Origin of the sequence: Micromonospora sp. DT201 (genome assembly GCF_049841575.1) — a bacterium.
Lineage (GTDB): Bacteria > Actinomycetota > Actinomycetes > Mycobacteriales > Micromonosporaceae > Micromonospora.
On the sequence record NZ_JBNCKP010000031.1, the window covers coordinates 1 to 55,206 of the forward strand.

The 55,206-nt window shown below is 69.5% G+C and carries 58 protein-coding genes and 1 pseudogene (1 of these 59 only partly in view); 29 read left to right on the forward strand and 30 right to left on the reverse strand.

Going from position 1 to position 55,206, the window contains the following annotated elements:
- Positions 1 to 96: 96 nt before the first annotated feature.
- Genes rfbD through ACLQ28_RS31630 form a run of 4 tightly spaced genes read left to right on the forward strand, consistent with a single transcriptional unit; the run spans position 97 to position 3,347 of the window.
- Positions 97 to 984 carry a dTDP-4-dehydrorhamnose reductase gene (gene rfbD / locus ACLQ28_RS31615; RefSeq protein WP_425689920.1) on the forward strand — a complete coding sequence of 296 codons (888 nt, stop codon included), beginning with the start codon at positions 97 to 99 and terminating at the stop codon, positions 982 to 984.
- Positions 981 to 1,352 (forward strand): DUF2304 domain-containing protein, encoded by a 372-nt coding sequence (locus ACLQ28_RS31620; protein ID WP_110567401.1) that lies wholly within the window; start codon positions 981 to 983, stop codon positions 1,350 to 1,352. The genes rfbD and ACLQ28_RS31620 overlap by 4 nt, the downstream gene beginning before the upstream one ends.
- Complete coding sequence (locus ACLQ28_RS31625) at positions 1,345 to 2,046, forward strand: glycosyltransferase family 2 protein (RefSeq protein WP_425689921.1); 702 nt, start codon at positions 1,345 to 1,347, stop codon at positions 2,044 to 2,046. Before ACLQ28_RS31620 ends, ACLQ28_RS31625 begins: the two co-directional genes overlap by 8 nt.
- Complete coding sequence (locus ACLQ28_RS31630; RefSeq protein WP_425689922.1) at positions 2,043 to 3,347, forward strand: polysaccharide biosynthesis protein; 1,305 nt, start codon at positions 2,043 to 2,045, stop codon at positions 3,345 to 3,347. Before ACLQ28_RS31625 ends, ACLQ28_RS31630 begins: the two co-directional genes overlap by 4 nt.
- A gap of 65 nt (positions 3,348 to 3,412) precedes the next feature.
- Here ACLQ28_RS31630 and prcA read toward each other — a convergent pair whose 3' ends face one another.
- From prcA to arc, 6 genes are all read right to left on the reverse strand, one after another.
- Positions 3,413 to 4,243: a proteasome subunit alpha gene (gene prcA / locus ACLQ28_RS31635; protein WP_425689923.1), complete on the reverse strand. Its 831-nt coding sequence runs from the start codon at positions 4,241 to 4,243 to the stop codon at positions 3,413 to 3,415.
- Between the two features lie 64 nt (positions 4,244 to 4,307).
- Positions 4,308 to 5,147 carry a proteasome subunit beta gene (prcB, locus tag ACLQ28_RS31640; RefSeq protein ID WP_425689924.1) on the reverse strand — a complete coding sequence of 280 codons (840 nt, stop codon included), beginning with the start codon at positions 5,145 to 5,147 and terminating at the stop codon, positions 4,308 to 4,310.
- Entirely contained in the window at positions 5,066 to 5,737 is a 672-nt protein-coding gene (locus ACLQ28_RS31645; protein ID WP_425689925.1) for an endonuclease VII domain-containing protein, read from the reverse strand. The genes prcB and ACLQ28_RS31645 overlap by 82 nt, the downstream gene beginning before the upstream one ends.
- Positions 5,738 to 5,742: 5 nt before the next feature.
- Positions 5,743 to 5,958, reverse strand: coding sequence for a ubiquitin-like protein Pup (locus tag ACLQ28_RS31650; RefSeq protein ID WP_030332902.1), 216 nt, complete (start codon positions 5,956 to 5,958; stop codon positions 5,743 to 5,745).
- Positions 5,959 to 6,062: 104 nt separating this feature from the next.
- A complete protein-coding gene (gene dop, locus ACLQ28_RS31655; RefSeq protein ID WP_425689926.1) occupies positions 6,063 to 7,580 on the reverse strand; it encodes a depupylase/deamidase Dop in 1,518 nt (505 codons plus the stop codon).
- A 402-nt stretch (positions 7,581 to 7,982) separates the two neighbouring features.
- Positions 7,983 to 9,767: a proteasome ATPase gene (gene arc / locus ACLQ28_RS31660; RefSeq protein WP_425689927.1), complete on the reverse strand. Its 1,785-nt coding sequence runs from the start codon at positions 9,765 to 9,767 to the stop codon at positions 7,983 to 7,985.
- 178 nt (positions 9,768 to 9,945) lie between these two features.
- On the opposite strand from arc, the gene ACLQ28_RS31665 reads away from it, so the two are divergent.
- Positions 9,946 to 10,239 carry a ferredoxin gene (locus tag ACLQ28_RS31665; RefSeq protein ID WP_425689928.1) on the forward strand — a complete coding sequence of 98 codons (294 nt, stop codon included), beginning with the start codon at positions 9,946 to 9,948 and terminating at the stop codon, positions 10,237 to 10,239.
- Between the two features lie 60 nt (positions 10,240 to 10,299).
- Here the strand turns inward: ACLQ28_RS31665 and ACLQ28_RS31670 are convergent, their stop codons facing one another.
- From ACLQ28_RS31670 to ACLQ28_RS31680, 3 genes are read right to left on the reverse strand one after another with little or no spacing between them, the layout of a single operon-like run.
- Positions 10,300 to 10,872 (reverse strand): hypothetical protein, encoded by a 573-nt coding sequence (locus ACLQ28_RS31670; protein WP_110567382.1) that lies wholly within the window; start codon positions 10,870 to 10,872, stop codon positions 10,300 to 10,302.
- Between the two features lie 46 nt (positions 10,873 to 10,918).
- A complete protein-coding gene (locus ACLQ28_RS31675; protein WP_425689929.1) occupies positions 10,919 to 11,920 on the reverse strand; it encodes a tRNA (adenine-N1)-methyltransferase in 1,002 nt (333 codons plus the stop codon).
- Complete coding sequence (locus ACLQ28_RS31680) at positions 11,917 to 13,008, reverse strand: M50 family metallopeptidase (RefSeq protein ID WP_425689970.1); 1,092 nt, start codon at positions 13,006 to 13,008, stop codon at positions 11,917 to 11,919. The genes ACLQ28_RS31675 and ACLQ28_RS31680 overlap by 4 nt, the downstream gene beginning before the upstream one ends.
- A 140-nt stretch (positions 13,009 to 13,148) precedes the next feature.
- Here ACLQ28_RS31680 and ACLQ28_RS31685 point away from each other — a divergent pair, with 140 nt between their 5' ends.
- The 4 genes from ACLQ28_RS31685 (at position 13,149) to ACLQ28_RS31700 (ending at position 18,657) form a co-directional block, all read left to right on the forward strand.
- Complete coding sequence (locus ACLQ28_RS31685; protein ID WP_425689930.1) at positions 13,149 to 14,063, forward strand: RecB family exonuclease; 915 nt, start codon at positions 13,149 to 13,151, stop codon at positions 14,061 to 14,063.
- A gap of 230 nt (positions 14,064 to 14,293) precedes the next feature.
- Positions 14,294 to 14,980, forward strand: a complete 687-nt coding sequence (locus ACLQ28_RS31690) for a response regulator (protein ID WP_425689931.1) — start codon at positions 14,294 to 14,296, stop codon at positions 14,978 to 14,980.
- 354 nt (positions 14,981 to 15,334) lie between these two features.
- A complete protein-coding gene (locus tag ACLQ28_RS31695; protein ID WP_425689932.1) occupies positions 15,335 to 16,102 on the forward strand; it encodes an ABC transporter ATP-binding protein in 768 nt (255 codons plus the stop codon).
- Positions 16,102 to 18,657, forward strand: coding sequence for an ABC transporter permease (locus tag ACLQ28_RS31700; protein ID WP_425689933.1), 2,556 nt, complete (start codon positions 16,102 to 16,104; stop codon positions 18,655 to 18,657). The genes ACLQ28_RS31695 and ACLQ28_RS31700 overlap by 1 nt, the downstream gene beginning before the upstream one ends.
- A 70-nt stretch (positions 18,658 to 18,727) precedes the next feature.
- Here ACLQ28_RS31700 and ACLQ28_RS31705 read toward each other — a convergent pair whose 3' ends face one another.
- Complete coding sequence (locus ACLQ28_RS31705; protein ID WP_425689971.1) at positions 18,728 to 19,378, reverse strand: HAD family hydrolase; 651 nt, start codon at positions 19,376 to 19,378, stop codon at positions 18,728 to 18,730.
- Between the two features lie 119 nt (positions 19,379 to 19,497).
- On the reverse strand, positions 19,498 to 20,241 hold the full coding sequence (locus tag ACLQ28_RS31710; protein ID WP_425689972.1) for a neutral zinc metallopeptidase: 744 nt from the start codon (positions 20,239 to 20,241) through the stop codon (positions 19,498 to 19,500).
- 146 nt (positions 20,242 to 20,387) lie between these two features.
- On the opposite strand from ACLQ28_RS31710, the gene ACLQ28_RS31715 reads away from it, so the two are divergent.
- Positions 20,388 to 20,627, forward strand: a complete 240-nt coding sequence (locus tag ACLQ28_RS31715; protein ID WP_425689934.1) for a hypothetical protein — start codon at positions 20,388 to 20,390, stop codon at positions 20,625 to 20,627.
- 4 nt (positions 20,628 to 20,631) lie between these two features.
- Here ACLQ28_RS31715 and ACLQ28_RS31720 read toward each other — a convergent pair whose 3' ends face one another.
- The 3 genes from ACLQ28_RS31720 to ACLQ28_RS31730 form a co-directional block, all read right to left on the reverse strand.
- Positions 20,632 to 20,850 (reverse strand): hypothetical protein, encoded by a 219-nt coding sequence (locus ACLQ28_RS31720; RefSeq protein WP_425689935.1) that lies wholly within the window; start codon positions 20,848 to 20,850, stop codon positions 20,632 to 20,634.
- A gap of 158 nt (positions 20,851 to 21,008) precedes the next feature.
- The gene (locus ACLQ28_RS31725) at positions 21,009 to 21,233 is read right to left on the reverse strand and encodes a winged helix-turn-helix domain-containing protein (RefSeq protein ID WP_425689973.1); all 225 of its coding nucleotides are present in this window, start codon (positions 21,231 to 21,233) and stop codon (positions 21,009 to 21,011) included.
- 531 nt (positions 21,234 to 21,764) lie between these two features.
- Positions 21,765 to 22,364, reverse strand: a complete 600-nt coding sequence (locus tag ACLQ28_RS31730) for a TetR/AcrR family transcriptional regulator (protein ID WP_425689936.1) — start codon at positions 22,362 to 22,364, stop codon at positions 21,765 to 21,767.
- Between the two features lie 91 nt (positions 22,365 to 22,455).
- Here ACLQ28_RS31730 and ACLQ28_RS31735 point away from each other — a divergent pair, with 91 nt between their 5' ends.
- Together ACLQ28_RS31735 and ACLQ28_RS31740 are read left to right on the forward strand one after the other, a co-directional pair.
- Complete coding sequence (locus tag ACLQ28_RS31735; protein WP_425689937.1) at positions 22,456 to 23,424, forward strand: NADP-dependent oxidoreductase; 969 nt, start codon at positions 22,456 to 22,458, stop codon at positions 23,422 to 23,424.
- A 66-nt stretch (positions 23,425 to 23,490) separates the two neighbouring features.
- Positions 23,491 to 23,853 carry a DUF4440 domain-containing protein gene (locus tag ACLQ28_RS31740; RefSeq protein WP_425689938.1) on the forward strand — a complete coding sequence of 121 codons (363 nt, stop codon included), beginning with the start codon at positions 23,491 to 23,493 and terminating at the stop codon, positions 23,851 to 23,853.
- 542 nt (positions 23,854 to 24,395) lie between these two features.
- On the opposite strand, the gene ACLQ28_RS31745 is transcribed toward ACLQ28_RS31740, so the two are convergent.
- The 4 genes from ACLQ28_RS31745 to ACLQ28_RS31760 all read right to left on the reverse strand — a co-directional run bounded on the left by ACLQ28_RS31745 (position 24,396) and on the right by ACLQ28_RS31760 (position 27,831).
- The gene (locus tag ACLQ28_RS31745) at positions 24,396 to 25,004 is read right to left on the reverse strand and encodes a hypothetical protein (RefSeq protein ID WP_425689939.1); all 609 of its coding nucleotides are present in this window, start codon (positions 25,002 to 25,004) and stop codon (positions 24,396 to 24,398) included.
- Between the two features lie 390 nt (positions 25,005 to 25,394).
- Entirely contained in the window at positions 25,395 to 26,456 is a 1,062-nt protein-coding gene (locus ACLQ28_RS31750; RefSeq protein WP_425689940.1) for an ABC transporter permease, read from the reverse strand.
- A complete protein-coding gene (locus ACLQ28_RS31755; protein WP_425689941.1) occupies positions 26,453 to 27,373 on the reverse strand; it encodes an ABC transporter ATP-binding protein in 921 nt (306 codons plus the stop codon). The genes ACLQ28_RS31750 and ACLQ28_RS31755 overlap by 4 nt, the downstream gene beginning before the upstream one ends.
- Positions 27,370 to 27,831 carry a GntR family transcriptional regulator gene (locus ACLQ28_RS31760; RefSeq protein WP_425689942.1) on the reverse strand — a complete coding sequence of 154 codons (462 nt, stop codon included), beginning with the start codon at positions 27,829 to 27,831 and terminating at the stop codon, positions 27,370 to 27,372. Before ACLQ28_RS31760 ends, ACLQ28_RS31755 begins: the two co-directional genes overlap by 4 nt.
- 96 nt (positions 27,832 to 27,927) lie before the next feature.
- Between ACLQ28_RS31760 and ACLQ28_RS31765 the strand changes: the two genes are divergently transcribed.
- Positions 27,928 to 28,380 (forward strand): sigma factor, encoded by a 453-nt coding sequence (locus ACLQ28_RS31765; protein ID WP_425689943.1) that lies wholly within the window; start codon positions 27,928 to 27,930, stop codon positions 28,378 to 28,380.
- On the opposite strand, the gene ACLQ28_RS31770 is transcribed toward ACLQ28_RS31765, so the two are convergent.
- Positions 28,298 to 29,299 (reverse strand): LysR family transcriptional regulator, encoded by a 1,002-nt coding sequence (locus tag ACLQ28_RS31770; protein ID WP_425689944.1) that lies wholly within the window; start codon positions 29,297 to 29,299, stop codon positions 28,298 to 28,300. The two genes, ACLQ28_RS31765 and ACLQ28_RS31770, sit on opposite strands and share 83 nt — an antisense overlap.
- A gap of 72 nt (positions 29,300 to 29,371) precedes the next feature.
- Between ACLQ28_RS31770 and ACLQ28_RS31775 the strand changes: the two genes are divergently transcribed.
- Positions 29,372 to 30,295, forward strand: coding sequence for an EamA family transporter (locus ACLQ28_RS31775; protein ID WP_425689945.1), 924 nt, complete (start codon positions 29,372 to 29,374; stop codon positions 30,293 to 30,295).
- A gap of 61 nt (positions 30,296 to 30,356) precedes the next feature.
- Here ACLQ28_RS31775 and ACLQ28_RS31780 read toward each other — a convergent pair whose 3' ends face one another.
- A complete protein-coding gene (locus ACLQ28_RS31780) occupies positions 30,357 to 30,830 on the reverse strand; it encodes an alpha/beta fold hydrolase (RefSeq protein WP_425689946.1) in 474 nt (157 codons plus the stop codon).
- A gap of 43 nt (positions 30,831 to 30,873) precedes the next feature.
- A complete protein-coding gene (locus ACLQ28_RS31785; protein ID WP_425689974.1) occupies positions 30,874 to 31,974 on the reverse strand; it encodes a calcium:proton antiporter in 1,101 nt (366 codons plus the stop codon).
- Between the two features lie 89 nt (positions 31,975 to 32,063).
- Between ACLQ28_RS31785 and ACLQ28_RS31790 the strand changes: the two genes are divergently transcribed.
- The 3 genes from ACLQ28_RS31790 to ACLQ28_RS31800 are packed head-to-tail and all read left to right on the forward strand — an operon-like array spanning position 32,064 to position 33,453.
- Complete coding sequence (locus tag ACLQ28_RS31790) at positions 32,064 to 32,426, forward strand: metalloregulator ArsR/SmtB family transcription factor (RefSeq protein ID WP_425689947.1); 363 nt, start codon at positions 32,064 to 32,066, stop codon at positions 32,424 to 32,426.
- Positions 32,423 to 32,941 (forward strand): SRPBCC family protein, encoded by a 519-nt coding sequence (locus tag ACLQ28_RS31795; RefSeq protein WP_425689948.1) that lies wholly within the window; start codon positions 32,423 to 32,425, stop codon positions 32,939 to 32,941. The genes ACLQ28_RS31790 and ACLQ28_RS31795 overlap by 4 nt, the downstream gene beginning before the upstream one ends.
- Before the next feature lie 32 nt (positions 32,942 to 32,973).
- Positions 32,974 to 33,453 (forward strand): DUF5946 family protein, encoded by a 480-nt coding sequence (locus ACLQ28_RS31800; RefSeq protein ID WP_425689949.1) that lies wholly within the window; start codon positions 32,974 to 32,976, stop codon positions 33,451 to 33,453.
- A 37-nt stretch (positions 33,454 to 33,490) separates the two neighbouring features.
- On the opposite strand, the gene mug is transcribed toward ACLQ28_RS31800, so the two are convergent.
- The gene (mug, locus tag ACLQ28_RS31805) at positions 33,491 to 34,063 is read right to left on the reverse strand and encodes a G/U mismatch-specific DNA glycosylase (protein WP_425689950.1); all 573 of its coding nucleotides are present in this window, start codon (positions 34,061 to 34,063) and stop codon (positions 33,491 to 33,493) included.
- Between the two features lie 74 nt (positions 34,064 to 34,137).
- Here mug and ACLQ28_RS31810 point away from each other — a divergent pair, with 74 nt between their 5' ends.
- The 5 genes from ACLQ28_RS31810 (at position 34,138) to ACLQ28_RS31830 (ending at position 40,706) form a co-directional block, all read left to right on the forward strand.
- Positions 34,138 to 34,878: an SAM-dependent methyltransferase gene (locus tag ACLQ28_RS31810; protein ID WP_425689951.1), complete on the forward strand. Its 741-nt coding sequence runs from the start codon at positions 34,138 to 34,140 to the stop codon at positions 34,876 to 34,878.
- Positions 34,879 to 34,922: 44 nt separating this feature from the next.
- Positions 34,923 to 35,225: a hypothetical protein gene (locus tag ACLQ28_RS31815; protein ID WP_425689952.1), complete on the forward strand. Its 303-nt coding sequence runs from the start codon at positions 34,923 to 34,925 to the stop codon at positions 35,223 to 35,225.
- Between the two features lie 117 nt (positions 35,226 to 35,342).
- On the forward strand, positions 35,343 to 36,071 hold the full coding sequence (locus ACLQ28_RS31820; RefSeq protein WP_425689953.1) for an alpha/beta fold hydrolase: 729 nt from the start codon (positions 35,343 to 35,345) through the stop codon (positions 36,069 to 36,071).
- A gap of 510 nt (positions 36,072 to 36,581) precedes the next feature.
- Positions 36,582 to 37,787 (forward strand): ThuA domain-containing protein, encoded by a 1,206-nt coding sequence (locus tag ACLQ28_RS31825; protein WP_425689954.1) that lies wholly within the window; start codon positions 36,582 to 36,584, stop codon positions 37,785 to 37,787.
- Positions 37,788 to 37,874: 87 nt separating this feature from the next.
- Positions 37,875 to 40,706 (forward strand): PQQ-dependent sugar dehydrogenase, encoded by a 2,832-nt coding sequence (locus ACLQ28_RS31830; protein WP_425689955.1) that lies wholly within the window; start codon positions 37,875 to 37,877, stop codon positions 40,704 to 40,706.
- Positions 40,707 to 40,760: 54 nt separating this feature from the next.
- Here the strand turns inward: ACLQ28_RS31830 and ACLQ28_RS31835 are convergent, their stop codons facing one another.
- A complete protein-coding gene (locus ACLQ28_RS31835) occupies positions 40,761 to 41,705 on the reverse strand; it encodes an acyltransferase domain-containing protein (protein ID WP_425689956.1) in 945 nt (314 codons plus the stop codon).
- Positions 41,706 to 41,743: 38 nt separating this feature from the next.
- Positions 41,744 to 44,029 (reverse strand): MMPL family transporter, encoded by a 2,286-nt coding sequence (locus ACLQ28_RS31840; protein WP_425689957.1) that lies wholly within the window; start codon positions 44,027 to 44,029, stop codon positions 41,744 to 41,746.
- A 202-nt stretch (positions 44,030 to 44,231) separates the two neighbouring features.
- On the opposite strand from ACLQ28_RS31840, the gene ACLQ28_RS31845 reads away from it, so the two are divergent.
- Positions 44,232 to 44,717: a MarR family winged helix-turn-helix transcriptional regulator gene (locus tag ACLQ28_RS31845; protein ID WP_425689958.1), complete on the forward strand. Its 486-nt coding sequence runs from the start codon at positions 44,232 to 44,234 to the stop codon at positions 44,715 to 44,717.
- A 191-nt stretch (positions 44,718 to 44,908) separates the two neighbouring features.
- Entirely contained in the window at positions 44,909 to 45,829 is a 921-nt protein-coding gene (locus tag ACLQ28_RS31850; RefSeq protein WP_425689959.1) for an NAD-dependent epimerase/dehydratase family protein, read from the forward strand.
- 44 nt (positions 45,830 to 45,873) lie between these two features.
- On the opposite strand, the gene ACLQ28_RS31855 is transcribed toward ACLQ28_RS31850, so the two are convergent.
- The 3 genes from ACLQ28_RS31855 to ACLQ28_RS31865 all read right to left on the reverse strand — a co-directional run bounded on the left by ACLQ28_RS31855 (position 45,874) and on the right by ACLQ28_RS31865 (position 47,324).
- Positions 45,874 to 46,080 (reverse strand): hypothetical protein, encoded by a 207-nt coding sequence (locus tag ACLQ28_RS31855; RefSeq protein ID WP_425689960.1) that lies wholly within the window; start codon positions 46,078 to 46,080, stop codon positions 45,874 to 45,876.
- A 200-nt stretch (positions 46,081 to 46,280) separates the two neighbouring features.
- Positions 46,281 to 46,718, reverse strand: coding sequence for a GNAT family N-acetyltransferase (locus ACLQ28_RS31860; protein WP_425689961.1), 438 nt, complete (start codon positions 46,716 to 46,718; stop codon positions 46,281 to 46,283).
- 165 nt (positions 46,719 to 46,883) lie between these two features.
- Positions 46,884 to 47,324 (reverse strand): VOC family protein, encoded by a 441-nt coding sequence (locus ACLQ28_RS31865; RefSeq protein WP_425689962.1) that lies wholly within the window; start codon positions 47,322 to 47,324, stop codon positions 46,884 to 46,886.
- 197 nt (positions 47,325 to 47,521) lie between these two features.
- Between ACLQ28_RS31865 and ACLQ28_RS31870 the strand changes: the two genes are divergently transcribed.
- Positions 47,522 to 48,085, forward strand: a complete 564-nt coding sequence (locus tag ACLQ28_RS31870; protein WP_425689963.1) for a DinB family protein — start codon at positions 47,522 to 47,524, stop codon at positions 48,083 to 48,085.
- Between the two features lie 121 nt (positions 48,086 to 48,206).
- On the opposite strand, the gene ACLQ28_RS31875 is transcribed toward ACLQ28_RS31870, so the two are convergent.
- A complete protein-coding gene (locus ACLQ28_RS31875) occupies positions 48,207 to 48,515 on the reverse strand; it encodes a MerR family transcriptional regulator (RefSeq protein WP_425689964.1) in 309 nt (102 codons plus the stop codon).
- 316 nt (positions 48,516 to 48,831) lie between these two features.
- Positions 48,832 to 49,323, reverse strand: a pseudogene (locus ACLQ28_RS31880) (CbrC family protein); the annotation flags it as partial.
- Positions 49,324 to 49,626: 303 nt separating this feature from the next.
- Here ACLQ28_RS31880 and ACLQ28_RS31885 point away from each other — a divergent pair.
- The 4 genes from ACLQ28_RS31885 to ACLQ28_RS31900 all read left to right on the forward strand — a co-directional run bounded on the left by ACLQ28_RS31885 (position 49,627) and on the right by ACLQ28_RS31900 (position 53,731).
- On the forward strand, positions 49,627 to 50,439 hold the full coding sequence (locus ACLQ28_RS31885) for an alpha/beta fold hydrolase (protein ID WP_425689965.1): 813 nt from the start codon (positions 49,627 to 49,629) through the stop codon (positions 50,437 to 50,439).
- A gap of 446 nt (positions 50,440 to 50,885) precedes the next feature.
- A complete protein-coding gene (locus ACLQ28_RS31890) occupies positions 50,886 to 51,410 on the forward strand; it encodes a SigE family RNA polymerase sigma factor (protein ID WP_425689966.1) in 525 nt (174 codons plus the stop codon).
- A complete protein-coding gene (locus tag ACLQ28_RS31895) occupies positions 51,407 to 52,612 on the forward strand; it encodes a hypothetical protein (RefSeq protein WP_425689967.1) in 1,206 nt (401 codons plus the stop codon). Before ACLQ28_RS31890 ends, ACLQ28_RS31895 begins: the two co-directional genes overlap by 4 nt.
- A gap of 150 nt (positions 52,613 to 52,762) precedes the next feature.
- Complete coding sequence (locus ACLQ28_RS31900; protein WP_425689968.1) at positions 52,763 to 53,731, forward strand: hypothetical protein; 969 nt, start codon at positions 52,763 to 52,765, stop codon at positions 53,729 to 53,731.
- A gap of 37 nt (positions 53,732 to 53,768) precedes the next feature.
- Here ACLQ28_RS31900 and ACLQ28_RS31905 read toward each other — a convergent pair whose 3' ends face one another.
- A protein-coding gene (locus tag ACLQ28_RS31905; RefSeq protein ID WP_425689969.1) for a hypothetical protein crosses the window boundary here: on the reverse strand, positions 53,769 to 55,206 show its 3' portion. 602 nt of this gene lie beyond the right edge of the window; the window shows 1,438 of its 2,040 coding nt (coding positions 603–2,040); the start codon falls outside the window, past its right edge; it ends in the stop codon at positions 53,769 to 53,771.

Sequence of the window (55,206 nt, forward strand, 5' to 3'; positions counted from 1 at the left end):
CCCCAGCATCACCCTCGACCAGGGCCTCGCCGACACCGTCACCTGGTACCGCAACAACCGCACCTGGTGGGAACCCCTCAAGACCACACCCGCCGCATGACCCGACTACTCGTCACCGGCGCCGGCGGAATGCTCGGCCGAGACCTGGTCAGCGTGCTGCACACCCGGTCCGACCTCAAGGTGACCGCAGCCGGCCGCGCCGACCTGGACATCACCGATCCCTCCGCCGTCCGCGAGGCGGTCTCCGAGTACGACGTCGTGTTCAACACGGCGGCGTGGACCAATGTTGACGGCGCCGAAGCCAACGAGGCGGCAGCCACCGCCGTCAACGGCAACGGCGTGGCAAATCTCGCGTCGGCGTGTGCCGCCAGCGGTGCGCGGCTGATCCACGTCTCCACCGACTACGTTCTCTCCGGCAACGCGCAGACCCCCTACCCGGAGGACGCGCCCACCGCGCCGGTCAACGCCTACGGCCGGGGCAAGCTGGTCGGCGAACAAGCCGTCGCCCGGCTGCTGCCCGACAACGGGTACGTCGTCCGCACCGCCTGGCTGTACGGCGCGCACGGGCCGAACTTCGTGGCCACCATGCTCCGGCTCGCCGGGCAGCGGGAGTACATCGACGTGGTCAACGACCAGCACGGTCAGCCCACCTGGTCCTACCGGCTCGCCGAGCAACTCGTCGCACTCGCCGACGCCGCCCTGGAAGGTCGGGCCGCTCCCGGCGTCTACCACAGCACCTGCGCCGGCCAGACGACCTGGTACGGGCTGGCCCGCGCCGCGTTCACGCTGGCCGGTCTGGACCCGGACCGGATCCGACCCACCACCAGTGACCGGTATCCTCTTCCTGCTCCCCGTCCGGCGTACAGTGTGCTAGGGCACAGCCGCTGGGCGGCCGCAGGCCTGCCGCCGCTCCCCGAGTGGCACGCCACCCTGGTCGATGCCTTCGGCTCCCCCGCTCCGCCCGCTCCGTGGAAGGTCCCATGAAGCTCACGCTCGTCACCGGCTTGACCGGCCTGATATTGCTGGCCACAATCGTCGAGCTGTTGCGCCGCCGCCAGCTCCGCGAAAAATACGGCATGCTCTGGCTCGGCGTCCTGGTCATCGTCATCCCCCTGTCGCTCTTCCCCCGCCTGCTCGACAACGTCGCCGAACTGCTCGGCGTCGCCTCCGGCGTGAGCCTCGTGCTCTTCCTCGGCATCGTCTTCCTGCTGCTGGTCTGCGTGCACCTCAGCTGGGAGGTCAGCCACCTGGAGGAGGAGACCCGCACCCTGGCCGAAGACTTCGCCCTGCTCCGCACGGAGATCGACGCGGACCGGGCGGCCCGAGACGAACTGGTGCGCACCGATGGTTAACGGCAAGCGGGTCCTGATCATCATCCCGGCGTTCAACGAGTCCGGCTCGATCGCCGACGTGGTCGGCGAGGTCCGCGGTGAGCTCCCCGGCGTCGACGTGATCGTCGTCGACGACGGCTCCGCCGACCGCACCGCCGCGGTCGCCGCCGCAGCCGGCGCCCGCGTCGCGAAACTGCCGTACAACCTCGGCGTCGGCGGCGCCATGCGGGTGGGCTACCGGTACGCCCGCGACCACGACTACGACGTCGCCATCCAGATCGATGCGGACGGCCAGCACGACCCCCGGTACGTGCCGAAACTCGTCGACCTGCTCGACGAGACCGACCTGGTGATCGGCGCCCGGTTCGCCGGCGAGGGTGACTACAACGTCCGCGGCCCCCGCCGCTGGGCCATGGTCATGCTCTCCGGCGTGCTGTCCCGCGTCGCGCACACCAAGCTCACCGACACCACCTCAGGGTTCCGAGCCGCCAACCGCCGGGTGATCGACATGTTCGCCTCCTGGTACCCGGTGGAGTACCTGGGCGACACCGTCGAGACCCTGGTGCACACCGCCCGACGCGGCTACACCATCCGCCAGGTGCCGGTGGCCATGCGCAAGCGGATGGCAGGCACCCCCAGCCACTCCCCCGCCAAAGCCATGATCTACCTCGGCCGCGCCTTCGCCGTCCTCACGTTGGCGCTCATTCGCCGGTGATCCGGAAGCTCCTGAGTCTCGTCCCACCGGGCACCGTCGCCGTCGGCGCCGGCCTTGCCCTGCTGGGGCTCGCCTCCTACGTCCACCTGGCCGTCGCCGGGCACAGCCTCACCGAAGCGGACTACAACTCCCTCTCGGTGCTCTGGTCAATCGTCTTCACCCTCGGCATCGGCCTGTTCATGCCAGTCGAGCAGGAAGTCGCCCGACTCATCGCCGCCCGGCACAGCCAGGGCCTCTCCCCCGGTCCGGTACTGGCCCGGGGTGCGGCCCTGGCCGCCGGCCTGCTCGCCGCCGTGGTCGCGCTGATCATCGCCGCCAGGCAGCCGCTCGCCGACCGGCTCTTCGACGGCGACGGCACCATGGTCGCCGTCCTCATCGGGGCGCTGGCCGGGCTCGCCATCGCGCACACCACCCGCGGCGTCCTCTCCGGCCTCCAACTCTTCCCCTGGTACGGCACCCAGCTCGGCATCGACGGCGGCCTGCGGATCGCGCTCGTCGCCATGCTCGGCCTCAACGGCGTCACCAACCCCGTCTGGTACGGCGCGGTGCTGGTCGTCGCGCCCGTCGCCGGTGCCATCCTCACCGCGCCACCGGTCCTGCGGGCCATCGGCGGCGGCGCACCCGTGGCCTGGGCCACCCTGCTGCGCGGCCTCGGGCTGCTCACCGCCTCCAGCCTGCTCGCCCAGGTCGTGGTCAACATCGGCGTGATCAACGTGAAGGTGCTGGACCCATCCGACGCGGCAACTGCCGGCGCACTGCTCTCCGCACTGGTGCTGGTCCGGATCCCGCTGTTCGTCTTCGCATCGCTGCAGGCATCACTGCTACCCGGCCTCGCCACCACAGCCTCCACCGGTGACCTCGCCGGCTTCCACAACCTGCTGCGCCGGGCACTCGGCATCGTCACCGCGCTCGGCGTCACCGGCGCCGTCCTCGCCGTGCTGCTCGGCCCATGGCTGGTGCAGACCCTCTTCGACGCACCCGGCCTCGGCCACGGCGACTTCGCCTGGCTCGCCGTCGCCACCCTCGCCTACCTGTGGGCGATGGTCCTCGGCCAGGCACTACTCGCCCTCGACCGGCATCGGGCACAGGCCCTCGCCTGGGCCATCGGCGTGGCCGCGCTCATCGTCGCCACGCTCGCCCCGGTCTCCACCGCGCTGCGAGTCGAGCTCGGCTACGCCATCGGCTCCGTCGTGGTCGCCGCCGTCATGGCCATGCTGCTGCGCAAGCGCACCGCCCGTTCGGCGCCCGCCGACGCCCCTCCCCTCGAGGCTGTCACGCCTGGAGTAACCGGAGCGGCCTGATCCTGGCACCACCTAGGCTGCGGCGGGCGGCCATCAACTCAGCCGCCCGCCGCAATCGCCAGGTGTTACTTGCCGTCCGCCGGCTTGTCCTCCAGGTCGGCGGACGCCGCCGACGTGGTCGGCTTGTGCGACTCCGTGGTCGGCTGCGCCGGCGTGTCGGGGCCACCCGCCTCCGCCGGCTGCTCGGCGGTGGACACATCGCCGTCCAGCAACGCGGTCAGCGCCGCACCGGTGATCCGGCGGAACGTACGCCCAACGCGGTGGCGGTCCAATACCGCCACCTCCAACTGGTTGGCGGCGATCGTCCGAGCGGCGCCGCCCTCGCCACCAACGGTGCTCAACGCCTGCACCGCCACCCGGGCCGCCTCGCCGAGGGACATGTCCGCGCGGTGCTGGGACTTCAGCACGCCGGTGATCGCCTCAGCCTGGCCACCCATGGCCATCCGCCCCGGCTCGTCATTCACCGAGCCGTCGTACGTCAGGCGGTACAGCTCGTCATCGTCCGCGGTGGCCCCGACCTCCGCCACGCAGATCTCCACCTCGAACGGCTTCGACTGCTCGGTGAAGATCGCACCGAGCGTCTGCGCGAACGCGTTGGCCAGGGCCCGGCCGGTGACGTCACGCCGGTCGTAGCTGAGCCCGTTCAAGTCGGCCATCCGCACACCGGCCCGGCGCAGATTCTCGAACTCGTTGTACCGCCCGACGGCGGCGAACCCGATCCGGTCGTAGATCTCGCTGACCTTGTGCAGAGCGCTGGAGAGGTTCTCCGCGACGAAGAGCACCCCGCCGGAATAGCTGAGGACCACCGCGCTGCGACCCCGAGCGATGCCCTTGCGGGCCAACTCGGAGCGGTCGCGCATGATCTGTTCGGGCGAGGCGTAGAACTGCATGGCCACGGCGGCGGTTCTCCTTACGGCGCGGTGCTGACGACGACTGCTGACTGGTGGGGGTGGGCGGGGCTCAACCGCCCGGGTTCTCCATCCGACTGGCGACCACGCCCTCGGCGATCGCCGCCGTCTCGGCGTCGGTAAGCCGGCGGGTGCCCTCGGCGGTAGCGGTCATCACCACCGGATAGATCCGACGGGTCAGATCCGGTCCGCCGGTCGCGGTGTCGTCGTCGGCCGCGTCGTAGAGCGCCTCGACCGCGAGCCGGGTGGCGTCGTCGACCGACACGCCGGCCCGGAACCGCTTCTTCAACGCCGACTTAGCGAAGAGCGAGCCGGAGCCGATCGCGTCATAACCGGTCTCCTCGTACGGACCACCGGTCACGTCGAAGCTGAAGATCCGCCCGGCCCGCTCCGGGTCGGCGGCGGCCAGGTCGAAACCGGCGAAGAGCGGCACCACGGCCAGCCCCTGCATGGCCGCGCCCAGGTTGCCCCGGATCATCGACGCCAACCGGTTGGCCTTGCCGTCCAGCGAGAGCATCGCGCCCTCGATCTTCTCGTAGTGCTCCAACTCCACCTGGAACAGTCGCATCAGCTCGATGCCGATGCCCGCGGTGCCCGCGATGCCGACCAGCGAGTACGCATCGGCCGGGTGCACCTTCTCGATGTCGCGCTGGGCGATCAGGTTGCCCATGGTGGCCCGGCGGTCGCCGGCCATCACGACGCCACCGGCGGCCGAAATGGCCACGATGGTGGTCGCGTGTGGCGCCAGGTCGGCTGCCATGCCCGGCGGCAGCGGCCGCCGACCGGGCAGCATCTCGGGAGCCACCCGACTCAGGAACGTCGTGAAGGAGGACGTCCCCGCGTTGGTGAACACATCTGGTAGACGCCCGGATGGATCAAAGCCCGCTGCCACGTGGTTCCTCTCAGGTACGTGATCGCCCTGGCCAGCCTCATGGGACTGTCACGGAACTGGCCAAGACCACCGTTGCAGTTGAAGCAGAGTATCCCGCGCACCCATCCGGTGCGATGATCGTGGTCCAGATGTTGCGGGTCCGCGACACCACAGATCGCGCAGACCCCGCCCTGCTCGGCCAGGAGCTCCTGAAACTCCTTCTCCCCTACGCCGTACCGCCGCTGAAGGTGGTACTCGCGAGTTCCGCCGTAGAGCCGCTGCGCGGTCTCTTTACCCCGGGCATTATGGCAGGGTTTGCAGTAGCTGTGCCGACCGCTGGCCTTGGTCGTGGTGGTGGGGAACTCATCAAATGGCTTAATCTGCTCGCAGTCCGGGCACCACTTGAGGCCTTCGCCGACGGGCGTAGGTGACTTCCGCTGGGGAGCGATGCCCCGCTTGCGTCGGCTCGCCTCCGACCGACCTGCGGCACAGGTCTTGCAGTAGAAGGCGAGACCGTCCGCACGCCGGCGGTCGCGGTGAAACTCCGTGCGGGCTAGAACCCGCTTACACTGCGGGCAGGCCTTGTCCACAGAGTCCGGCGAATCGGACATATGCCCTATTGACCCCCTTTTTGGACATAGCCTCTCACGAATTCCTCTGCGTTTTCTTCGAGGACGGAGTCGATCTCGTCGAGGAGGTCGTCGACGTCCTCGGTGATCTCGGCGTGCCGCTCGGCCACCTCGGGGTTGGCCTCGGTGGTGACGTCCTCGATTTCCTCGCCCTGACGGGACTTGCCGGACTGCGACTGGCCGCCGCTGTCATGAGTGGCCACTGCTGCCTCCTCCACGATCGTCTGCGATGAACTTACCTCGCGCGGGCGACGAAAAGCCCGCCGCGCGCCGGCTTACGGCACACGACGGGCATCCGGGCGCGTGTTCAGCCCCCGGTCAACGTCTCCAGCAGGTCCTTGGCGCTGGCGCAGCGGTCGAACAGTGCTCCGACGTGTGCGCGAGTGCCGCGTTCCGGCTCCATCATCGGCACCCGGACCAGCGACTCCCGGCCCACGTCGAAGATCACCGAATCCCAGCTCGCGGCGACGACCTCGGACGCGTACTGGGCGAGGCAGCGGCCACGGAAGTAGGCCCGGGTGTCCTCCGGCGGCTCGGTCATCGCGGTGCGCGTCTCATCGTCGGTGAGCAGCGTCTTCATCGCCCCCCGGGTGACGAGGCGATTGTAGAGGCCCTTCTCCGGCCGGACGTCGGAATACTGCAAGTCGACCAGTTGCAGCTTGTGCGCGCCCCAACCGAGCTTCTCGCGCTCCCGGTAACCCTCCAGCAGCCGCAGTTTGGCCACCCAGTCCAACTCGTCGGCGCAGAGCATCGGGTCACGGCCGAGCCGGTCCAGCACGCTCTCCCAGCGGTCGAGCACATCGACGGTCTGCTCGTCGGCGTCGGTGCCGTACCGGTCGTCGACAAAGGACCGGACCCGCTCCAGGTACGCCCATTGCAGGTCCAGTGCGGTGAGCCGGCGGCCGTCACGCATTCGCATGAGGTGCGACAGGCCGGGGTCGTGGCTGACCGCGCGCAGCTCGCTGACCGGGTCGGCGATGCCGAGGTCGGCGCCGAGCGCCTTCTCCTCGATCATGTTGAGGATCAGCGCGGTGGTGCCGACCTTGAGGTAGGTGGAAATTTCGGAGAGGTTGGCGTCGCCGATGATGACGTGCAGCCGGCGGTACTTGTCGGCATCGGCGTGCGGCTCGTCGCGGGTGTTGATGATCGGCCGCTTGAGCGTGGTCTCGAGGCCCACCTCGACCTCGAAGAAGTCGGCGCGCTGGGAGATCTGGAAGCCGCTCTGCCCGCCGTCCTGACCGATGCCGACCCGGCCAGCACCGCAGACGATCTGGCGGGTCACGAAGAACGGCGTCAGGTACGCCACGATGTCGGCGAACGGGGTCTGCCGGCGCATCAGGTAGTTCTCGTGGGCGCCGTAGCTGGCGCCTTTGTTGTCGGTGTTGTTCTTGTAGAGGTGGATCGGCTGGCTGCCCGGGATGCTGGCTGCCCGGCGGGACGCCTCGGCCATCACCCGTTCGCCGGCCTTGTCCCAACGCACCACGTCCCGGGGGGTGGTGACCTCCGGAGTGGAGTATTCGGGGTGGGCGTGGTCGACGTAGAGACGTGCCCCGTTGGTGAGTATCACGTTGGCGAGGCCGAGGTCCTCGTCGGCCAACGCCTCGGCCGGGTCGTAGGCGGCTCCGGAGTAGGTGAAGCCGCGAGCGTCGCGCAGCGGCGACTCTTCCTCGTAATCCCATCGGGCTCGCCCGCCCCGGTTGAGTTCTGGGCGGGCCCCATAGGCGTTGACCACCTGTGATGAGGTGACCATCGGGTTGGCTCCGGCCTGTCCCGGTACGGAGATGCCGTACTCGACTTCGGTGCCCATGATCCGACGTACCGTCATGCGACCACTCGCTTCGCTCGCCCCTGGAGCCGGCGTACCCGCCGCTCACACCATCGAGACTAGTCTGCGCGGTGGCCCACCGCGCGGCCCTGCCGGTCGGCGCGGCGTGGCTACGGTGGCCCGGCGGTCTTGAGTGGCACCACGGTCAGGCCCGCCCGCAGAGACGGGTTCGCCGTGAGGATTCTGTCGATGGCCTGCTGAGCGGCCGGGTCGGCCACCAGGAGCCGCGGTGGGCGAGGGCTACGACGCGGGATCTGCGCGGTCCGGGAGGGCTCGGCGAGGGTGGAGAAGTTAATGCCTGGTTCGGTCTGACCGGGTGCGGCCGTTGGCGCGATCGCACCGGGCCGTGGCGGGATGTGCGCAGCGGCGGCACCGGACGAGTCCGGTGCCGCCGCTGGACGATCAGAGGTACTGGCCGGTGTTGCTGGCGGTCTCGATGGACCGGCCGGCCTCGGTGCCCTTGCCACCGGAGACGAGCGTGCGGATGTAGACGATCCGCTCGCCCTTCTTGCCGGAGATGCGGGCCCAGTCGTCGGGGTTGGTGGTGTTGGGGAGGTCCTCGTTCTCGCGGAACTCGTCGACGCAGGAGTCGAGCAGGTGCTGCAAGCGCAGCCCCTTGCGACCGGAGGTGAGGAACTCCTTGATGGCCATCTTCTTAGCCCGGTCGACGATGTTCTGGATCATCGCGCCGGAGTTGAAGTCCTTGAAGTAGAGGACTTCCTTGTCACCGTTGGCGTAGGTGACTTCGAGGAAGCGGTTCTCCTCGGTTTCCGAGTACATCCGCAGCACCACGGCGTCGATCATCGCCGCCACGGTGGCCTGGGGGTCGGCTCCGTGCTCGGCCAGGTCGTCCGGGTGCAGGGGCAGCCCGGAGAGGATGTATTTGGAGAAGATGTCCTTGGCTGCTTCGGCGTCCGGTCGCTCGATCTTGATTTTCACGTCGAGCCGACCGGGGCGCAGGATCGCCGGGTCGATCATGTCTTCCCGGTTGGAGGCGCCGATGACGATGACGTTCTCCAGCCCCTCCACGCCGTCGATCTCGCTGAGCAGCTGCGGGACGATGGTGTTCTCCACGTCGGAGGAGACACCGGAGCCGCGGGTCCGGAAGATCGAGTCCATCTCGTCGAAGAACACGATCACCGGGGTGCCCTCGCCGGCCTTCTCCCGTGCTCGCTGGAAGATCAGCCGGATGTGCCGCTCGGTCTCGCCAACGTACTTGTTGAGCAGCTCAGGGCCCTTGATGTTGAGGAAGAAGCTGGTGTGCTTCTCCTTGCCCTGCCGCTCGGCGATCTTCTTGGCCAGCGAGTTGGCCACCGCCTTGGCAATGAGCGTCTTGCCACAGCCGGGCGGGCCATAGAGCAGGATGCCCTTGGGCGGACGGAGCTGGTGCTCACGGAACAGGTCCGCGTGCAGGAAGGGCAGCTCCACGGCGTCGCGGATCTGCTCGATCTGCGACTGGAGGCCACCGATGTCGCCGTAGTCGACGTCGGGCACCTCCTCCAGGACCAGCTCCTCGACCTCGCTCTTCGGGATCCGCTCGTACGCGTACGCCGAGCGGGGTTCGATCATGAGCGAGTCGCCGGCGCGGATCGTCGAGCCGATCAGCGTCTCGGCGAGGTGCACGATTCGTTCCTCGTCGGAGTGCGAGACCACCAGCGCCCGGTCACCCGGCCCGCCACCTGGTCCCTCAAGGATCTCCTTGAGCATCACCACCTCGCCGACCCGCTCGTATCCGAACGCGTCGACGATGTTGAGCGCGTCGTTGAGCAGGACCTCCTGGCCGCGGCGCAACTCGGCCACGTCCAGTGCGGGCGAGACGGAGACCCGCAACTTGCGGCCGCCAGTGAAGACGTCCACCGTGCCGTCGTCGTGCTTGGCCAGGAAGACGCCGTAACCACTCGGCGGCTGCGCGAGCCGGTCGATCTCCTCCTTGAGCGTCACGATCTGCGTGCGAGCCTCCTTGAGGGTGCTCACCAGCCGGTCGTTGTTCTCGGTGAGCCGCGCCAACTGTGCCTGGGTGGCCGCCAGCCGCTCTTCGAGCTGCCTGACGTGTCGGGGGCTCTCGGTCAACTTTCGCCGCACCAGAGCGAGTTCCTCCTGAAGGAACGCGACCTGCGTGGAGAGATCGTGGGCTTCCTTCTCCCACCGTGCGGCGCGCGAGTCCGCGTCGTCGCTGCGTGCTGCCACGTCCCACCTCCCCGGGGGGCTTGAACGTTCTGCCCTAACACTAGCCGCTATGAGGCCGATTCGGTCCCATGCAACACCCTCGTCACCGAACCTTGATCGCCAAGGGTGGCCCGGCGGGCCGGTACCGGCGTTCGGGTACCGTCGGACTGTACGACGCGAGAACATGGGGGGTGCACCGGTGACCGAGGTCGCGACCGATCAGCTGCAGGTCTGGGTGGACCAGGATCTGTGCACGGGCGATGGGCTCTGTGTGCAGTACGCGCCGGAGGTTTTCGAGTTCGACATCGACGGCCTGGCGTACGTCAAACGTCCCGACGGTGAGCTGCTGATGGCGCCGGGCAGCCGCGTCGACGTGCCCGAGCACCTGCGGCTTGAGGTGATCGACTCCGCGAAGGAGTGCCCGGGCGACTGCATCCACGTGGTGCGCGGTGACGGTGTCGAGGTCGCCGGCCCGGACGCCGAGGAAGACTGACCCACCCGCCTACCGGCCGGGCCAAGCGGCCCGGCCGGGCGGGTGGAACTGGGGTACGCCTCAGAGCATCGGACGGCCGACCACCGAGGCGACCAACCGCGCGAATTCTTCCAGCCGGGCGATCTGCCCAGCCCCACCGTCGTCGAGGGTCTTGCCGAAGCGCAGCGCGTCGTGCCGTGGTGTGCCGACCATCTCCTCGCTCGGCGGTGCCTCGTCCAAAGAGGTGAGCAGCAGGTAGACGTCGATGCTGTCGACCCGGATCTCGCCGCTGTCGGAGCGGTTGAGCCGCCGCCGGCAGCCGACCTCGGTGACGGTGGAGACCGGAACCACCCGCAACGACGAGGTCATCGACCCCGGCGGGCCCTCCTCCGGAGGTACGTCCTCACCGTGCCAGAGGATCAGCCGGCTGCCGTCGCAGACGACGACCTCCTGCCACACGCCGTTGACCTCGTTGACGAAGCGTTCCAGGGTGAAGCCGAGCACCGACGCGCCGCGCAGCACGCCGCCGAGCGCCTCCAGGGCGACGTCCGGGTCGCGCAGGTAGGCCCGCGCCGCCGATTCCAGATCCTGGTAGGGCGACCAGTCGGGAAAGACTGCGGGAAGGTCACCGCCGCCGTAGCCCGGTCGGCTCATGCCAGCGCCTCCCCCTGCTCGGCGATGCCGGCGCCCAGCTCGTTGGTCACGGCCTGTCCATCTCCCCCGTACCGTCGGGTTGCGCACCTGCCGCCTGGGCGGCGGCGGCCTGTCGGGCCGCCTCCGCCTCGCGCAGCACCTGGCGGCGCTGCGCGTACGCCTCGGTGCCCTTGCTGGGTTTGCGCCGACGCGGCGGCGCGGTGACCCCGGGGGCCAGCTTGCGCGCGGACACCAGGAACGCGGTGTGCGCGATCATCCGGTGGTCCGGCCGAACGGCGAGGCCCTCGGCGTGCCAGTCGCGCACCATGGACTCCCAGGCCCGCGGCTCGGTCCAACCGCCGCGCTCGCGCAGAGCCTCCACCAGCTCGGACAGCTGCGGCGTGGTGGCGACGTAGCCGATGAACACCCCGCCGGGCACCAGCGCCCGCTCAACCATGTCGAGAGTTTCCCAGGGGGTCAACATGTCCAGGATGATCCGGTCGAAGCCGGTCTCCTGGCACTGCGCGACGTCACCGACCTGTAGGTGCCACGACGGGTGCGGCCCGTTGAAGAACGCCTCGACGTTGCGCTTGGCGATCTGGGCGAAGTCGTCACGCAGTTCGAACGAGTGCAGTTCGCCTTCGGTGCCGACGGCCCGCAGCAGGGAGCAGCTCAGCGCGCCGGAGCCGGCGCCGGCCTCGAGGACCTTCGCGCCGGGGAAGATGTCGCCCATCGCGACGATCTGCGCCGAGTCCTTCGGGTAGATCACCTGTGCGCCGCGCGGCATGGACAGCACGTAGTCCGACAGGAGTGGCCGCAGGGCGAGGAACGCGGTGCCGCCACCGGCGGTGGTCACCACGCTGCCGTCGGGGAGCCCGATCAGCGCGTCGTGCGCCAGGATGCCGCGGTGGGTGTGGAACTCCTTGCCGGGCTCCAGCGTCACGGTGTGCATCCGCCCCTTGGGGTCGGTCAGCTGGACCCGGTCGCCGGGCCGGAACGGCCCACGGTGCACGGGTGTCAGCGCCGGGGTGGAGGGGTCGGCTCCGACGGTGGAGGGAGTTGCGGTCACGGTGTCATCTTCCGGTTGGGTTCGAGGAGCTGTGCCAGGTCCGCGATGTGCAGAATGCCGACGACATCTTCGCCTGACGTCACCACGTACTGCGCGCCCGGGTGGGTCTGTACGGCCTCCATCACCCGCTCGCCGTCCAAGTCGACCGGCAGCGAGGGAAGTGAGCCCAGCGATCGGGCGACGGCGTCCACCGCCAGCCACGGTCGGCGTTCGACGGGTACCGCGTCGGCGGCGGCCGGGTCGACCAGCGCCACCGGCCGGCCGGTGGAGTCGGTGACCAGCAGCGGCGAGCCGGGCTGCCCGCCTTCGGCGCGTCGGCGCTGGGCCTCGGCCAGCGGCGTACCGGTGGCCACCGGCCAGACCGGACGGGCGAGCCGGGTGAGGTCGATCAGCGGGAACCGACGGCTGACCCGGGCAGCCCGGATCGCCTGCCCGGCACCGCGCCAGAGGGTGACGGCGACCAGCAGCATCAGCGGCAGCGCCAGCGGCGCCAGGTAGTCGGCGAGGGTGAGGAGCAGGACCAGGGCTGCGGTGCCGGCGGCGACGACGCGCCCGGCCCATCCGGCGACCTCGGTGCCGAGGTGCCGGTCGCGGCTCAGCCCCCACACTGCGGCGCGCAGCGCCCGGCCGCCGTCGAGCGGCAGCCCGGGCAGGCTGTTGAACACCGCGACGATGACGTTGCTGACCGCGAGTTGGAAGGCGAGTTGGTGGGCCACCGTCCCCTCGGGCAGGGCGAGGGTGGCGGCGACCGCGAGGACGCCGAGCACCGCGGAGACCGCCGGGCCGGCCAGCGAGACCAGCAGGTCGATGCGGGGGGACGGCGCGTCCCGGTCCATCTCGGTGTAGCCGCCGAGTAATTCCAGAGTGATTCCGCGCACACCGATGCCGTAGCGCCGGGCGGTGAGGGCATGGCCCAGCTCGTGCAGCAGCACCGAGCCGAGCAGCGACACCACGAATCCGAAGCCGATCAGGTAGCCGCTGATCTGCGGCAGGTCCAGCTGTCGGCGGGCGAATTCGGCGTACAGGACGGCGAGGAGCACGGCGAGCAGGACCATGGACCCGTTGAGGTGCAGCGGCACCCCGAACACCCGGCCGACGTTCAGGCCTAGGCGCCTCTCGGGTCGGCGCGGCGGGCGGGATGTCTGCTCCATCGCCACGATGCTACGGACCGTCGCTGTGCGGGGCGGGCGGCGGTCGGTGTCATACCGGTGCCCTAACCTTTGCCGACATGACAGCGGAACCGCTCACGACCCCCCAGCCCCCCTCCCCGGCGCAGGTGCCGCCGACGGTACGGGCGTCGCTGTCCCCGTCGCGTGCGGCGGATTTCAAGACCTGTCCGCTGCTCTACCGGTTCCGCAGCATCGACCGGCTGCCCGAGCGCACCACCGTCGAGCAGGCCCGGGGCACGCTGGTGCACGCGGTGCTGGAGCGCCTGTTCGACCTGCCCGCGCAGGGCCGCACGCCGGCGGCGGCCGGCGATCTGGTGGCACCTCAGTGGGACCGGCTGGTCACCGAGCAGCCGGATCTGGCCGGGCTCTTCGACGGGGCGGAGCCGGCAGGTCCGGTGGAGTTCCTCCGCTCGGCGGCCGGGCTGTTGGAGGGCTACTTCGCTGTCGAGGACCCGACCCGGCTGGAGCCGGCCGAACGGGAGAGCCTGATCTCGGCGGTGGTCGACGAGGAGTTGTTGATCCGGGGCTACCTCGACCGGCTCGACGTCGCACCGGACGGCGCGCTGCGGGTGGTCGACTACAAGACGGGGGGCGCGCCACGGGAGGCGTTCGAGGCGCGGGCGTTGTTCCAGCTGAAGTTCTACGCGCTGGTGCTGTGGCGCACCCGGGGGGTCGTGCCCAAGGTGCTGCGGCTGCTCTACCTGCGCGACGCCGAGGTGTTGGATTACACGCCGGACGCCGACGAGTTGGTCCGCTTCGAGCGCACGGTGGTGGCCCTGTGGCGGGCGATCGAGCAGGCCACCGCCCGACAGGATTTCCGGCCCCGGCCGAGCCGGCTCTGCGACTGGTGCAGCCACCAGGCGCTGTGCCCCAGCTTCGGCGGCACTCCGCCGCCGTTCCCGGTCGCCGCGGCCAGCGCTGATCCGCTGCGCGACTCCCGGTCCGCTCCGGTCGCCCCGGGCGCCGACGAGTGACGACCTCCGGGCGAGGTTCGCGCCCGGCGCGGTGAGACCGTTCGGGCCCCGATCGCTCGCGCCTGTTGCGCCGTCATGCCCGACACCGGTGCCGGAAAGTCGACCGAAGCCGTGCCGTTCCGGTCGGGACAGAGCGACGGGCCGGCCAATACGGTGATCCGCGACGCACCGGCCGGTGTACGCGAGGATGACCGGTGCGGCAGCACGACGTCGGCTGGACAGGAGACGAGATGACCGTACGGGAGGCCACGGCGCGGCCGGTACGGATCCTGCTCGCCGACGACCAACCGCTGCTGCGCACCGGGTTCCGGATGGTGCTGGGCACCGAGGGCGACCTGGAGGTGGTGGCGGAGGCCGGCGACGGCCTGGAGGCGGTGGAGCTGTCCCGTCGGCTGCTACCCGATGTCGTTCTGATGGACATCCGGATGCCCCGGATGGACGGGGTGGCCGCGACCCGGGCGATCGTCGACGCCCGACTGCCGGTGCGGGTGCTGGTGTTGACCACCTTCGACCTGGACGAGTATGTGGTGGGCGCGTTGCGCGCCGGGGCCAGCGGGTTCCTGGCCAAGGACGTGCCGGCCGAGGAGCTGATCTCGGCGATCCGTACGGTGGCGGGTGGGGACGCGGTGGTGACGCCACGGATCCTGCGGCGACTGCTGGACCGCTTCGCCGTGCTGCTGCCCGACCCGACGGCGACTCCGTCGGCCGCGCTCGACGCGCTCACCGACCGGGAACGCGAGGTGCTGGTGCAGGTCGCCCGGGGCCTGTCCAACGCCGAGATCGCGGCGGCGCTGTCGGTGAGCGAAACCACCATCAAGACCCATGTCGGGCATGTGCTGACCAAGCTGCGGCTGCGCGACCGGGTGCAGGCGGTGGTGCTGGCGTACGAGTCAGGACTGGTCCGCCCCCGGGCGTAGCCTCCGCCGGTCCGAATACCTCACCCGGCGTACTCGAAGATCCCACCCTGGGGTGACGGCCACCGTTGCCGTCGTCACCTACCGTGACCAGAGATGGCTCGGCGCGGTTGACCCTCCTGTGGCGTCAGGTAGGAGCGTCGGGTCGACGGCGTATCGCCGGTCGGAAACACGGTCGACCGGTCGTCGGGTCAGGGGCAACCCTGATTCGGCATGGGGGTGCACCCGCAGCAGGAAATCCGCCCCGGGTCACCCCTTAGGCGGACGGAACGGGCGTGAGCAGCGCCGATGATGAAACAGTCGCGCCGGACCATCGGGGGGCGGCGTGAACTCGGACAGACGGAAGAGGTAGATGACGTGACCGCGACGGTAGGCCGGCAGGCGCAGGCCGCGGCCCGGGCGAACGACGTGTGGAAGGTGTATGGCAGCGGCGAGGCTCAGGTCATCGCGCTGCGGGGGGTCAGCGCGGAATTCGAACGTGGCCGGTTCACCGCGATCATGGGGCCGTCCGGTTCCGGCAAGTCGACGCTGATGCACTGCCTGGCCGGCCTGGACTCGGTCACCCGGGGGACGGTGGCGATCGGTGAGACGACCGTCACAGGGCTGGGTGACTCGGGGCTGACGAAGCTGCGCCGCGACAAGGTGGGCTTCATCTTCCAGCAGTTCAACCTGCTGCCCACGCTCACCGCCAAGGAAAACATTCTGCTGCCGCTGTCGATCGCCGGGCGCAAGCCGGACCCGGCCTGGTACGACACGGTGATCGACACGGTTGGGTTGAAGGACCGGCTGGACCACCGTCCGGCACAACTCTCCGGCGGGCAGCAGCAGCGGGTGGCGTGCGCGCGGGCGCTGGTCTCCCGTCCCGAGGTGATCTTCGCGGACGAGCCGACCGGCAACCTGGATTCACGCTCCGGCGCGGAGGTGCTCAACTTCCTGCGCGACTCGGTTCGCGAGCACGGCCAGACGATCGTCATGGTCACCCACGACCCGACCGCCGCCGCGTACGCCGACCGGGTGGTCTTCCTCGCCGATGGGCAGATCGTCTCGGAGCTGATCGAGCCGACCGCCGAGACGGTGCTGGACACCATGAAGAAGCTGGACACTCCGGCTGAGGTGGGCAACTGATGTTCCGGGCGACGATGAAGAGTCTGCTGGCCCGCAAGGTCCGGCTGATCCTGTCCGGGCTGGCAGTGGTGCTCGGTGTGATGTTCGTCTCCGGCGCCTTCGTGCTCACCGACACGCTGGGCCGCTCCTTCGACTCGGTCTTCGCCGACGGCTTCTCCGAGATCGACGTGAACGTCGCGGCGAAACCGAAGGTGGAGCTGAGCGAGTTGGAGGGCGAGCAGACCGCCGCCCCGCTGCCCGCCGCCGTGGTGGACCGGGTCAAGCAGGTGCCGGGGGTGGCCTCGGCGACCGGCATCGTCAACGCCGACGGCGCTCGCGTCATCGGCAGCAACGGCAAGGTGCTCACCTCGTTCGGCCCGCCGCAGTTGGGCGAGAACTGGACCGGCGAGAGCGACCTGATGCAGTTGCGCGAGGGGCGCGAGCCGCAGGCCGAGAACGAGATCGTGGTCAACAAGTCGTTGGCCACCGCGGCGAAGGTGCAGGTCGGCCAGAAGGTCGGCGTGTTGACCGCGTTCGAGTCGAAGAAGCGGGACTTCACGCTCGTCGGCATCATGGGTTACAGCGGAAATCGGGACTCGATCGGCGGGGTCAACGAGGTCTTCTTCACCACGCCGGTGGCGCAGCGGCTGATGCTCGGCCAGCCGGACACCTTCAGCAGCATCACCGTTCAGGCCGCCGGCGGGGTCTCCGACGAGACGCTGCGCGACGACGTGGCCCGTACCCTGGGCGCGGATTTCGAGGTGAAGACCGGCGAGCAGGTGGCCGCGGACGCCTCGGCCAGCCTGAAGGAGGGCCTGGCCTTCTTCAACAAGATCCTGCTCGGCTTCGCCGCGGTGGCGCTGCTGGTGGGCACCTTCCTGATTCTCAACACCTTCTCGATCATCGTGGCGCAGCGGACCCGGGAGTTGGCGCTGATGCGCGCCATCGGGGCCAGCGGGCGGCAGATCATCGGTTCGGTGGTGCTGGAGGCCATCGCGGTCGGTTTGATCGCCTCGGTCCTCGGCTTGGCCGCCGGCATCGGGGTGGGAGCGCTGCTGGCGTTCCTGTTCGGCAAGCTGGCCGGTGGGCTCACACTCGCCGGGATCGGCGTGCCGGCGGCCGCGGTGATCGGCTCGTTCGCCGTCGGTCTGGTCATCACCGTGGTGGCGGCCCTGCTGCCGGCGCTGCGGGCGTCCCGCATCCCTCCGATCGCAGCCATGCAGGACGTGGCGACCCCGGACCGGCCGTTGACCAAGGTCACCGTGGCCGGGTCGCTGGTCACCGGCGTCGGCGCGGTGCTGCTGTTCCTCGGGCTCAGCGGCAACGCCCGAGGGCAGACGCTGCCCACCATCCTCGGTGGGGTGCTGTTCGCCTTCATCGGCGTGGCGTTGCTGACCCCGCTGATCAGCCGGCCGGTGGTGAGCCTGCTCGGCGCGATCTTCTCCTGGTCGGTTCCGGGCAAGCTGGGCCGGCTCAACTCCGGCCGCAACCCCCGCCGGACCGCGATCACCGCTGCCGCGCTGATGGTCGGCATCGCGCTGGTCACCGGCGTCACGGTGATCCTCGACTCGGCCAAGGGCAGCATCAGCGCGCTCGCCAAGGACACCATCAAGGCCGAGTTGGTGATCGCCGGGCAGCAGGGTGGTCCGCGTCCGCCGAGCTTCGACCCGGGTGTCCTGGACCAGGCGAAGGCCCTGCCCGGTGTGCAGCTGGTCGACGGCGAGTACGGCGACACGGCGAAGCTCGACGGCAAGAGCACCTGGGTCGCGGCGAGCAGTGACATCACGTCGCTGCGGCAGATCTTCGGTGCGAAGGCCACCGCCGGTGACATCGACCGGCTCGGGCCTACCCAGATGCTGGCCAGCTCCGACACCGCCACCTCCCGTGGTTGGTCAGTGGGCTCCACGGTGAAGGTGCAGCTCAACCGGGGCGAGGCACGGACGTACACGGTCAGCGGCATCTACGAGTCCTCGCAGCTGACCAACCCGGTGACGCTGCCGATACAGGCCGCGAAGGACTTCACCATCCCGCAGCCCATCCAGGGCTACATCCAGCTCGCCCCCGGCACCCGGGTGTCCGACGTGCAGCCCCAGGTGGAGACGCTGCTGGCGGACAGCCCCGAAGTGTCGGTGGCCGACATGGATGCGTTCATCAAGCAGCAGACCAGTCAGCTCGACGGGCTGCTCACGATGATCCAGATCCTGCTGGCCCTGGCCATCGTGATCGCCGTGCTCGGCATCATCAACACCCTGGCCCTGTCGGTGCTGGAGCGGACCCGCGAGTTGGGTCTGCTGCGGGCGATCGGCCTGCGCCGGTCGCAGACCATGGGCATGATCACCGTGGAGGCGGTGGTGATCTCCGTATTCGGCGCGCTGCTGGGCGTGGCGGTCGGAAGCGGTCTCGGCGCCGCGGTGGTCGAGGCGCTCAAGGACGAGGGCATCACCGACCTGATCCTGCCCTGGGGGCAGATGGGCGCCTTCCTCGGTATCGCCGCGATCATCGGGGTGGTGGCCGCGGTGCTACCCGCCATCCGAGCGGCTCGGATCAACGTCCTGGGTGCCATCGCCCACGACTGACGATGGCCGAAGAGGGGCCCCGCTGACGCGAGCGCGTCGGCGGGGCCCCTCTTTCTAGGCTGCGTCCCGGCTAGGCTGCGGCCCGGTCGGCCAGCAGGGCCGAGAGCAACTCCAGGTCCACGCCGGTCAGGCTCTCCAACTGGTGTACGCCGACAGTGCTCGGAAGTGGCACCTCCGCCGGTACGGCCAGCACCGCCGCGCCGGACGCGAGCGCGCTGGCCACCCCGGTCGGTGAGTCCTCGATCGCCACGCAACGCTCGATCGGCACGCCCAGCAGCCGGGCCGCCGTCAGGTAGGGCTCGGGGTGTGGCTTCGCGGCCACCACCTCGTCGCCGCAGACCACCGTGTCGAAGTTGTCCCGGCCCAGGGTGTCCAGGGCGATCTCGACCAGCGCCCGAGGGCTGGAGGTGACCAGCGCGCTGGGGATCGCCGCGGCACGGACCGCACGCAGCAGGGCGAACGCGCCCGGCCGCCAGCGCAGACCGGAGCGGAACAGCTCCAGGATCCGGGCGTTGATCCACGCCGCGCTGATCTCCGGATCCCGTTCGGGCTGCCCCAGGTCGTCGTGCAGGATTCGCATCGACTCGGCCATGCTGGTGCCGATGATCGACCGACGGGCGTCGGCGGAAAGCTCCCCGCCGTACTCCCGCGCGAGTTCCTGCAGCGCGACATCCCACAGCTTCTCGCTGTCGACGAGCGTGCCGTCCATGTCGAAGAGCACGGCGGCGGGGTGATGGCTGCTCAGCGGATCCTCCAGGGTCGTGGCGACACCGGCGATCCTGCCAGGCCCAGGCACCGCCGGTGACCGCGATGGGCACCGACGTGATCCGGGCAACCCGCTCAACCCAGGTCGCAGGCCTCCAGTGAACGCTCGTAGCCGCGGAAGAACGAGTCGGTACGCTGCTCGGCGGTGCCGTGCGAGCCCTCCGCGAACCACGGCTGGTCCGGGTCGTCGCCGACCGCCGCCACCCCCTCGCGGAACTCGTCCAGGTCGCCTTCGGCGAGGGTCAGGGCACCGGAACGCACCGAGTCGCCGAGGTACGCCCCGGCCATGCAGTCGGCCTGCAACTCCTGCTGGATGGTGAAGCTGTAGTTGATGCCGAGCCGCACCTGGATGCCATGGGCGTACTCGTGGCCGAGCAGGTAGAACACGAACGCGTCGCCGACCTGGCGGAACGCCCCCACTGACCACGCGACGTCGTACGCGATGAAGTCGCCCTGCGAGCAGTAGACCGCGTTGTTGCGGGGCAGCGGCTGGCCGCCACAGGACACCTCGCCCGCCCGCTGGTACGGGGTGATCCGCCGGATCGGTTGGAACCGCTGCCCGGACGCCTTGAACTGGGCCGCCCAGTACCGCTCGGCGATCGCCTGCGCGTCGGCGACGTCCTGCTCGAACTCGGCGACGCTTGTGGTGCTGTCGGCCCGGGTGGTGTCCGCCCCCGGAGATGCCTGCGACACCTCCGGTGCCGGGCGTTCGCCCTCCGGCCCGGCCACCCGACCGCCGCCGCAGGCGAGCGACAGCAGTGCGGCGATCAGGAGGCCCGCCAACGGGCCTCGGGCGTTGCGTCCCGACCGTGCCCCCACTGTGCCCTCCCCTGGCGTCGGTGCTGCGCTGCGCACTCCCCCGACGATACGACCGCCGCGCACCAGTTCCACGTGCGCCGGCGCCGGATGGTTCACGGCACTGGTGCCCTACGGCCAGAATGACCCGGGGCGGGTGAAGCTGTCCGGTGAGGAGGGTCGTGGTGGGCTGCACGCTCGTCCTGCTGATCTGGTCGTCGCTGTGGCCGCACCGGCCGCTGGACCGGATCCGTTTCGACCTGGCCGCCCACCCGCCCGGCCCGGAGTGCGCGCTGCGGTGGACGCTCACCACGGACGGGGAGGTGCCGGGTGAGAGCACGCTCGGGTACCTGCGGCACCGGCTGAACTACCTGATCAATGACCGGCTCCGCCACTCCTACGGTCAGTGACCCGTCAGCCGCTGGAGTCGCGGCCGCGCTGCCAGGTGTCGCCTTGGTCGCCGTGTCGCTCGGTTTCGTAGCGCTGCTGCCGGCCGCGGGCATCCCGACCAGCCGTGCGGTCGTCGCCCCCAACCTCCCCCACCCCTGGCCCCCGCCCTCGCCAAACCACAACCCCGTACGCGGCACCAGCCACCACCGCGAAAACTCCGACCACGACCCAGACGACCGTCATGCCCGCCAACCTAACCCGACCCCACCACCCACCACCCGCCCGTTGATCGTGGAGTTGCCGCCTTCGATGCCCGTGGTCACCGACGGCCCCACACCCGGAGACGCAGCCGGTGGGCGCTGCCAGAGCAGTGGCCGCACATGGGTTACCGCTGGTCGGAGCTACTCCGCTACGTAGACACCAGAGCCGGGCACGCCTACGACCAAACCGCGCGCCTTGAGTGTGTCGACTGCTCGGGCGACCGTCCGCCTGGCCGACCCGTACTCCTCGGCCAGCGCATCGTAGGTCGGCAAACGCGACCCGCGCGAAAACTCCCCGGTACCGATGCGGCGGGCCAGGTCGTCTGTGATCTCTCGCGCAGAGTGCGGGATGGGCACGGGCGCCATGGTGCCGCCTACCCGGACCGGCACTGTTGACACGCCTGGCACTGGTTGCCTTGCTTGCACTACTGGCACTAGATTGCGAGGGGCAAGGCGTGGCCCGTGGTGGACAGCGAGTCGGTGCGAGCCGCTGCCGATCGATGGGGCGTCCCGACTCCGGGCAAGGAGCGGGGCGCCCCGCTCCTTGCCGTACGGAGGTGGTTGCCGATGCTGTCCGAAGAAGAGCCGATGCAGGTACCAGTCAATGCCGATGCGTGGCGGTGGCCGGTCCGGACCGACCGGATCGAGTACGGCGAATGTAGCGACGCGCTGTCCCCAAGCCAGCTCTTCGGAGAAGTCACTTCCCGGACCCGCCAAGACCCAGCTTAGAACTCCACCGTTTATCTTGAGCCAGCCGATCAGCTGGATTTGTCGTGCAGCGATGTTGTGTTATGGCCATGTCCATGACGTTGTCGATCGGGTGCAGCCGAAGGCCCAGCCGAGAACAGTCCCCGGAGACGTTTGCAGGCATTTGCGGTCAGACCCTGTTTGACGGCGTCAAAGAGTGGGCGGTGGCGGGTGGGGCAGCGGGTGGGCGCCTTCTGGGCGTAGGCCGTCGAAGATGATGGCAAGGTATCGCTGCCACAGGTCGGGCGAGGCGTCCGACACGTAGCTGGTGACGTAGTTGGGCGCACACATCAGCAGGATGACGTCGGCGCCGGTGACGTCGGCCCGCACGGCGCCGTGTTCACGAGCCCGGTCGACAAGCTTGTGCACGGAGTGGAACATCTGCTCGCGGGCCCTGGTGACGTTCGCGTTCAGTTCGCCGGCTTCCTGCAGGAACGACAGGTCGCGTTGCCGTTGTTGGTCTGCGGCGATGGTGAGGAACTCCAGCAGCGCGGCGCCCGGGTCCGCCGCGTCGAGCAACTGTTCGCCGACGGCGTTGAGCGCGTCAATCCGATCGAGGACGATCGCGGCGAGCAGGTCATCCTTCGTGGCGAAGTGACGGAACAGGGTGCCCTTGCCGAGACCGGCCCGGCGGGCGATGTCGGCTACCGAGACGTCAAGGCCACGCTCCGCGAACTCATCGGCGGCGGCTGCCAGTAGCAGCCGTCGGTTGCGGGCGGCGTCGGCACGCAACGGGCGGGTCGAGGTCACGTTGCCACCCTAGCAAGTTGACCGCGCGGTCCGTTTATTGCTAGCTTCGCGACCGATAACATGACCGCCCGGTCCGTTTATGGAGGAACGCATGAAGGCAGTTGTCGTGACCGGCTACGGGCCGCCCGAGCAATACACCGTGGGGGACGTGCCGGTGCCCCAGCCTGGGCCGGGGCAGATCCAGGTCCGGATCGCCGCCGCCTCGATCAACCCGGCGGACGTCCGGCTGCCCAGCGGGGACTTCCGCGACGTCGTGCCGCTGGGGTTTCCACACGTACCCGGCAACGACTTCGCCGGCACGGTCAGCGAGGTTGGCGCTGGCGTGACGCCCTATCAGGTGGGCGACGAGATCTTCGGTCAGGCTGTGCCGCGGGCGCTGCGGGCGATGGCCGGTGCGACCCGGCCGTCGCTGAGCACCGGCTCGCTGGCCGAGTACGCGGTCTTCGAGGCCGATACCCCGTTCCTGGCGCATCGCCCGGTCGGCCTCGACATCGAGCAGGCGGCCGCGCTGCCCACCGTCGGCCTGACCGCACGGGCACTTATGGCCACCGCCAGAGTGCAGCCCGGCGAAACCGTCCTGGTCGTCGGCGCTACCGGCGGCGTCGGAACCGCCGTGATCCCGCTGCTGGCCGCCGCGAAGGCGCGGGTGATCGCCACGGCGACCGCCACTGACGCCGCCATTCTGCGAGCTCTCGGCGCCGATGAGACCACCGGGTACGCGGAATCCGGGTACCCCTCCGACGTCGACGTCGCCTTCAACCTGACCCTGCCGAGTGACCACCTCGCCGGAGTGGCTGACGCCATCCGCCCAGGCGGACGGCTCCTCACGATCACCTACCCGGTACCGCAGCAGGAGTGGATCGGCCGCGACGACGTCGGTCTGCATTTCGTGCTGGACATGGACGGCGCGTTAGGCGGGATGCGGGAAGTCGGTGAACTGGCAATCCGCGGAAAACTACCGGCCACGATCGGCCGCCGCTACACCCTCGACCAGGGCGCTCAGGCATGCGTCGACTTCGTCCGCCGGCATACGACCGGCAAGCTCGTCGTCACCATGTGAATCACACTGCCATTCGGCGCTTCTCGGCAATCTGACCGTCGACGACCCACGCGACAGGACCCTCACGTGACAGCTGACATCCGCCAACTCCGGCAAGCATTCGACGACGCCGAATTGCATGCCGACACTGACCGTTTGAACGCCCTGCTGGCGGATGACTTCGTGTCCATCGGCGAGCGGGGCTACCTGCTGGACAAACGACAGTGGATCGACCGACACGCTGACTTCGCCTACCTGTCCCTGACGACAACCGAAATCGACGTGCGCCGCTACGACCGCGCCGCGATCGTGCGCTGCGTCCAGCGCAGCCGGGCGACCTGGCGAGGTGAAGTGATGACACTGACAGTCCGACTGAGTCAGGTATGGATCGAACTACCCGACGGATGGCGACTCGCCGGCATCCAGTTCAGTTCGCTCGACCCAGCCTGAACGCCTCATCCGCAATCCCGAGCCGACGCAGCGCTGTGCGCGTGAGTGAAACCGCTGCTCATCATGTATGGGTGGTGCGTCCGGTACGGCTATCGCGTAGTGCCCCATGCGCTGCGGCAAGCAGTTCTCGGAGCTCGGTGACCTGCCGGGTGAGTTCCCGGTTGCGGCGGTGCGCAGCCTCAAGGCGGCGAACCAAGCTGGCTTCGCTCGTGCGCTGGCGGGTGGGGACGGCGACGCTTGTGGATCGGTTGTTGATATCGCGCAGCCGTTCCACTGCTGCTCGGACGTCAGGCTGGCTGTATAGCCAGGCCCGGCTCACCTTTGCCACCGCGGCGACCTTGGCGTACCCAGCTTCTCCTGCCGTGATGAACACAGCGCGACTGCGGTGTCCACGACAAAGGATGAAGCAACTCAGACGGCCCGTCGCGGACAAACTGTCCGACGATCCCTGACTAGAGATAACACTCCCAAGCGTTGTCTTGACACAGAGGGGAGCCAGATGCGTTCACCGTGCCCGATGTCCGACGCTGCCCGGGCGTTCATCAGTGCAGAAGCCGTTGCGCCCAATAGACCTGGCCGTCGGGACCCACGCCGATCAGGGCAATCAGCAGGTCTTCCACTGCCGCGGGTGCCGTAGCCACCATTTGCTCAGGCGGTGTTCCCGGCCGCGCCGCGTGGAGCACGGTCTGAAACGTCACCGGTGATGCGTCTGCCGACGACACGAAGATGGCACTGCCCGAACTCCAGAACGACCCATTGATCTCCCGCGTGCCGACGCCTCGCAGCCACGGGTAACGCTTCTGCGCGATGTCGAGAGATCCGTCCAACCCTGTACCGACGTCGTCGGGCAGGGCCGAGGTCACCGCGATGAAGCCAGGCATGAGACCAGTGCGCTTGTCCAACAGAACGATCCGAAAGGAACTGTCCCTCTGCGGGTTTGGCGGTCGAGTCCAGGTGACGCGCCCGAGGAAGATCTGGTCGCCGTCACGGGCTACCTCCGCGTTGACCGGTTTGAGCGCGGCGTCTGCTGTCGCCTGGTCAACGAGCTGAAGCGTCGCTTGGGCGCTCAGCACGTCAGGCCCATACGGCGGCCGGTTGTGCCACCAGCGCCAGCCAACCACGCCGGCAATTCCGGCGAGGAGGATCGCCACGCCCAGAATCAGACCCGCCCGCCGCTTCACACCGGCAGTAGAGCACAGCATGTCGAATGCTCATCGACAATGCCCGTCAACTCCGCACATGGGGACTCCGGTCGCCTGCCGTGGCCTACGGCCGTCACCCTCGCGTCTCGGCCGTGCCGGTCGCTAGCGGGGGCCAGGCGGGGCGAGCCATCGCGGCGAGCGAGGCGGCCGGGCCGACGGGGTAGCGCGCTCAACTCCGCCATGAGCGCGCATCGCGGCTACTTGATCGGACAGCGCGTCGTCGTCAAGATGGTCGGCCGGCGTACCGGCCGACCATCTCCGTTCGGGTTTCCGCATCGATATCGTCCTGCGGCACGGCGCGATCATCGCCGAGGGGTGCGCCACTTCGGTGGCTGAGGGTCAGCCCACGCTGAGATTGGTGCGGCGGACGATTATCCAGACGGCAGCGAGGGCCACCGCGGTCAGGCCCAGGTAGCCGGTCGCGACGATCAGGTGGAATTCGGGGATCCGGCTGCCCGGCTGGTACTGCAGGTGCTGCACGAGTTGGTTGTCGGCGAAGCAGGAGAGCATCTTGCCGCCATCGTTGTCGGGCGGGCAGAGGCGTTGCAGTTCGACGCCGCTGAGCTGGCGCCCGGAGGCGTCGAACGCGCCGGACGGACCCTCGATACCGAAGTCGATCATGCCGCCCCTGACGACCAGGTTGTTGTTGCCCGGCAGGCCGTCCGGCCTGCCCAACTGCCGGTGCGCGGACAGCGGCTCCATGAGGGTGGGGTAGCGCCACTGGACGAGGTAGTTCAGGCCGATGAAGCCCACGATCACGCCGAACACGGCGGGGAGCGTGCGTCTGATCGCGGCGCCGAGTGCGACGCCGATCGCGAACCAGGCGATGCTGATGACCGCCGGCAGCATCCCGGTGTTCAGAAACGGCAGGTATCCGAACAGGCTTCCCGGACTGACCAGGGTCATCGTCCGCTGCAGGTGGTCGCTGACCCCGGCGACGGCTGCGGTCACCGCCGCCACGAACAGGCCGAGCATGCCCAGCTTGGTCCACAACCAGCGCTGCGGGGAGACGTCCTGACTCCAGGCCAGCAGCAGGGTCCGCTGCTCGTGTTCCCTGGACAGCACCGGAACGCCGATGAACACGCCGATCAACAGCGGCATGTACTGCGCCAGCGTGGACAGGGCACTGAAGGTGATGACCAGGGGCGCTGTCCCTCTGAGCCGCACGCCCTGCGGGGAGTTGTCCGGGCAGAACGTCTCGTGGCACTGGTGCCACAGGTCCGTCAGTTCCATCGACAGGTAGGTCATCCAGCCCAACAGGACCGCGGCCAAGACGAGCGTGCCGATCAGGGCCCAGCGGTGCTGACGCCAGGTCAGCCACAGCAGACCGCGGATGCCCCCGGCGGACCCGAGGTCGTCCTCGCGCTTGCTGGGGGCGGGCACGTGGGTGACCGGGCTCATGCTGCTGTCTCCAGATCACGGTGCACCGTGGACGACGCCTTCAGGTAGGTCAGGATCAGCTCGTCCAGGCTGACGCGCTGGGCAGTCCAGCCGGGAGCGACGACGCCGTGCGCCGCCGGTGACGCCGGCTGCCGGAGGACGAACGTGGACTGACGGTCGGTGTGCTGCGCCTGGACGATCGCGCCCGGGCCCGGTGGCTGGTCCGCGCGGGGCCCGGTCAGCCGCACGTGGCTGTCGAGCAGATCCTCGACATCGCCGGTGAGCACGGGCCGGCCCGCGTCGAGCAGCAGCAGATGGTCACCGACGCCACTGAGCTCGGCGATGATGTGGGTCGACAGCATGATCGTCATGTCGCTCTCGGCGGCCTCCGCCATGAGTTCGCCGGTCACCTCGGTGCGGGCCACCGGGTCCAGGTTGGCGAGGGGCTCGTCCAACAGCAGCACCGCCGGACGGGAGCCCAGGGCGACCGCCAGCGCGACCTGCGCCCGCTGCCCGCCGGACAGCTTGCCGCAGCGACGGTCCAGCGGAATGTCGAAGCGCTGAAGCCACGACAGCGCCCGCCGCTGGTCCCACACCCGGTTCATCGACCGTCCGAAGCGGAGCATGTCCGACACGCTGAAGTCCCGGTACAGCGGCTTGTCCTGGGCCAGGATCGCGACCCGGCTCCCGGCGGAGCCGCCCGCGTCGGTGGACCTGCCCTTCACCACCGGTCGGCCGTGCACCAGCAGCGAGCCGCAGGTGGCCGCCAACGTACCGGCGATGATGCTCATCAGCGTCGACTTGCCCGCGCCGTTGGCGCCGACCAGCGAGATGATGCGGTTGGCGGGCAGTTGGAAGCTGCACTCGCGCAGCGCCCACACGTTGCCGTAACGCTTGCTCACGTCCCGTGCTTCGACGGCGAAGGTCGGGCCGCTCATGCTGCGCCATTCTTCTGCGGGAACGCTGCGCCCGGCGCCGGTTCCCCCTGCGGCTGGCCGTTGCCGGCCTGCGCCCTGTGCACCGACTTCTCCATGATCACCGAGGCGAGTAGCGCCTGGACGTCCTCGTCCTCCAGACCCGCGCCGCGGGCCTGGCCGAGCCAGCGGGCCAGGCCGCTGCGCAAACGGGCCATGACATGAGGATCCGCGTGGCCGAGCGTTCCGCTGACGAAGGTGCCCGCCCCCTGCCGCGCCTCCACCAGGCCGGACAGCTCCAGCTCCCGGTAGGCCTTCAGCACCGTGGTCGGGTTGACCGTGCACGTGGTCACCACGCTGCGCACGGTGGGAAGCTGATCCCCGGGCTGCAGCGTCCCCATCCGCAGCCCCTCGCGTACCTGCCTGACCAGCTGCGCGTATGCGGGGACGCTGCTGGACCGGTCGACATGAAAGTTGATCACCTGATGGTCCTCCTTTCCGCTCCGGCACCGATTGATTCGGTCAAGTAGAACACCAGTCAACTAGCATGGCAAGGACCTGCCGGAGCGGCTGGCGGCGTGCGGCCGGTGTTGGACGGCGTCGAGGACCTGGCCGGCCGACCGGTGCCTCACCTGCCCGTCGAGGACCTGCTGCGCGAACTGGCACCGCAGGTTCTCGACGCGCTGGTACGCCGCTACGGGCACTTCGACACCGTCGAGAACGCGGTGCAGGAGGCGCTGATCGCCGCGGCGGACCATTGGCCGCGCGACGGCGTACCGGAAAATCCGCAGGGCTGGCTGATCACCGTCGCGTCTCGCCGGCTGACCGACCTGCTGCGCCGCGAGCAGGCCCGGATGCGGCGGGAGGACACGGTGGCCCGGTGGGCGCTGCCGGAGCAGTGGCGCGCACCGCCGGCCGATCGCGCACCGCCGGATGCCGACGACACGCTCATCCTGCTGTTTCTGTGCTGCCACCCGGCACTGTCACCGGCGTCGCAGATCGGGGGTCGAAGCACGTACGTGAGGCGATGATCGGCGGAAGCTGTCCACGGGGGACGCCGGCCGGCCCGCTCAGCTCCGCCAGGAGGGCGTCCACCGCGGGCCGTTGCGGCGTGCCGCCGAGGGCGCGGGTGACCGCGAAGATGCGTCGCTCGGTGACCGGCTCGACCAGTGGCTCCACGTGCACCCCCGGTGGCACGTGGCGCAGCGCCAGCTCCGGCACCAGCGCGGCGCCCAGCCCGGCCGCGACGAGGTCCAGCGTGAGCGCGAAGTCGACGGCACGGTGCCGGATGTCCGGCTCGAAGCCGGCGAGCCGGCACGCGTGCAATGTGGACCGCAGGCACGGCGTGTGCTCGGCGCTGGCAATCCATGGCACGTCGCGCAGCTCGCTCAGCCGGCCGGTGCGACGGCGCCACCCGACCGGAGTGATCAGGTGCATCGGGTCGGTGGTGACCGGATGCCGGTTCAGGTCGTCGACCAGCGGCGCGGGCACGTGGTCGTACTCCTGCAGCACCACCACATCGAGGGTGCCGGAGCGCAGGTCGAGGCGGCTCTGCTGGTCTTCGGCCTCGATTACCCGCACGTCCAGCTCCGGGTGCTTCGCCCGCACGCGGGCGGCGGCGGGTGCCAACAGCGCGCCGGCCGCGGACGCGAAGGCGCCGACCCGCACCGTGCCGCTGACCCCGTGGCGGAGCGCGGCGAGCCCGGCCACCGCCTGCTCCACCGCGCCCAGCACGTCCCTCGCGTGGCTGGCCAGCACCTGGCCGGCCGGGGTGAGGACGATTCCGCGCCCGGCCCGCTCGACCAGCTCGTGCCCGGCCTCTCGGGACAGCTGAACGAGCTGCTGGGAGACCGCCGACGGAGTCACGTGCAGCGCCGCGGCGGCGGCGGTGACGCTGCCGCGCAGCGCGACCTCGTGCAGCACGCGGAGCCGGCGTACGTCAAGATTCATGTAGCCACGCTACATCAGCAATGAAGAACGTTGAACTGGTCCTTAAGCGTTGTCTCGGGCAACGTAGCCGGCATGAAAGCATCGCACCGACTTCTCGCCGTGCTCGTCGCCGCCATCTGGGGCGTCAACTTCGTCGTCATCGAGCTGGGCCTGCGTGACCTGCCGCCGCTCGTGCTGACTGCGCTGCGCTTCGTCGCGGCGGCGGTGCCGCTGGTCTTCCTGGTGCCGCGCCCCAGCGCCCGGCTTCGCTACGTGGTCGCCTACGGGCTGGTGCTCGGCGTCCTGAAGTTCGGCGCGCTGTTCACGGCGCTCGCGGCTGGCATGTCGGCCGGTATGGCCTCGCTGGTGCTGCAGGCGCAGGCGCTGATGTCGGTGCTGCTGGCGGCGGCGGTGCTGGGCGAGCGGCCGACGCGGGCGCAGGTGGCCGGCGTGCTGGTCGGATCGGTCGGGATCGGCTTGCTGACGATCGGCAGCGGCGGCCACGCCTCCGTGATCGGCTTCGTGCTGACGCTCTTCGCGGCGGCCAGCTGGGCCCTGGCAAACCTGGTCATGCGGGCCAGCGGCGAGACGCGACCGCTCTCGCTGCTGGTCTGGTCGAGCCTGGTGCCGCCGTTGCCGCTGCTCGGCCTGGCCGGCGTGGTCGACGGCGGACAGGCGGTGCTGGATGCGATCACCGGCCTGTCGTGGCGCGGGCTGCTCGCCGTGGCGTACGTCGCGTACGTGTCGACCCTCGTCGGCTTCGGGATCTGGAACCGGCTGATCGCCCAGTACTCAATCGCGAGGGTGGCGCCGTTCAGCCTCCTGGTGCCGGTCTTCGGGCTCAGCGCGGCGTGGCTGCTGCTCGACGAGCCCGCCGGCCCGACGGAGCTGGCCGCAGCCGCGACCGTCCTCGCCGGGCTGGCGCTGGTGATCCGGCGTTCCAGAGCGGACCGCAACAACGCCACGGCTGCGAGCGAGGGTCGCGAGCCCGATTACGCCCCAGCCGCGGCTGCCTAGTCCGCGGCTACGACACCTCGGCGCGCTGATTACGGCATGAGCGTGCGGGAGGCGTGCCGGTTCAGGAGTTGGGGCGCCGTTCTTTCTCCGCCGACTCCGACTCGTCCAGGAACGCGTCGATTGCTTGCCGGAACACGCCCGGTTGTTCCAGCCACGGGTAATGCCCACACCGAGCGATCACCTCGACACGGCCGGCAGGAAACCGCGTCGCCAGCGCCTTTACCGGCGCGAGTCCGGTCAGGCAGTCATCTGCCCCCGCTATGACCAACACGGGTGCGGCAAGCGCACCGATCCGAGCGGCAAGGTCGCCCGGAGGTTCGACACTGAAGTAGGCCTTGACAGCCGCCAGACCCCACCGGCCGACCATCGCGTGCGCCTGCTCCGCCGGCCCCCACGCTGCGTACCCCATCGGCGCGACGCGCTGATGCCACGCGTTGAACACTTCGTCGTTACTCAGGTCCGGCCCGGCCTCCGACGCGGCGACGGCAGCATCGAACGCCGACTCCCCGCGACGTCGCGCGATCAACGCGACCACGTCGGACGGCGTGTCGACAAGGCGGGAGTTGGTGACGGCGGGGTCAGGGGCTGGCGGCCAGGAAGACGAAGGCGGCCAGCAACACCAGGTGTACGCCACTCTGCAACACGTTGGCCCGGCCCGGCACGACGGTCAGCACCGAGGTCACCGCGGTCAGCGCGAGCAGTGCGAGCTGGGTGCCGCCGAGGCCGAGCAGCAGTGGGCCGTCCAGCCAGATTGAGGCGATCGCGATGGCCGGGATGGTCAGGCCGATGCTGGCCATTGCGGAGCCGAGGGCGAGGTTCAGGCTGATCTGCACCCGGTCGCGGCGGGCGGCACGGGCGGCGGCCAGGGTCTCCGGCAGCAGCACCAGCAGCGCGATGATCACGCCGACGAACGCGTGCGGCAGGTTCGCCGCGGCCACCCCGGCCTCGATGGTCGGTGAGACGGTCTTGGCGTCGCCGACCACGGCGACGAGCGCCACCAGCAGCAGGCCCAGGCTGACCAACGCCGCACGGGTCGTCGGCGGTTTGGCGTGCTCCTCGGCGTCGATCACCCGGCCCTGACTGTCGACCGGCAGGAAGTAGTCGCGGTGCCGGCCGGTCTGCACGAGCACGAACAGCCCGTACAGCGCCAGCGACACGACGGCGGCGAAGGTGAGCTGGGCCGGGCTAAACTCCGGGCCGGGCCGGGCCGTGGTGAAGGTCGGAATGACCAGACTCAGGGTGGCCAGGGTGATCACGGTGGCCAGCGCCCCGCCGGTGCCCTCCGGGTTGAACACGGCGACGCGGCGGCGTAGCGCCCCGAGCAGCAGGGACAGGCCGAGTATCCCGTTACAGGTGATCATGACAGCGGCGAAGACGGTGTCGCGGGCGAGCGACTGGGTCTTCTCCGGCCCGCTGATCATCAACGTGACGATGAGGGCGACCTCGATCACGGTGACCGCGACGGCGAGCACCAGTGACCCGTACGGCTCCCCCACCCGGTGGGCGACCACCTCCGCGTGGTGCACGGCGGCGAGCACCGCACCACCCAGCAGGACCGCGACCACCACGATGATCGGCCCGGGCAGGTTCCGCCCCCAGGTCACGATCAGCACCAGGACAGCGAGCACGGGTACGGCGACGGTCCAGTCGGTCACGCGGGAACGAAGCAGGGCGGCCATGCCGTACAGACTGCCAGGCCAGCTGATCATGTGCCCACCATCGACGCAGCAGGACGCCAAACCCGTAACTCATAGGTTACGCTTCCGAAGTGGACGAGGTGGCCACCGCGATCGCGGACCCGGTACGACGGCAGATCCTCACCCTGCTGCGCGACGAACCACTTGCCGCCGGCGCCATCGCCCGGCGGTTTGCGATCAGCCGGCCGGCGATCAGCCGCCACCTACGCGTGCTGCGCGAGAGCGGCCTGGTCCGCGACGAGTTGGTCGGCCGCAGGAGGATCTACCGCCTCGACCCCGGCCCGCTCGCCCCGCTTGTCGACTGGCTCGCCGGGCTGGTCACCCCCGACCGGTGGGAGCGGCACCTCGACGCACTGGAGACCGAGGTCTATCGAACCCGCCGAGAGCGCCGCAGCAGCGGCCCGGTGGAGCACCGAAGGGAGCACACGGCATGACTCGTACACCCGCTGGACGCCTGTTTCGCACCGCCACCGGCCACGACCTCGTCCTCACCCGGACGTTCCGCGCCCCGGCCGCGGACGTCTGGGCGAGCCTGACCGAGTCGGAGCGAACGGCTCGCTGGTTCGGCCCCTGGGAAGGCGACGCCGCGCCCGGACGGACCATCCGGGTCCAGATGGCGCACGAGGAGCAGCAGCCCTGGTGTGAGGTCCACATCGACGCGTGCGAGCCCCAGCAGCGCCTCGCCGTGTCGATGATCGACAGCTACGGCACCTGGTTGCTGGAAATGTCGCTGACCGAGACCGACGGGAGCACCGAGCTGCGGTTCGTCCAGCACCTGACCGACCTGGAGGGCGTCGCCGAGGTGGGCGCCGGTTGGGAGTACTACCTGGACATGCTGGTTGCCTCCCGGGACGGCTCACCCCGGCCCGAGTTCGACGAGTACCACCCCGCCATGAAGCCCTACTACCAGGGGCTCGCCGGGCAGCTGGTGGACGAGGGCCGGCAGTGAGGGGCAGCAGGTCACCGCGAGGAGGGGCGCCCGTGCACGCGCGTTGCCCTGAGTGCGGAGGGGCGTTGCCGGCGACCGGCGACTGCTGGACGCGGCTGCTCGAGCTGCTCGAGATCGAGACCCGCGTGCTACCCGCTCTCGAACCGGAGGCGGGGATGCGTGCGCACTTCTTCGCCGTGGCCACGTACCAGCTTCAGCATCCGTCCCGGCTCACGCGCGAGACGCTCGACCGCCTGCACGCAGCGGTCGACGAGATGACCGGTCCCGGCGCGCCTCCGATCGCGCACCTGCGCCGCGAGATGGGCCGCTTCGCGGCCGGCTCGCGGAAGGTCACCCGGTCGGCGCCGCCAGCTGATCGTTCGCACATCGACAAGCGCTGGCCGGTGTCGTGGTCGGTCACGGCCCAGGACGTCACAAAGCGACCGGAGTCGGAGTATCCCGACGCTGTCGGCCGCTGGGCGGTCGCGACGCTCGCCGACCTCCGTGTCGCGCTGGCCGCCACGTCACGGTGAGTCGTCACCAGTGCGACAACGGATCCATCAGGTACGGCTACCCGGGGTCGAGTTCCCGCCGCAGCCTGGCGAACTCGGCGGTCAACGCCGGCAGGGGGAAGTGCGCGTTCAGGCCGCTGGGGTTGGGCAGCACCCACACCCGGGCCGGGCCCAGCCGACCCGGCTGCGGACCTAGCCCGGCCTTCGGCCGGACAAAGGCGATCCGGTACGCGGTCACCCCGAGGATCGCGACCCACCGCGGCCGGTACCGCTCGGCCTTCACCGCCAACCCCGTGACCCCGGCCACCAGCTCCGCCGACGTCAACTCGTCGGCGCGGGCGGTGGCCCGGTTGCTCAGGCTGGTGATGCCCAGGCCGTGGCGCAGCAACTCGTCGTGTTCCCACGGGCGCAGCTCCCGGTCGGTGAAGCCGCCACCGTGCAGGGCCGGCCAGAACCGGCTGCCCTTACGGGCGAAGGGCAGCCCTACGGCGGCGGAGTAGAGACCCGGGTTGAAACCACAGAACAGCACCCGCAGGTCAGGGCCGATGACATCCGCCAAGCCCCGACCGGCCGCCGCCGCAACCTCCTGCGGGGTCGGCCGCCGGAAGGGCCCCGACCTCTGCGCGTCCACCGCACTGATCCTGCCGTACGCCCGGGTGCCGGACCCGACACCTGCCGACGATCACGGTTTGGCACCCTCAACGGATGCCAACCGACCACCTCGCCGCCAGCCGCTACGCGCGGATGCGCTGGAACACCCCCCTGTCGCAGGAGCACGCGGCGTTGCTGCTGCAACGACTCGACGTCCGCCCCGGCGCGCGCGTACTCGATCTGGGTTGCGGTTGGGGTGAGCTGCTGCTGCGGGCGGTCGCCGCCGGAGGCGTGTCCGGCCCGGTCGCGACGAGGGGCGTCGGCGTCGACACCGACGATGCCGCCCTCGCCCGGGGGCGGCGGCTGGCCGTGGGTCGGTCGCTGAATCGGCACGTCGCCTTCGTCATGGGGGACGTCGCGGCGTGGCAGGAGCCCGCCGACCGGGTCCTCTGCATCGGCTCGGCACACGCCTTCGGCGGCACCGGTGCCGCCCTCGACGCGCTCGCCAGCGTGGTCCGGCCCGGGGGAAGGCTGCTGTTCGGTGACGCGTACTGGGACCGACCCCCGACGTCGGAGGTCGAGCAGATCTTCGGCCCGGAGGTCGTGACCCTCCCCGGGCTGATCGAGGCCGCACGGGAACGGGGCTGGCGGCTGCTGCACCTGAGCACCGCCGACCAACGGGAGTGGGACGACTTCGAATCCACCTGGCTCGCGGGCCGCCAGGAGTGGCTGCTGACGTACCCGGAGGATCCCCGCGCGGCCGACGTCCGCACGGAACTCGACGACCGGTTGCGCCAGTACGTCGGCGGCTACCGGGGCATCCTCGGTCTCGCCTACCTCGTCCTCGGTCGGTGACGGGCGGCCATTGATGCCGCTGGCTACGCTGCGCGTGGCTCGGTATGGCCTGCTGGCTCGTCCCCGCCGCCCTCGGCTTCGCGCTCTTCCTCGTCTTCGCCCTCCTGCTGGGTGCCTTCGGCGCCGCCACCGGCGACATCTGGGCGGGCATCGGCTTCCACGTCGCCTTCCAGACGGTCGCCCAGCTCTTCGGTGACGTGGGGGCCGTCTTCGAGGTGACCGGGTCGGACGTTCTGGGCGTCGTGGCGATGGGGGCCATACCGTTCTCGGTCGGCTGGCTCATCATCCGACGTCTGTACCGGGACCGCCTGAACTGGCAGACCCTCGAAGCGAACGCGGCACGTTGACGGTCCCGGCCCTCGCTATTCGGCCCACCGACCCAACCGCCGTAGGGAAGAGTGTCAAGTGAGAACTGTCGTCGGCGGTTGAGCGGTGGCACCGCGTCATCGCATGCGGAGGTCCAGATGAGTGGGGTGTCCCCGAACGAGCCCGCCCGTAATGTCGTACTGGTCCACGGCGCCTACGCCGACGGCTCCTCCTGGTCGGACGTCATCCCCCTCCTCCAACGGGCCGGGTTGACCGTCACCGCCGTGCAGAACCCACTGACCACCCTGGCTGAGGACGTCGCCGCCACCAACCGCGCCCTCGACCGCCAGGACGGGCCGACGGTGCTGGTGGGGCACTCCTGGGCGGGCACGGTCATCAGCGATGCCGGCAACCATCCGTTGGTCACCGCGCTGGTGTACGTCGCCGCCCGCGCGCCGGACGCCGGCGAGGACTACACCGCGCTCGCGGCGAAGTACCCGACGCCGCCAGCGAACGCCGGTCTCGTCCACCACGACGGGTACGCGCAGCTGAGCGAGAGCGCCTTCCTCGACGACTTCGCGGGTGGGGTCGACGAAGCCCGGGCACGCACCCTGTACGCGGCACAGGGGCCGATCGCCGACGACCTCTTCAAGGGCCGTACGACGACCGCCGCGTGGCGTGACAAGCCCTGCTACTACTCGATCTCGTCCCAGGACCGCACCACGGCGCCCGAGCTGGAACGGTTCCTGGCCGAGCGGATGGACGCGACGACGATCGAGGTCGACTCCTCGCACCTCGCCATGGTCACCCACCCGGAGGCGATCGCCGATCTCATCCTGATGGCCACGAGAGGCGCGCACGGTCCCGTACCGACCGGCCGGGCGTAGGCGGCGACGCTGACCGCCACCGCCGGTAGCGCCTGGGCCTCGCGACCTGCCGTGACGGGGGTGGCGGCGGAATGCGCCGCTCGGCCCCCCGCTTCACGTGGTGGGAGCCGACGAGCGCGGGCTTGACGGAGCCCAGACATCGGAGGTTTACTGCCTCAGCGATGCAAGTCGATGTGCCTCGATCATCCATTTTGGTCGATCGAGGTCGTCGGCGGTCCCATCGCGCATGGTCGTCGCCGTCGCGCCAGCCGTCTCCTGACGCTGCCGGTCTCGACTGTGCCGCTCCCCCCTCGGCGGGCGGGGAGCGCCGGAAGGACACCCGAGCACGGCGCAGCGTCGCGCACCCCCACACCCGACGATCCCACCGGGCGCGGCAACACCGCGCCACCCCACACCATCTCAGCCGAGCATCGGCGGCCCGGCTCCGTACCACCGCCAACCCGGCCCCGGCGAGTCCGCACGCCCAGCGACGCGCGCGCCCGGGTCGACGCTCAGCAGAGGAGCAAGAGCATGCGTTCCCGTTCCCGTTCCCGTTTGTTAGGTCTCATCACCGGCGTGGCCGTGTTGTTGGCCGGCCTGGTCGCCCTTCCGACGCAGGCTTCGGCGGCACCGCTGACCAAGGTCCTGGTGTTCAGCAAGACCGCCGGCTTCCGCCACTCGGCCATCCCCAACGGCATCGCCGCGATCCAGCAGCTCGGCTCGGCCAACGGCTTCACCGTGACCGCGACCGAGGACGCCGGCCAGTTCACCACCTCCAACCTGGCCCAGTACCAGGCGGTGGTCTTCATGTCGACGACCGGTGACGTCCTCAACGCCAGCCAGCAGACGGCATTCGAGTCGTACATCGCCGCCGGTGGTGGGTACGTCGGCGTGCACGCCGCCGCCGACACCGAGTACAGCTGGCCGTGGTACGGCAACCTGGTCGGCGCGTGGTTCGACTCGCACCCGGCGATCCAGACGGCGACGGTGAAGATCGAGGACCGGACCAACCCGTCCACCGCGCACCTCGGCACCACCTGGGTCCGCTCCGACGAGTGGTACAACTACCGCACCAACCCCCGGTCCAGCGCGCGGGTCCTGGCCAGCCTCGACGAGTCGTCGTACAGCGGCGGCAACATGAGCGGCGACCACCCGATCACCTGGTGCAAGGCCTACGGTGGCGGACGGGCGTGGTACACGGGCCTCGGGCACACCGAGGCGTCGTACACCGACCCGAACTTCACCCGGATGCTGCTCGGTGGCCTGCAGGTCGCCGCGGGTGCCGTGAGCGCCGACTGCTCGCCGCGCACGACGACTCCGCCGACGACTCCGCCGCCCACCCCCGCCGGCTCGACCCTGAAGGCCCGCGCCAACAACCAGTACGTGAGCGCGCCGAACGCCACCACCGCGCTGATCGCCAACAAGACCTCCGTCGGGACCAGCGAGCGGTTCGACCTGGTCAACCTGGCCAACGGCAACGTCGCGCTGCGCGCCAAGAGCAACGGGCAGTTCGTCGCGGCGGAGAACGCCGGGGCTTCCGCGCTGATCGCCAACCGGGCCAGCGCCGGCGCCTGGGAGACGTTCCAGCTCGTCCGCAACTCCGACGGCACGGTGAGCCTGCGGGCCACGGTGAACAACCGTTACGTCGCCGCTGACAACGGGGGTGCCTCCCCGCTGATCGCCAACCGGACCACCATCGGGCAGTGGGAGAAGTTCGACCTCGTCACCACCAGCTGATCGCGCCTCGACGCGCTCTTTCACCACCCCCACCTGGCCGTGGTGCGCCCCCGCACGCCCGGCCCTGGTCGTCGAGAAAGGACGATCATGCTTTCGAACCCCCGGCGCTGGTCCCGGGCACTCATCGCGGCGGTCACCACCGTCGCGAGCGTGACCCTGGCCGTGGCCGCACCGTCCACCGCTCAGGCGGTGGTCATCCCCGCCTCCGACTATCAGCAGGTCAAACTCGCCACCGGCTCCGCCGAGCTGGGTGAGGCCATGTCCCTGGCCGTGCTGCCCAACCGCTCGGTGCTGCACACCGCCCGCAACGGCGTCCTGCGGGTCACCGACGTGGCCGGCAACACCAAGACCTCCGGCACCCTGTCCGTCTACACCCACGACGAGGAGGGGTTGCAGGGCGTCGCCGTCGACCCCAACTTCGCCACCAACCGGTGGATCTACCTGTACTACTCGCCCACGTTGAGCACCCCGTCCGGGGACGCCCCGACCACCGGCTCGCAGTCCGACTGGGACCGGTGGAAGGGGCACCTGCGGCTGTCCCGGTTCACCCTCAACAGCGACGACACGCTCAACCTGAGCAGCGAGAAGATCGTGCTCCAGGTCGCCAACGACCGTGGGCAGTGCTGCCACGTCGGCGGCGACCTGGACTTCGACGCCGCCGGCAACCTGTACCTGACCACCGGCGACGACACCAACCCGTTCGAGTCGTCCGGCTACGCGCCACTCGACGAACGGACCAACCGCAACCCGCAGTTCGACGCCCAGCGCTCGGCCGGCAACACCAACGACCTGCGGGGCAAGCTGCTGCGGATCAAACCGCAGGCGGACGGCACGTACACCATCCCGTCGGGCAACCTGTTCGCCCCCGGCACGGCCAACACCCGTCCGGAGATCTACGCGATGGGGCTGCGCAACCCGTTCCGGATGAGCGTCGACAAGGCCACCGGCGTGGTCTACCTCGGCGACTACGGCCCCGACTCCGGGTCCACGAACTCCAGCCGTGGCCCCTCCGGTCAGGTCGAGTTCAACCGCATCGCGGCACCGGGCAACTTCGGCTGGCCGTACTGCACCGGCAGCAACACCAGCACCGAAACGTACAACGAATACACCTTCCCGTCCGGGCCGTCGCAGTCCAAGTACAACTGCACGGGTGGGCCGACCAACAACTCGTTCCGCAACACCGGTCTCGGCACGCTGCCCGCGGCGAAGCCGGCCTGGATCAAGTACGCCGGTGACTCCGGGTCGCCGTCGGAGTTCGGCAGCGGCTCGGAGTCCCCGATGGGCGGGCCGGTGTACCGGTACAACGCCTCGCTCAACTCCAGCATCAAGTTCCCGCAGTCGCTGGACGGCCAGTTCTTCGCCGGCGAGTACGGCCGCCGGTGGATCAAGCCGATCAAGGTCAACTCCGACGGCTCGCGCGGGGAGATCTCCAGCTTCCCGTGGTCCGGCACCCAGGTCATGGACATGGCCTTCGGCCCGGACGGCGCCCTGTACGTGCTGGACTACGGCACCGGCTCGAACAATCAGGCGCTCTTCCGGATCGAGTACATCGGTGGTGGTAACCGCAGCCCGATCGCGGTCGCCTCGGCCAACCCCACCTCGGGGTCGAACCCGCTGACCGTCAACTTCTCGTCGGCCGGCAGCTCCGACCCGGAGGGCGGCGCGCTGAGCTACCTGTGGACGTTCGGCGACGGCACCACGTCGACGGCGGCCAACCCGACGAAGACGTACACCACGAACGGCACCTACTCCCCCACCCTGAAGGTCACCGACCCGACCGGCCTGTCCGGCACGGCGAGCCTGGTCGTCACCGTGGGAAACACCGCTCCGACGGTGACGCTCACCTCTCCCACGGACGGGCAGCTGTTCACCTTCGGTGACACGGTGCCGTACCAGATCTCGGTGAGCGACCCGCAGGACGGCACGATCGACTGCTCCAAGGTGAGCCTGACCTACGCGTTGGGCCACGACAGCCACGCGCACCAGATCACCTCGAAGAACGGCTGCAGCGGCACGATCACCGTCCCGACCGACGGCGAGCACGACGCGGCGGCCAACATCTACGGTGTCTTCGACGCCGCCTACACCGACAATGGTGGGCTCACCACGCACAGCATCAAGACGCTGCAACCGAAGCACCGGCAGGGTGAGCACTTCACCGCGCAGTCCGGTGTCCAGGCCACCGACCACACCAACGCCGAGGGTGGCCGCACGGCCGGGTTCATCGAGAACAACGACTGGATCTCGTACCAGCCGTACAACCTGTCCAACGCGAACCGGTTCACCGCCCGGGTCTCCTCGGCCGGTGCCGGCGGCACCATCGAGGTCCGTGCCGGGTCCGCCACCGGCACCCTGCTGGGCACCGCCACCGTCCCGGTGACCGGTAGCTGGGAAACCTTCGTCGACGTCTCCACCGCCATCACCAGCCCGCCCGCCTCGACGACCACGCTCTACCTGGTCTTCAAGGGCGGCTCGGGCAACCTGTTCGACGTCGACGCGTTCACCTTCACCACCGGCACCACCACCCCCAGCGGGGGGATCACGCTGCGGGCGCAGGTCAACAACCAGTACGTGTCGGCGGTCGGCACCACCGCGCTGATCGCCAACAAGGCCAGCGTCGGCACGACCGAGCAGTTCGACCGGGTGGACGCCGGCAACGGCAACATCGCCCTCCGCTCGCGCGCCAACGGCCTGTACGTCTGCGCCGACAACGCGGGCGCGAATCCGTTGATCGCGAACCGCACGACGATCGGACCGTGGGAGACGTTCCAGATCATCAACAACTCGGACGGGACTGTCGGTCTGCGGGCTCTGGCGAACAACCAGATCGTGGCCGCCGAGAACGCCGGGGCGGGGTCGCTGATCGCCAACCGTACGACGGTCGGTTCCTGGGAGAGGTTCACCCTGGCCACCGGATGACGGGTGGTGGGCCCGGCCTGGTCAGTGATCAGGCCGGGCCCGCTGACCCGGTGGCTAGATCGGGAAGCGGCCGTGCCGCCAGTGCCAGTGCCGGCCGGCCTTGAGGTGGTCGACGATCGCGCGCTGGAGCACGGTGCGGCGGGGCAACTGGTCGAGCGGCGTGCTCAGGGTGCGGAACACGAAACGCAGCACCTCGACGTCGGCGTCCGGGCCGTCCTGCTCCTGGTAGGGGGCCAGCTCGAACATCTGCTGGAACCGGGCGATGTTGGAGCCTTCGGGTAGGTATTCCCGCAACTGCGGGTCGAGCAGCCACGAGCCGCAGGAGAACGCGGTGTAGGGCTCGTCGGGAAAGTGGCGCGGGAAGAACGCACGCGCATCGTCGAGCGACGCCGCGACCGCCTCCGGGGTCAGCGGTCCCGTATCGGGGACGTGCAGGCCGATGGCCCCGTCGCCACGGTGGTGTTGCAGCCGGCCCAGCTCGTAGACGCTGCCGCGTACGTGCAGCGTCAGCCAACTCTGCATGACCGGCCAGCCCTCGCGGTGCATCCGCCGGTCGATGGCGAGGTTGCGGCCCAGGTCCGCGAGGCTCAACCACGACACGTCATCTCCGATGCCGTGGTCGCGGTGGTAGCCCCGGGCGACGTCGACCAGCGCGAGGTACGCGTACACGTAGAGGTGCCGCCAGGCAGGTCCCCGATCGCGCGGCAGCTCCGGACCGGGCGACAGCCAGCCGTAGCCCCCGAGATCGGCGCGGACCAGGGCGATCGAGCGGTCGAGCAACCAGCGCAGCTCCGGAGTCCACAGTGGCGAATCGGGGTCGGGCCAGCCCGCCATGATCTCGGCGGCGTCATCCGGTCGCACCGCGAGCCGGTCGAGGATCGCGGGCGCGTCAGCCTTTGCGGGCAGCGGAGCCGACGGCCGGTCGCCGGCCAGGCGGTGCACCCGGTCAACGTCCTCGACGGGCACCCCGAGCCGGAGGGCGATGGCGTCCAGATCCACGGAGACGACCCTACCGGCGATAGGGATCGGCGGGACGCTCACTCATCGATACGCGCCGCCGGGCTCAGCCGCGCCATCGGCTTCGGAGATGTGGCCGGTACGGCGGCCGATTCGGACTCACTGAGGCCGATGCGGCGGTGCAGCCGGCGCAGCGGACCGGGTGCCCACCAATTGGCGGTGCCGGCCAGCCGCATGAACGCGGGCATCAGCACGGCCCGGATCAGGGTCGCGTCGACGAGCACGGCCAGCGCCATGCTGACCCCGAGCATCTGCAGGAACCCGACCCGGCCGGTCGCGTACGCGGCGAAGGTCAACGCCATGATCCCGGCGGCGGCGGTGATCAGAGGCGCGCCGCGCTGGATGCCGGTGGCCACCGAGCGGACCAGGTCACCGGTGCGGTCGTACTCCTCCCGGATCCGGGAGATCATGAAGACCTCGTAGTCCATGGACAGGCCGTAGGCGACGCAGAACATCAGGATCGGGATGCTGGGTTCCATCCGGCCGGTGGCGGTGAACCCGATCAGTCCCGCCCCGTGCCCGTCCTGGAAGACCCAGACCAACGCGCCGAACAGCACCGACAGGCTCAGGACGTTGAGGACTGTCGCCTTCACCGGAATCAGCAGGCTGCCGCTCATCAGGAACAGGATCACGAACGTGACGGCCAGCACCAGCGCGATGACCAGCGGCAGCCGGTTCAGCAACCGGTCGCGGAAGTCGGTCATGTCGGCGGGGAACCCGCCCACCAGGACCGGGAAGGGTGTCTCGACGGCCCGTACTGAGCGCACCAGGGCCGGCACGTCCCCGTCGAGGGCGGCCGTGGTCGGGATGACCGACAGCCAGGTGCCGCGCTCGGCGTCGAACCGGTCGGTCGGCGGGCGGACCTGCTCGCCGCCGCTGAACGACCCGGCGCGGGAGTCCACCTGGAACACCCCGGGCAGCCGGGACAGCCTGGCGGCGTAGCTGGCGACGTCGGCCTCGCGCGTCGCCGGGTCGGCCAGGTCCTCGGCGACGACCTGGATCGCGTCGCTCTGCTCGACGGCGAAGTCGGCGCGGATGTGTTCCTGCACCAGGCGACTTGTCGCGTCGGCGGGCAGGATCCGCTCGTCGGGCAGCCCGAAGCGGACGCCGAGGAAGGGCGCGCCGAGCAGCAGCAGGATCCCCACCGCGGCGCCGCCGGTCAGCAGCGGCCGGCGCATGACCCCGAGGGCGAGGCGGTACCAACGACCGCGTTCCAGGCCGGTGGCCGCCGTGACGCCGCGCCGGGCCACCCGGGCCCCGAGGCCAGCCAGCGCCGCGGGAAGCACCATCACCGCCCCGAGCACCGAGGTGGCCACGACCAGGACCCCGGCGTACGCGAAGGAGCGCAGGAACGGGAACGGCAGGGCGAGCAGTACCGCCAGCGAGGCCGCGACGGTGACGCCGCTGAACACGACCGTCCGGCCGGCGGTCTGGGTCGCACGGGCCACCGCCGAGGCGACGTCCCGGCCGCGGGCGAGTTCCTCGCGGAACCGGAAGATGACGAACAGGCTGTAGTCGATGCCGAGACCGAGGCCGAGGACCAGGGTCAGGTTCGCGGCGAACGTGGACACCTCGGTGAACAGGGTGATCACCCGGAGCAGGGCGAGGGTGGTGAGCATCGCGAACAGCCCGACCCCGATGGTGAGCAGCGCCGCGGACAGCCGGCGGTAGACCCAGAGCAGCAGTAGGAACACCACCGGCAGGACGACGACCTCGGCGCGGATGAAGTCCGTCCGCGCCTGGGTGGCGACCTGCCGGAAGACCTCGTCCTGCCCGCCGACGGCCACCGTGATCGGGCCGCTGTCGCGGGTGAAGCGCGGCGACAGGTCGGCCAGAGTCTCGCGCGCCTCGGTCGCCGAGCCCGGCAGCCAGGCCACCACCAACGCCCGGGTGCCGTCCTTGCTGCGCAGTGCCGGGCTGGAGTCGTACGTCCAGTAGGAGCCGGCGTCAGCGACCTCGGCCTGCCCGCTGAGTTCCGTGGTCAGCGCCCGACCGGCCTGGGCGACCTCCGGGCTGTCGACGGTGCCGGTCTTCGCGGTGACGAGCAGCAGCAGGTTGGGGCTGCCGGTGCCGAACCGCTCGTGCAGCAGGGCGTCCGCGCGGACGGACTCGGCGCCGGGGGACTCGAAACGGGACAGGGACAGGGCGTTCATCGCGCCGGCCCCGAAGACGCCGGCAAGGACGGTGACCAGCGCGGCCATCACGAGTACGGTGCGCCGGCGGGCGGCCAGCAGGCGACCGAGCCGGTACAGCCGCGAGGCATCGTGGTGCTCGGGCGGAGCGGGGTACGGGTCCAGGGCGGACATGACGCGCTCTCCTAGTCAGGTGGGTCGGAGCCGGTGCGCGTCCAGCCACGCTGGTGGGGACGTGCTGGTCGAGCAGCCGCGCGGCTTCGGTGGACTCGGCGGCGGGATCCTCGGCGCCGCCGTTGCGTACGTCAGGCATATCATATCTATGACGTATCGTATGTCCGGCCTATGAATATCGCCAAGACCTAAACTGGGCCGCATGGCGCGACCGAATGGCGAACAGCAACCCACGGGTACGACCAGCCCGGGCTCGGCGATGTCCGGCCGGACGGGTTTCCGGTTGATCAAGCTGGGCGAGCTGGCGATGGTCACCGCCGAGCGCGCCCTCGAACCTTTGGGCGTACGGCCCCGGCACTTCAACGTGCTGGCCACCCTGGCCGCCGACGACACGCTGTCGCAGCAGGACGTCAGCCGGCTGCTCGGCATCGACCCCAACGTGCTGGTCGGCGTCATCGACGAGCTCGAGAAGCAGGGGCTGGCCGAGCGTCGGCGCAATCCCCAGGACCGGCGCCGGCACGTCGTCGCGCTGACCGACGCCGGCTGGCAGGTGCTACGCGACGGCGCCGCCCTGCTCGACGAGGCCGAGGCGGCGTTCTTCGCCGAGGTTCCCGCCGCCGAACTGGCGGTCCTGCACGAGGTCGCCGCCCGGCTGCTGGCCCGGCACCCGGCGCCTATGAAGCGCTGACGGCGGGACGTCACCCTGCACCCGCTCAAGGGCAACCGGCTCGTCCACGTCACCGGCGGGCAGGGGCTCAGTACCCACCCAGGGCAACATCAAGGCCGCCGGGGCGCAACGGGTCAGGCAGGGACCGACGCCCGGTCAGTGGCGGCGCCCGTGGCTTGACAACCAGCCGGTCCCAGAGTGGACGATGCAGCGTGCGAATTCTCGTGGTGGGTGGCAGTGGTCTGATCGGCGCCCACGTGGTGGACGTGCTGCGCGAGCGCGGTCATGCGGCGACCACCGTGGCGCGTACCGCCCATCCCGGTGTCGATCACCTCCTCGACGCCGGGTCGGCCTCGGTCGACGAACTGCGCGCGCTGCTCACCGGTCAGGACGGCGTCGTGTACGCGACGCGCACCGACGAGCAACGGCCGCTGCCCAAACCGATCTACCCGGAGTTTCGCCGCGACAACGTCGATCCGGTGGTGCGCCTGTTCACCGCGGCTCGCCTGGAAGGTCTCACCCGCGGCGTCGTGATGGGCTCCTACTACACCCATTTCGACCGGCTCCACCCACAGTGGCGGCTCGCCGAGCGGCACACCTACATTCGCTGTCGCGTGGAGCAGGCCCGAGAAGGACGGGCGGCGGCTGGCTCGGAGCTGCCGATCGCCGTACTCGAACTGCCATTCGTGTTCGGTCGGGCCGGCGACCGGCTGCCAAACTGGGCGGGACCACTGGACCGGTGGGCGCGGTCGCGTACACCTCTGGTCGCGCCGACCGGCGGAAGCGCCGCGGCCTCCGCGCGCAGCGTCGCCGAGGTCGCGGTGGACGCTCTGGAGCAGGCCAGCGGCGCGGACATCCCGGTCGCCGACGAGAACCTCACCTGGGACGACATGATCGGGCGCATCGCCGAGGCGGTCGGCCGACGCCGCCGGGTCACCCGCCTGCCGGCCGGCGCGGCAAGGGCCGCTCTACGACTCGGCGGCGCGATGCAGGCTCTTGGCCGTAAGGAGTCGGGCATCAACCTCAGCCACCTCGCCGACCTCCTGCTCGCAGAGCTGTTCATCGAGCCGACGACCGGTCGACCGCTGGACCCGGCGCTGCGCGAGACGTTCCCCGACAACCGGGCTGCCTAACCTTCGTTTCTCGGACTCACGTCAAAGTGGCTGGCGCTTCAGTGTCAGCCACGCTCGGCGCCCCTCATGCCGCGGTAGACCACGGTGATGGCCAGGAACAGGGAGCCAACGAGCACGACGGTGATCGCCGCATTGACCGCTACCGGCAGATCCTGAACCAGGTACTGCTTCACGTAGTTGCAGCCGAGAATGACGACCAGGTAGACCCACCAGGGTGCCCACCTGCTCTTCTGTTGTTTTTCCGGACCCACGGGTCGACCTCTTTCAACATGGTTCGCAGGGCTCGCCCTCGGTCGCCTTGACGCCCCGGAGGCGAAACGGCGCTGTATCCAGCCTGCCCCAAGCGGTCGGCCGCGCCATCGACGACGAGAACGAGACCTGCCTCATCAGTTGGTACTACGGCGCTATCGGAGTTTCGCCGCGATCGGAACGGCCTAGCCTCGGGTGCTCGTCACGATGGTCGAGCCAGATACGCGGTCTTGGCGTCGGCCGAGAACCCGCAGGCTCGGTAGAAGGCGTGGGTCGCGGGGTTACGCGAGCCCGTCATCAGCATTGCTTTGTAACAGCCCGCATCCCAGGCGGCTTGGAGTGTGCCGGCCATGATCTGCCTACCCAGACCGGTGCCTCGCCGCGATTTCTCGACGACGACGTTCTCGATGACAGCGTAGGGCGATGCCGACCGGCTGAGATTGGGGATCACGTTGAGGTACGTCGTGGCGACGACAACACCGTCCAGCTCGAGGACGAAGAGACGCAGCCCTGGAGAGCCGAGGATCTCCTGAAAAGCCGCGACGTCGGATCCATCCTCCAGAACCGGATCGTCGGAGTTCAGTTGCCGGTAGAGGCGGATGATCTGCTCGAAGTCGTCAGGCCCAGCCACACGGAACATGACGAGAGCCTAATAAACGCGTATGGCAAATCCTCTGACCCTCGTCGATCATGCGGTTGTGGTGCCCGAAAAACACCTGACGGCCACTTTTGTCACCCACCACAACCCCTTGATCGACGTCGGTCGGGATGGGGGGTCTGCACTGTAGGGGAACTCTGGTCGTCGTCAGTTGAGCTGTTCGGCCAATCCGACGATGATGCCCTCGGGACCGCGGACGTAGCAGAGGCGATAGATGTCCTCGTACTGCGCCAACTCGCCGACGAGCTCGGCCCCATGCGTACGCAGGCGGGCAACGACATCCTCGATGTCGTCGACGGCGAACATGATGCGACGAATGCCGAGCGTGTTCGCCGGCGCCTCCTTCGGCGCGGCGATGATCGCCGTCGGCGTGTGGAACATCGCCAGCTCGACCTTGCCATGGCCGTCCGGGGTCCGCAGCATCGCGACTTCCTGCTTGACGTCATCGATCCCGATGACACGCTCCACCCAGCGTCCCTCGACTGGCCCTCTGCCCTCCAACTCCATGCCGAGTTCGACGAAGAACGAGATGACTGCGTCAAGGTCTTCGACAACGATGAGGACGTTGTCCATCCGCTGGATCGCCATGATGGATCTCCCTGGTCTGGTGTGGCCACGGTGGCCGCACCCGCCCCTGAGACGGAGCCGTCCGCAGATTACCCCGAACCGAATGATGTTGAGTCGAAGACTCTCGACCATCGGGCGCGGACCGGGGCACGCGGCAGACAATGGCCCGGCGTCCGCGAGGGTCGCAGCCGGATCTCCGTTGTATGTAGTGTGCGGAAATGACAAGAAGCCAGCGACTCGCGGACCAGCTGGACCGGCACTGGCACAAGAACCTGCGGCCGCGGCTGCACGGTCTTGCCGATGAGGAGTACTTCTGGGAGCCGGTACGCGGCTGCTGGAGCATCCGCCCACGTGGCACGTCGGCCGCACCGATGTCGGCAGGTTCGGGGGAATGGACGATGGACTCCGCGTCCCCTGGCCCGGTGCCGGCACCGGTGACCACGATTGCCTGGCGGCTGGCGCACATCATCGTCTCCTGCCTGGGCTATCGGGTCGGATGGCACTTCGGCGGCCAGGACGTCGACTCCCAGACGTACGCCTACGCGGGGACCGCTGATGAGGCGCTAAAACAGCTCGATGAGATGTATGGGAGATGGAACGCGGGGGTCCGCGAGCTCTCGGACGCTGAGCTGGAGAATCCGCCCACGGTGGGTCCCGAGCGGTTTCCCATGGAGGGCATCGTCCTGCACATCAACAGGGAGCTGATCCATCACGGCGCCGAGATTTCCCTGCTGCGCGACCTCTACCGCTGGCAGGACGGAGCCGTACCGCGCCGAATATGACTTCGCGGTAACCGGCGATCGAGCTTCGGAAACCTACGTGGACTCCGTGACGCTCCGTGGCTGCGAGCTTCGGTAAGGCTGCGCTGTCGAGCAACCGTCCGATCCCGTCGCTGCCTCGGGCTTAAACACGCGGCTCCGGGACCTTTCGGCATGGGTCGTGACGCGGCTCGTTCAGCCGGATCTTCTCCTCCAACAGCGCCGACAACGCTGGTCCGTCATCCGTCGCGTCGCGCAGTTGCTCACCGTGCTGAGCGATTTCCGCCAAGGAGAAGCCGAGCCTCTGCGCGGTGCGGACGTGTCGCAACCAGGTCACCGCGTCGGGCGGAAAGTCGCGGTAGCCGTTTGTTAGGCGCCGCCCCGCGATGAGGCCGCGCTTCTCGTTACTCGACGGGCGGCTGTCGGTACGAGACGTCCAGATCTGGCTCAACAAGGTCGCGAAGACCTGCCAGTGCTGCGCGCAGGGAGAGGACGAACGCCGGTCTGCCATCGGCCCGCCCTGCGGGGGAGCGGGCCGCCGCCCGGCCCGCTACGTCGAGCGGACCATGACGCAGGTTCGGATGCTGGCGCGCTGGGTGGTGGTCTGCTCGGCTCGCCCTGGGTCGATGGCAGGCGGGATGCCTACCGCAACCACCCACGGCCCGGCACCCGCCGACGATCTTCGGCCACGCCGGCCGCACCCTCGCCGTCGAAGCCGCCGACAACATCCTCCGCGTCCACGATGGCAACCAACTCCTCACCAGAAACGCGGTGACCAGGCCGTCCTTGCTGATCGCCTGCAAGTACCACTCCTTTTCCTCAGCCGACCAACCAGACCCGGCAATCTCCAACCGCAGGTGGTCCAGTGCGTCAGGAAAGTCAGCCAACTCACGCGCACCGACCTCGCCATGGAACTCCGCCGCGTCCCCGCAGTGGTGCAACCACCGCTCCTGCTGCCAGCCGGCGAAGCCCGGCGTTCGGCGGAGAACCATCTCAGTCACGCTCGACGGGACATCCTCTGGCACCCGCCAATGCGCATCGGTGAACTGCGCGTCGAACGTCGCCGCCGCCCGGCCGTCCGCGATGCACCAGGGGCACAGCCTTCTGCCCACCTCTTCGACGGCATACACCGGGCCGACATACGTGAAGGGCCGCCGCTGGCCGCAACACGCACACACCACCTCGGCTGCCACGACCGAACCCGTCGCCGCTGGGTCTGGGTGGTAGGGAAACTGCGGAAGACCTGCCTGCTCAGCCAGCACCGGCCGATCCTAGGGCGCTACGTCCCAGCCGCTCGACTCCCAAAGCGGTTACCCTGACCTGAAGATCGTCTAGCCGGACGTGTCACCCGCGCCCCGAGACTGATCTGTCAGGCAGGTCCTGACACCCGAACCAACCCGTCGGACATCCGCCCAGGACTTGCGGAAAGTAGGAGCATCCACTTCGCCGGCGGCTGGTTCGTACTCCGCTTGATCCGTGACCGGTTGGCGTCACATGATGCGTGACACTCCGCCGAGTGCTGGTGGAGGCGACCACGGTTCCCCTGCTGGAAGCGGAGAAGCTAAATGGATTTCGCACTACCGGACAATCGGGTTCTGGGTTGGGCGGAGTACGGCGATCCGGCCGGGGTGCCTGTGGTTTACCTGCATGGCACGCCAGGTTCTCGGCTCAGCCGCCCGGACGACACGGCGTTGGTGGGCGTTCGCCTGATGACCGTGGACCGGCCTGGATACGGTCGGTCGACACCTGTGCGGCGGCCAACGCTGCTCGGCGTCGCCGATGCGGTCGGTGCGCTGATGACATCTCTGGGAATCGAGCGTTTCGGAGTGGTCGGGTTCTCCGGTGGCGCGCCGTACGCTGTGGCCTGTGGTGCCCGGTTCCCGCAACGCCTTTCCGGCGTCGTCGCCGCCGGTTTCACCGGCCCATACCGGGAGCTGCGGACGGTACGCGGCTGGCAGCGGCTTCACGCGTGGACGATGTGCAACATCCCGGGACTCGGCCGCCCCTACGTGGCTCGCGCTGCCGCCTGGTACGCGGAAGACCCCCTCAAACAGCACCGAGAACTGCTTGCGAGTGGCCAGGACACCTGGATGCAGCCAAGTGAGGAGTCCCACCTCGAAGGCGCCCGCCAAGGCGCTGCCGGCTTGGTCAGCGACTGGCTGGCCACAGACATTCGTCCGTGGGGATTCCACCTTCGCGACGTGCCCTGCCGCGTCCTGATCTGGGCTGGTCGACACGACCCCGGCAGAGCTGTTGCCGACGCGCCACTGATCGCCGCACGGATGCCCGACGCGGAGGTCCGCATCGGCGAGAACGCCGCTCACACACCGTCTCCTGATCACTGGCGGGAGATGCTGACGTGGGTCAAGGGTGGCTAGTACTCCAGCCGCACCTGGTGGAGTTGGAGTCTTCGCTGGTAGTGGGCTGTTTTGGCGCGGTATTGGTGTCGGCGTCGCCATCGTGACCATCGATGGATGTGGTCGTAGGGTCGGATGGTGGTGATCAGGTGTGCCAGGAGACGTCGGACCCCGCCGAGCGTGAGAGGAACGAGACCCTCTTGCTCGAATCCGGCACCCCCTTTTTGGCGTGGGCGGCGGTGACGGCGAGGTAGGCGTGGGCGCACAGAACGAGCGTTATGTGGCGGTTCGTCTATCCCCGCCGTGTCGCGTCAACTGCCCCGCGGATTCGGGTCTGAATCGTGCTCGTCCGAGGCCAGGCGGGGTCAGGCGGGGTCAGGCGGGGTCAGGCGGTAAATGTCTTGGCCGGCAAAGCAGCAGCCACCGCGGGCCTGGCGTTGTTATCGGTATGAGGGATAGGTACACCCGTGGACGCTGACCTCGAACGGGAGTTCAGCGATTTCATCGCGGCCCGCTCGCACGCACTGTTCCGGACCGCACTCGCCCTGACTGGGCACCGTCAACAGGCCGAGGATCTACTCCAGACGGTACTGACCAAGGGCGCCCGACACTGGGGGCGGATCCACACCGGCAACCCCGAGGCGTACCTGCGCACCGCGCTGTACCGCCAGCAGACGAGTTGGTGGCGCAGCCTCCGGCGGGGGCGCGAGGTGAGCGCCGACCAGTTGCCGGAGGTCGCGACGACGACCGACGCCACCGCCACCGTCGACCTCAACCTGGCGCTCAGACAGGCATTGGCGCAGCTCGCGCCCAAACACCGGGCGGTGCTTGTGCTCCGCTACTTCGAAGACCGGCCGGACAGCGAGATCGCGGAGATTCTGGGCTGCACCCAATCCACGGTACGCAGCCAGGCCGCACGGGCTCTCGCCCGGCTGCGCGAACTCTGTCCCAGGCTCGACATCCTCGCCACGAAGGAGGCGGCAGACCGATGAACCCGCACCTCACCACAGCGCTCCGCACCGCGTTCGAGGAACTGGCCGAGACCGCGCCCGCGCCGGTCGGGCTGGCCCAGGCCGCACTGGTCAGCGCCCGCCGGCAACGGGTCACCCAGCTGGCCGTCGGCGGTGGCTTCGCCGCGGCGATCTGCGCCGCGCTGATCGGCGTGGTCGCCGTCATCGCCCCGATCAGCGGTACGGCCGGCGACCAGTTCGCCGATAACGGGCTGAGGCCACTCGTGGTGACCGCGTACAGCGGCATCCGCGATCCGAAAATCGATGATGCGAGCCCGAACTTCCTCTACTCGCTCCTACTGAACGCGAAGACCGGCCAGTACGACCGGGTGCCCTACCGGTATGCCATGCCGTCCCCGGACGGCAGTCAGGTGCTGGTCGCGACGGGTGACAACAGTCAGCGCTATCCCAAACGGGCGGGCGTACTGGACCGGGCCAGCGGGAACGTACGGTGGATCGCCGAACTCGGCAGAACCAGCCACGCCCACTTCCCCGGCTATTCAACCGACGGGCGCTGGTCGCCGGACGGGCAGCGCATCCTCTTCACCCACATGCCGCGCACGGGTACGCCCGGCTTCGTGCTGGTGGATGCGGAGACGCTCACGACAACGTTCGTCCCACTGCTCGACCTGGCCGCGCAGAACGACAAGGCCACCGGCATGATCTGGACGCCAGACAGTAACGGGCTCGCACTGAAGCTCTCCAAGTCTGTCGATGAGGCCACGGTGATCGGGATCCGCATCTATGACCTGACGGGCAGAGTGCTGCGTACCGTTCCCGCCAGCGGCGGCCCGCTGGACGACGTCAGCTTCTCCCCCGACGGCGGGCGACTGGCGCTGGCGCCGGACTCCGAAGGGGTGCGGCAGACCTCCGTCACGGTGGTCGATCCGGTCACCGGGGCGGTCCAGCACAGCGTCAAGGTGCCCCTTGCCGGCGACCTGATCGGCTGGACGGACGACCAGCACCTGCTGATCCGCGTCTACCACGACGCGGGCGGGATACCGGCATCGGACCAGCCCGCCCCAGTCCTCGGACCGGGTGACGACGAGTACGATCGCCTGCTCGTGGTCGACCTGACCGGTCGGGTGACCCACTCGATGCACCTACCGGCCGAGTACGCCGACCACCTCCTCGTCGGCTCCTCAGCCGGCCTGCCGAGCAGCGCCGCGAAGATCACCTTCTAAGCCGTGCTGGACCCCGCCATCGTCGACGAAGTCGGCCAGAGCAGCTGACACCGGTACGGGGCGGGTCGGGTCACCGTGGCGCGGCCCGCCCTCGTACCGCCCATCCGCAGCACGTACCCCCTTTGGCCCATCCCCCTGGAGCCGCCTTCTATGCGCCCTCGCGTGATCATGGTGTTCGCTGTCGCGGCGATCGTTTTCGGCGGGGTCCTGCTGGTCCCTGCCGCGTACGCCAGACTCGCCACCACTGCCGATCCGACCGACTCCGCATCCGCCACCCCCACCACCCCGCCGCCCGCGCCGACCCCGCCACCGCCACCGCCACCGACCCTGGCCGCCGCACCGGTATCGGTGCCGGTGGACGGCTTCCTCGCGTGGGCACTGCTGGACCGCGAGAGCGGCCAGACCGCCGGCTCGGCCAACAGTGCCACGTCGACCAACTCCACCGAATCGATGATCAAGGTTTGGATCGTCGCGGACTTCCTGCGCCGGACGGCGGAGGCGAACAGAACGCCCTCGGACGATCGCCTGGAACAGGCCAGGCAGGCGATCCGCTACAGCTCCAACGACTCGGCCGAAGCGCTCTACAACGCCGGCGGCCGCACAGCGGTGATCAGACGGATGATCAGCCTCTGCCGGTTGACCAAGACGAGGCTGGGCACCATCCCTGGCTACGCGGGCTGGTGGAGCTTCACCGAGATGACCGCCCAGGACGCCGTACGAATGGGCGAGTGCATCAAGAGCGGCAAGGCTGCAGGTCCTAAGTGGACTGATTGGTTGCTCAAGGAGATGCGCAACGTCTGGGGCACCACCGCCAAGAAGGATCAGCAGGAGACGAGAGAGGGCGGCCGGTGGGGCATCATCGACGGCTTACCGAAGGAAATGCTCGAGAAGGATCCGGTCAGCATCAAGAACGGTTGGACCTCGCTCGGCTATGACGGCAACTGGCACGTCAACTGTCTGGCCGTCACCAACAACTGGGTACTCGCGGTGCAGGTGCGCTACCCGGACCAGCGGGGCCTCGACTACGGCGCACGCGTCTGTGCGAGCGTCGCCGCCCAACTGGTGACCCCGCGACCGGGTGCCGCGCTGAACGTGCCCCGACCCCTGACCGGAGGCTGACCAGACTCACTGACTGGGGGCCGACGAGATCATCGAGTCACTCATCGACCTGGCTGGGACGGTCAGCCCACACCGGGCTGGGCCAGGCCAAGCCGACGTGGAAGGTGTCGTTCAGACCCGGATCCGCAGGTAGTGGTGGACGCTTGAGTGCGGCGAACAGGTCCGGGATCAGCACAGCGTTGGGGTGGCTCAGAGGCACGGTCAGCACTGGCTTCTCGATGCCTTCCTGGTGGATCCAGATCATGCCGTTGCGCAGGGACGCAGGGCTTATCGACGCCCAGGGCAGAGAGAAGCGTGGCTTCGCACACGCGATGCCGTCCAGGCTCACCTTCACGCTACCGCCGACCGTGACGGTCTCACCACGGCGAACCTGGCTGACCAACTCGTTGAGTAACCGGGGCTCCAGATACTGCCTGGCCAGGTTTACCAGGAACGTCCACTCCTGCGGCTGTTCCGCTCGGCGGCCTCCTTTCGAGAAGCTCACGGCAACCTTCGGCCCGCCGTAGTACGGGTAACGCCCCACCTGGAAGTCCCACCTGTTGTCGTAGAAGGTGGGGAACATGAAGCGCTTTTCGGCGACCTGAATCGACGAATAGCTGACCCACTCCACCTGGTCGAGCGTGATCGATTTCCTGCCGTAGGTGATCACCTGTGGGTCGGCGTGAAGACGTGTCCAGCCGAGGGTGGTGTCGAGGACCGAAACCTCGCCGGGCCCCGGCCGCCCCGCGAACGGCATCGCCTCTTGTCGGGGTGTTGATGTGGAGGACGCGTTCCGGGGGCTGGGGGCTACCACGGCGGGTCGCGGGGCCGGCGCCTGTCGCGTCGGTGATGGCGTGGGCTGGTCCTGCCGGACGTCGGGCCTTCGGGTCGTCGCACCAGTCTCTCGCGGTGCCGTACGGGGTGCAGGACCGAACTCGACGGCACTGGCCGTGTGTTCGGAGAGCCATGCCGGCGTGTGGGCGCGTGGGTAGGCGGCCAGGTCCTCCCGGTAGCACTCGGGGGCCAGCAGATGGTCGTCCGGGAAGGGCCGATCGCCGTAGTCGTAGTCCGTGGTCATCTGGGCGCCTGTTCCAGCGCTGTCGCTGACGGTGAGCAGCAGACGCCACCACGGCCCGGCCGGCATCCGTGCGGCGAGATGCCGCTGCCTGCGGACCAGCACGGCAATCTGCTCGGGTACCCGAACCTCGGTGCTCCGACTACCGGACCAGAACCCCAGTTGGGCGACCTCGCCGGACACCGTGAAGGAGAAGACCGCCGCGAAGCGGTCCCACCCCGGCGGACCGAGCAGGGCCAACTGCTGTGCGATCGGGCCGAGCAGCGCCGACGCCCTGGCCGCGATCACCTCGGTGGGGGTGTCGATGGTGAACGAGGCGATGCCTGCGGAGCCTTCCGACGCGGAGTCAAGCCGCATGACCTCGTCCCTGAGGTCGGCCATGAACCCTTCCCCAGCCAGCCGGCGGCGCACATACGCCTCC

What these genes read in the sequence shown, in the direction of transcription:
- rfbD (WP_425689920.1), top strand. Translation starts at nt 97, where the DNA reads ATGACCCGACTACTCGTCACCGGCGCCGGCGGAATGCTCGGCCGAGAC.
- ACLQ28_RS31620 (WP_110567401.1), top strand. Translation starts at nt 981, where the DNA reads ATGAAGCTCACGCTCGTCACCGGCTTGACCGGCCTGATATTGCTGGCC.
- ACLQ28_RS31625 (WP_425689921.1), top strand. Translation starts at nt 1,345, where the DNA reads ATGGTTAACGGCAAGCGGGTCCTGATCATCATCCCGGCGTTCAACGAG.
- ACLQ28_RS31645 (WP_425689925.1), bottom strand. Translation starts at nt 5,737, where the DNA reads ATGTCCGATTCGCCGGACTCTGTGGACAAGGCCTGCCCGCAGTGTAAG.
- dop (WP_425689926.1), bottom strand. Translation starts at nt 7,580, where the DNA reads ATGACGGTACGTCGGATCATGGGCACCGAAGTCGAGTACGGCATCTCC.
- ACLQ28_RS31670 (WP_110567382.1), bottom strand. Translation starts at nt 10,872, where the DNA reads ATGAGCCGACCGGGCTACGGCGGCGGTGACCTTCCCGCAGTCTTTCCC.
- ACLQ28_RS31685 (WP_425689930.1), top strand. Translation starts at nt 13,149, where the DNA reads ATGACAGCGGAACCGCTCACGACCCCCCAGCCCCCCTCCCCGGCGCAG.
- ACLQ28_RS31690 (WP_425689931.1), top strand. Translation starts at nt 14,294, where the DNA reads ATGACCGTACGGGAGGCCACGGCGCGGCCGGTACGGATCCTGCTCGCC.
- ACLQ28_RS31700 (WP_425689933.1), top strand. Translation starts at nt 16,102, where the DNA reads ATGTTCCGGGCGACGATGAAGAGTCTGCTGGCCCGCAAGGTCCGGCTG.
- ACLQ28_RS31720 (WP_425689935.1), bottom strand. Translation starts at nt 20,850, where the DNA reads ATGACGGTCGTCTGGGTCGTGGTCGGAGTTTTCGCGGTGGTGGCTGGT.
- ACLQ28_RS31725 (WP_425689973.1), bottom strand. Translation starts at nt 21,233, where the DNA reads ATGGCGCCCGTGCCCATCCCGCACTCTGCGCGAGAGATCACAGACGAC.
- ACLQ28_RS31735 (WP_425689937.1), top strand. Translation starts at nt 22,456, where the DNA reads ATGAAGGCAGTTGTCGTGACCGGCTACGGGCCGCCCGAGCAATACACC.
- ACLQ28_RS31750 (WP_425689940.1), bottom strand. Translation starts at nt 26,456, where the DNA reads ATGAGCCCGGTCACCCACGTGCCCGCCCCCAGCAAGCGCGAGGACGAC.
- ACLQ28_RS31755 (WP_425689941.1), bottom strand. Translation starts at nt 27,373, where the DNA reads ATGAGCGGCCCGACCTTCGCCGTCGAAGCACGGGACGTGAGCAAGCGT.
- ACLQ28_RS31770 (WP_425689944.1), bottom strand. Translation starts at nt 29,299, where the DNA reads ATGAATCTTGACGTACGCCGGCTCCGCGTGCTGCACGAGGTCGCGCTG.
- ACLQ28_RS31775 (WP_425689945.1), top strand. Translation starts at nt 29,372, where the DNA reads ATGAAAGCATCGCACCGACTTCTCGCCGTGCTCGTCGCCGCCATCTGG.
- ACLQ28_RS31785 (WP_425689974.1), bottom strand. Translation starts at nt 31,974, where the DNA reads ATGGCCGCCCTGCTTCGTTCCCGCGTGACCGACTGGACCGTCGCCGTA.
- ACLQ28_RS31795 (WP_425689948.1), top strand. Translation starts at nt 32,423, where the DNA reads ATGACTCGTACACCCGCTGGACGCCTGTTTCGCACCGCCACCGGCCAC.
- ACLQ28_RS31810 (WP_425689951.1), top strand. Translation starts at nt 34,138, where the DNA reads ATGCCAACCGACCACCTCGCCGCCAGCCGCTACGCGCGGATGCGCTGG.
- ACLQ28_RS31815 (WP_425689952.1), top strand. Translation starts at nt 34,923, where the DNA reads ATGGCCTGCTGGCTCGTCCCCGCCGCCCTCGGCTTCGCGCTCTTCCTC.
- ACLQ28_RS31820 (WP_425689953.1), top strand. Translation starts at nt 35,343, where the DNA reads ATGAGTGGGGTGTCCCCGAACGAGCCCGCCCGTAATGTCGTACTGGTC.
- ACLQ28_RS31825 (WP_425689954.1), top strand. Translation starts at nt 36,582, where the DNA reads ATGCGTTCCCGTTCCCGTTCCCGTTTGTTAGGTCTCATCACCGGCGTG.
- ACLQ28_RS31830 (WP_425689955.1), top strand. Translation starts at nt 37,875, where the DNA reads ATGCTTTCGAACCCCCGGCGCTGGTCCCGGGCACTCATCGCGGCGGTC.
- ACLQ28_RS31840 (WP_425689957.1), bottom strand. Translation starts at nt 44,029, where the DNA reads ATGTCCGCCCTGGACCCGTACCCCGCTCCGCCCGAGCACCACGATGCC.
- ACLQ28_RS31845 (WP_425689958.1), top strand. Translation starts at nt 44,232, where the DNA reads ATGGCGCGACCGAATGGCGAACAGCAACCCACGGGTACGACCAGCCCG.
- ACLQ28_RS31860 (WP_425689961.1), bottom strand. Translation starts at nt 46,718, where the DNA reads ATGTTCCGTGTGGCTGGGCCTGACGACTTCGAGCAGATCATCCGCCTC.
- ACLQ28_RS31865 (WP_425689962.1), bottom strand. Translation starts at nt 47,324, where the DNA reads ATGGCGATCCAGCGGATGGACAACGTCCTCATCGTTGTCGAAGACCTT.
- ACLQ28_RS31870 (WP_425689963.1), top strand. Translation starts at nt 47,522, where the DNA reads ATGACAAGAAGCCAGCGACTCGCGGACCAGCTGGACCGGCACTGGCAC.
- ACLQ28_RS31885 (WP_425689965.1), top strand. Translation starts at nt 49,627, where the DNA reads ATGGATTTCGCACTACCGGACAATCGGGTTCTGGGTTGGGCGGAGTAC.
- ACLQ28_RS31895 (WP_425689967.1), top strand. Translation starts at nt 51,407, where the DNA reads ATGAACCCGCACCTCACCACAGCGCTCCGCACCGCGTTCGAGGAACTG.
- ACLQ28_RS31900 (WP_425689968.1), top strand. Translation starts at nt 52,763, where the DNA reads ATGCGCCCTCGCGTGATCATGGTGTTCGCTGTCGCGGCGATCGTTTTC.